The sequence below is a fragment of the Streptomyces sp. NPDC091271 genome, from assembly GCF_044757505.1.
GTDB lineage: Bacteria > Actinomycetota > Actinomycetes > Streptomycetales > Streptomycetaceae > Streptomyces.
On the sequence record NZ_JBIVVD010000008.1, the window covers coordinates 115,344 to 171,055 of the forward strand.

General features: G+C 71.3%; 51 protein-coding genes and 2 pseudogenes (2 of these 53 cut by a window edge). 32 read left to right on the forward strand and 21 right to left on the reverse strand.

Going from position 1 to position 55,712, the window contains the following annotated elements:
• The 3 genes from ACIQM3_RS30300 to ACIQM3_RS30310 all read left to right on the forward strand — a co-directional run.
• On the forward strand, window positions 1–286 hold the 3' end of the coding sequence (locus ACIQM3_RS30300; RefSeq protein WP_401630022.1) for an MFS transporter. The gene continues 986 nt to the left of window position 1, outside the view; 286 of the gene's 1,272 nt are visible here — the last part of the coding sequence; the start codon falls outside the window, past its left edge; its stop codon occupies window positions 284–286.
• A 207-nt stretch (window positions 287–493) separates the two neighbouring features.
• Entirely contained in the window at window positions 494–1,888 is a 1,395-nt protein-coding gene (locus tag ACIQM3_RS30305) for an aldehyde dehydrogenase family protein (protein ID WP_401630024.1), read from the forward strand.
• A 31-nt stretch (window positions 1,889–1,919) separates the two neighbouring features.
• Window positions 1,920–2,999 (forward strand): Zn-dependent alcohol dehydrogenase, encoded by a 1,080-nt coding sequence (locus ACIQM3_RS30310; RefSeq protein ID WP_401630026.1) that lies wholly within the window; start codon window positions 1,920–1,922, stop codon window positions 2,997–2,999.
• A gap of 83 nt (window positions 3,000–3,082) precedes the next feature.
• Here the strand turns inward: ACIQM3_RS30310 and ACIQM3_RS30315 are convergent, their stop codons facing one another.
• From ACIQM3_RS30315 to ACIQM3_RS30330, 4 genes and pseudogenes are all read right to left on the reverse strand, one after another.
• Window positions 3,083–4,072, reverse strand: coding sequence for an Acg family FMN-binding oxidoreductase (locus ACIQM3_RS30315; RefSeq protein WP_401630028.1), 990 nt, complete (start codon window positions 4,070–4,072; stop codon window positions 3,083–3,085).
• A 71-nt stretch (window positions 4,073–4,143) separates the two neighbouring features.
• Window positions 4,144–5,136, reverse strand: a complete 993-nt coding sequence (locus ACIQM3_RS30320) for a DMT family transporter (RefSeq protein ID WP_401630030.1) — start codon at window positions 5,134–5,136, stop codon at window positions 4,144–4,146.
• A 121-nt stretch (window positions 5,137–5,257) separates the two neighbouring features.
• A pseudogene (locus tag ACIQM3_RS30325) lies at window positions 5,258–5,422 on the reverse strand (transcriptional regulator); the annotation flags it as partial.
• Between the two features lie 24 nt (window positions 5,423–5,446).
• The gene (locus ACIQM3_RS30330) at window positions 5,447–6,121 is read right to left on the reverse strand and encodes a TetR/AcrR family transcriptional regulator (protein WP_401630032.1); all 675 of its coding nucleotides are present in this window, start codon (window positions 6,119–6,121) and stop codon (window positions 5,447–5,449) included.
• A 65-nt stretch (window positions 6,122–6,186) separates the two neighbouring features.
• Between ACIQM3_RS30330 and ACIQM3_RS30335 the strand changes: the two genes are divergently transcribed.
• From ACIQM3_RS30335 to ACIQM3_RS30350, 4 genes are all read left to right on the forward strand, one after another.
• Complete coding sequence (locus ACIQM3_RS30335) at window positions 6,187–7,338, forward strand: acyl-CoA dehydrogenase family protein (RefSeq protein ID WP_401630034.1); 1,152 nt, start codon at window positions 6,187–6,189, stop codon at window positions 7,336–7,338.
• 81 nt (window positions 7,339–7,419) lie between these two features.
• Window positions 7,420–7,803 (forward strand): VOC family protein, encoded by a 384-nt coding sequence (locus tag ACIQM3_RS30340; RefSeq protein ID WP_401630036.1) that lies wholly within the window; start codon window positions 7,420–7,422, stop codon window positions 7,801–7,803.
• Window positions 7,804–7,964: 161 nt separating this feature from the next.
• Complete coding sequence (locus tag ACIQM3_RS30345) at window positions 7,965–8,255, forward strand: YiaA/YiaB family inner membrane protein (RefSeq protein ID WP_031099588.1); 291 nt, start codon at window positions 7,965–7,967, stop codon at window positions 8,253–8,255.
• Between the two features lie 139 nt (window positions 8,256–8,394).
• The gene (locus ACIQM3_RS30350) at window positions 8,395–9,018 is read left to right on the forward strand and encodes a TetR/AcrR family transcriptional regulator (RefSeq protein WP_401630038.1); all 624 of its coding nucleotides are present in this window, start codon (window positions 8,395–8,397) and stop codon (window positions 9,016–9,018) included.
• An 82-nt stretch (window positions 9,019–9,100) separates the two neighbouring features.
• Here the strand turns inward: ACIQM3_RS30350 and ACIQM3_RS30355 are convergent, their stop codons facing one another.
• Window positions 9,101–9,562: a MaoC family dehydratase gene (locus tag ACIQM3_RS30355; RefSeq protein ID WP_401630040.1), complete on the reverse strand. Its 462-nt coding sequence runs from the start codon at window positions 9,560–9,562 to the stop codon at window positions 9,101–9,103.
• A 154-nt stretch (window positions 9,563–9,716) separates the two neighbouring features.
• Between ACIQM3_RS30355 and soxR the strand changes: the two genes are divergently transcribed.
• Complete coding sequence (soxR, locus tag ACIQM3_RS30360) at window positions 9,717–10,190, forward strand: redox-sensitive transcriptional activator SoxR (protein WP_401630042.1); 474 nt, start codon at window positions 9,717–9,719, stop codon at window positions 10,188–10,190.
• Window positions 10,191–10,221: 31 nt separating this feature from the next.
• Here soxR and ACIQM3_RS30365 read toward each other — a convergent pair whose 3' ends face one another.
• Window positions 10,222–10,833 carry a hypothetical protein gene (locus ACIQM3_RS30365; protein ID WP_401630044.1) on the reverse strand — a complete coding sequence of 204 codons (612 nt, stop codon included), beginning with the start codon at window positions 10,831–10,833 and terminating at the stop codon, window positions 10,222–10,224.
• 221 nt (window positions 10,834–11,054) lie between these two features.
• Here ACIQM3_RS30365 and ACIQM3_RS30370 point away from each other — a divergent pair, with 221 nt between their 5' ends.
• The gene (locus ACIQM3_RS30370; protein ID WP_401630046.1) at window positions 11,055–13,883 is read left to right on the forward strand and encodes a penicillin acylase family protein; all 2,829 of its coding nucleotides are present in this window, start codon (window positions 11,055–11,057) and stop codon (window positions 13,881–13,883) included.
• A 106-nt stretch (window positions 13,884–13,989) separates the two neighbouring features.
• Entirely contained in the window at window positions 13,990–14,112 is a 123-nt protein-coding gene (locus ACIQM3_RS30375) for a hypothetical protein (RefSeq protein ID WP_401630047.1), read from the forward strand.
• A 60-nt stretch (window positions 14,113–14,172) separates the two neighbouring features.
• Here the strand turns inward: ACIQM3_RS30375 and ACIQM3_RS30380 are convergent, their stop codons facing one another.
• A complete protein-coding gene (locus tag ACIQM3_RS30380) occupies window positions 14,173–15,441 on the reverse strand; it encodes an exo-beta-N-acetylmuramidase NamZ domain-containing protein (protein ID WP_401630049.1) in 1,269 nt (422 codons plus the stop codon).
• Between the two features lie 172 nt (window positions 15,442–15,613).
• Here ACIQM3_RS30380 and ACIQM3_RS30385 point away from each other — a divergent pair, with 172 nt between their 5' ends.
• Genes ACIQM3_RS30385 through ACIQM3_RS30395 form a run of 3 tightly spaced genes read left to right on the forward strand, consistent with a single transcriptional unit; the run spans window position 15,614 to window position 18,675 of the window.
• Entirely contained in the window at window positions 15,614–16,378 is a 765-nt protein-coding gene (locus ACIQM3_RS30385) for an SDR family oxidoreductase (protein ID WP_401630051.1), read from the forward strand.
• Entirely contained in the window at window positions 16,375–18,042 is a 1,668-nt protein-coding gene (locus ACIQM3_RS30390) for an AMP-binding protein (RefSeq protein ID WP_401630053.1), read from the forward strand. The genes ACIQM3_RS30385 and ACIQM3_RS30390 overlap by 4 nt, the downstream gene beginning before the upstream one ends.
• Window positions 18,043–18,081: 39 nt before the next feature.
• On the forward strand, window positions 18,082–18,675 hold the full coding sequence (locus ACIQM3_RS30395; protein WP_393758038.1) for a TetR/AcrR family transcriptional regulator: 594 nt from the start codon (window positions 18,082–18,084) through the stop codon (window positions 18,673–18,675).
• A 292-nt stretch (window positions 18,676–18,967) separates the two neighbouring features.
• Here ACIQM3_RS30395 and ACIQM3_RS30400 read toward each other — a convergent pair whose 3' ends face one another.
• Entirely contained in the window at window positions 18,968–19,636 is a 669-nt protein-coding gene (locus tag ACIQM3_RS30400) for a DUF642 domain-containing protein (RefSeq protein ID WP_401630055.1), read from the reverse strand.
• A gap of 381 nt (window positions 19,637–20,017) precedes the next feature.
• Here ACIQM3_RS30400 and ACIQM3_RS30405 point away from each other — a divergent pair, with 381 nt between their 5' ends.
• Window positions 20,018–21,325 (forward strand): M28 family metallopeptidase, encoded by a 1,308-nt coding sequence (locus ACIQM3_RS30405; RefSeq protein ID WP_401630057.1) that lies wholly within the window; start codon window positions 20,018–20,020, stop codon window positions 21,323–21,325.
• Window positions 21,326–21,370: 45 nt separating this feature from the next.
• On the opposite strand, the gene ACIQM3_RS30410 is transcribed toward ACIQM3_RS30405, so the two are convergent.
• The 3 genes from ACIQM3_RS30410 to ACIQM3_RS30420 all read right to left on the reverse strand — a co-directional run bounded on the left by ACIQM3_RS30410 (window position 21,371) and on the right by ACIQM3_RS30420 (window position 24,073).
• Complete coding sequence (locus ACIQM3_RS30410) at window positions 21,371–22,585, reverse strand: acyl-CoA dehydrogenase family protein (protein WP_401630059.1); 1,215 nt, start codon at window positions 22,583–22,585, stop codon at window positions 21,371–21,373.
• A 7-nt stretch (window positions 22,586–22,592) separates the two neighbouring features.
• Window positions 22,593–23,615, reverse strand: coding sequence for a phosphotransferase family protein (locus tag ACIQM3_RS30415; protein WP_401630061.1), 1,023 nt, complete (start codon window positions 23,613–23,615; stop codon window positions 22,593–22,595).
• A gap of 116 nt (window positions 23,616–23,731) precedes the next feature.
• Window positions 23,732–24,073 carry a winged helix-turn-helix transcriptional regulator gene (locus ACIQM3_RS30420; RefSeq protein ID WP_401630063.1) on the reverse strand — a complete coding sequence of 114 codons (342 nt, stop codon included), beginning with the start codon at window positions 24,071–24,073 and terminating at the stop codon, window positions 23,732–23,734.
• A 103-nt stretch (window positions 24,074–24,176) separates the two neighbouring features.
• Here ACIQM3_RS30420 and ACIQM3_RS30425 point away from each other — a divergent pair, with 103 nt between their 5' ends.
• Together ACIQM3_RS30425 and ACIQM3_RS30430 are read left to right on the forward strand one after the other, a co-directional pair.
• The gene (locus ACIQM3_RS30425) at window positions 24,177–24,815 is read left to right on the forward strand and encodes an NADPH-dependent F420 reductase (protein WP_401630065.1); all 639 of its coding nucleotides are present in this window, start codon (window positions 24,177–24,179) and stop codon (window positions 24,813–24,815) included.
• Window positions 24,816–24,851: 36 nt separating this feature from the next.
• Window positions 24,852–25,787 carry an NADP-dependent oxidoreductase gene (locus tag ACIQM3_RS30430; protein WP_401630067.1) on the forward strand — a complete coding sequence of 312 codons (936 nt, stop codon included), beginning with the start codon at window positions 24,852–24,854 and terminating at the stop codon, window positions 25,785–25,787.
• 13 nt (window positions 25,788–25,800) lie between these two features.
• Here the strand turns inward: ACIQM3_RS30430 and ACIQM3_RS30435 are convergent, their stop codons facing one another.
• Genes ACIQM3_RS30435 through ACIQM3_RS30450 form a run of 4 tightly spaced genes read right to left on the reverse strand, consistent with a single transcriptional unit; the run spans window position 25,801 to window position 27,926 of the window.
• On the reverse strand, window positions 25,801–26,115 hold the full coding sequence (locus ACIQM3_RS30435; protein ID WP_401630069.1) for a DUF202 domain-containing protein: 315 nt from the start codon (window positions 26,113–26,115) through the stop codon (window positions 25,801–25,803).
• A complete protein-coding gene (locus ACIQM3_RS30440; RefSeq protein WP_401630071.1) occupies window positions 26,112–26,507 on the reverse strand; it encodes a YidH family protein in 396 nt (131 codons plus the stop codon). Before ACIQM3_RS30440 ends, ACIQM3_RS30435 begins: the two co-directional genes overlap by 4 nt.
• Window positions 26,504–27,022: an NUDIX hydrolase gene (locus tag ACIQM3_RS30445; protein WP_401630073.1), complete on the reverse strand. Its 519-nt coding sequence runs from the start codon at window positions 27,020–27,022 to the stop codon at window positions 26,504–26,506. The genes ACIQM3_RS30440 and ACIQM3_RS30445 overlap by 4 nt, the downstream gene beginning before the upstream one ends.
• Entirely contained in the window at window positions 27,009–27,926 is a 918-nt protein-coding gene (locus ACIQM3_RS30450) for a DMT family transporter (RefSeq protein ID WP_401630608.1), read from the reverse strand. The genes ACIQM3_RS30445 and ACIQM3_RS30450 overlap by 14 nt, the downstream gene beginning before the upstream one ends.
• A gap of 151 nt (window positions 27,927–28,077) precedes the next feature.
• Here ACIQM3_RS30450 and ACIQM3_RS30455 point away from each other — a divergent pair, with 151 nt between their 5' ends.
• Entirely contained in the window at window positions 28,078–29,733 is a 1,656-nt protein-coding gene (locus ACIQM3_RS30455; protein WP_401630075.1) for an FAD-binding dehydrogenase, read from the forward strand.
• 65 nt (window positions 29,734–29,798) lie between these two features.
• Here ACIQM3_RS30455 and ACIQM3_RS30460 read toward each other — a convergent pair whose 3' ends face one another.
• Window positions 29,799–30,224, reverse strand: a complete 426-nt coding sequence (locus tag ACIQM3_RS30460) for an ASCH domain-containing protein (RefSeq protein WP_401630077.1) — start codon at window positions 30,222–30,224, stop codon at window positions 29,799–29,801.
• A 241-nt stretch (window positions 30,225–30,465) separates the two neighbouring features.
• Between ACIQM3_RS30460 and ACIQM3_RS30465 the strand changes: the two genes are divergently transcribed.
• The 4 genes from ACIQM3_RS30465 (at window position 30,466) to ACIQM3_RS30480 (ending at window position 34,444) form a co-directional block, all read left to right on the forward strand.
• Window positions 30,466–31,428 (forward strand): hypothetical protein, encoded by a 963-nt coding sequence (locus ACIQM3_RS30465; protein ID WP_401630078.1) that lies wholly within the window; start codon window positions 30,466–30,468, stop codon window positions 31,426–31,428.
• Window positions 31,429–31,465: 37 nt separating this feature from the next.
• Window positions 31,466–33,034: an APC family permease gene (locus ACIQM3_RS30470; protein ID WP_401630610.1), complete on the forward strand. Its 1,569-nt coding sequence runs from the start codon at window positions 31,466–31,468 to the stop codon at window positions 33,032–33,034.
• 137 nt (window positions 33,035–33,171) lie between these two features.
• The gene (locus ACIQM3_RS30475; RefSeq protein WP_401630611.1) at window positions 33,172–33,837 is read left to right on the forward strand and encodes a molybdopterin-dependent oxidoreductase; all 666 of its coding nucleotides are present in this window, start codon (window positions 33,172–33,174) and stop codon (window positions 33,835–33,837) included.
• Entirely contained in the window at window positions 33,779–34,444 is a 666-nt protein-coding gene (locus ACIQM3_RS30480) for a cytochrome b/b6 domain-containing protein (RefSeq protein ID WP_401630080.1), read from the forward strand. The genes ACIQM3_RS30475 and ACIQM3_RS30480 overlap by 59 nt, the downstream gene beginning before the upstream one ends.
• A 6-nt stretch (window positions 34,445–34,450) precedes the next feature.
• Here ACIQM3_RS30480 and ACIQM3_RS30485 read toward each other — a convergent pair whose 3' ends face one another.
• Both ACIQM3_RS30485 and ACIQM3_RS30490 read right to left on the reverse strand, forming a co-directional pair.
• Entirely contained in the window at window positions 34,451–35,848 is a 1,398-nt protein-coding gene (locus ACIQM3_RS30485) for a GntP family permease (RefSeq protein WP_401630082.1), read from the reverse strand.
• A gap of 11 nt (window positions 35,849–35,859) precedes the next feature.
• Window positions 35,860–36,369, reverse strand: a complete 510-nt coding sequence (locus ACIQM3_RS30490; RefSeq protein ID WP_393758074.1) for a gluconokinase — start codon at window positions 36,367–36,369, stop codon at window positions 35,860–35,862.
• Between the two features lie 144 nt (window positions 36,370–36,513).
• Between ACIQM3_RS30490 and ACIQM3_RS30495 the strand changes: the two genes are divergently transcribed.
• The 3 genes from ACIQM3_RS30495 (at window position 36,514) to ACIQM3_RS30505 (ending at window position 39,005) form a co-directional block, all read left to right on the forward strand.
• Complete coding sequence (locus tag ACIQM3_RS30495) at window positions 36,514–37,215, forward strand: FadR/GntR family transcriptional regulator (RefSeq protein WP_401525081.1); 702 nt, start codon at window positions 36,514–36,516, stop codon at window positions 37,213–37,215.
• 75 nt (window positions 37,216–37,290) lie between these two features.
• Entirely contained in the window at window positions 37,291–38,376 is a 1,086-nt protein-coding gene (locus ACIQM3_RS30500) for an S-(hydroxymethyl)mycothiol dehydrogenase (protein ID WP_401630084.1), read from the forward strand.
• Window positions 38,376–39,005 (forward strand): MBL fold metallo-hydrolase, encoded by a 630-nt coding sequence (locus ACIQM3_RS30505; RefSeq protein ID WP_401630086.1) that lies wholly within the window; start codon window positions 38,376–38,378, stop codon window positions 39,003–39,005. The genes ACIQM3_RS30500 and ACIQM3_RS30505 overlap by 1 nt, the downstream gene beginning before the upstream one ends.
• A 12-nt stretch (window positions 39,006–39,017) precedes the next feature.
• Here ACIQM3_RS30505 and ACIQM3_RS30510 read toward each other — a convergent pair whose 3' ends face one another.
• Both ACIQM3_RS30510 and ACIQM3_RS30515 read right to left on the reverse strand, forming a co-directional pair.
• Window positions 39,018–39,956, reverse strand: a complete 939-nt coding sequence (locus ACIQM3_RS30510) for a pseudouridine synthase (protein ID WP_401630088.1) — start codon at window positions 39,954–39,956, stop codon at window positions 39,018–39,020.
• A 135-nt stretch (window positions 39,957–40,091) separates the two neighbouring features.
• Window positions 40,092–42,170: an alpha-galactosidase gene (locus ACIQM3_RS30515; RefSeq protein ID WP_401630090.1), complete on the reverse strand. Its 2,079-nt coding sequence runs from the start codon at window positions 42,168–42,170 to the stop codon at window positions 40,092–40,094.
• Between the two features lie 103 nt (window positions 42,171–42,273).
• Between ACIQM3_RS30515 and ACIQM3_RS30520 the strand changes: the two genes are divergently transcribed.
• From ACIQM3_RS30520 to ACIQM3_RS30540, 5 genes are all read left to right on the forward strand, one after another.
• Window positions 42,274–43,317, forward strand: a complete 1,044-nt coding sequence (locus tag ACIQM3_RS30520; RefSeq protein ID WP_401525095.1) for a LacI family DNA-binding transcriptional regulator — start codon at window positions 42,274–42,276, stop codon at window positions 43,315–43,317.
• Window positions 43,318–43,379: 62 nt separating this feature from the next.
• A complete protein-coding gene (locus ACIQM3_RS30525; protein ID WP_401630092.1) occupies window positions 43,380–44,699 on the forward strand; it encodes an ABC transporter substrate-binding protein in 1,320 nt (439 codons plus the stop codon).
• A 34-nt stretch (window positions 44,700–44,733) separates the two neighbouring features.
• Window positions 44,734–45,660, forward strand: a complete 927-nt coding sequence (locus ACIQM3_RS30530; RefSeq protein ID WP_401525100.1) for a carbohydrate ABC transporter permease — start codon at window positions 44,734–44,736, stop codon at window positions 45,658–45,660.
• Window positions 45,657–46,487 carry a carbohydrate ABC transporter permease gene (locus ACIQM3_RS30535; RefSeq protein ID WP_401525103.1) on the forward strand — a complete coding sequence of 277 codons (831 nt, stop codon included), beginning with the start codon at window positions 45,657–45,659 and terminating at the stop codon, window positions 46,485–46,487. The genes ACIQM3_RS30530 and ACIQM3_RS30535 overlap by 4 nt, the downstream gene beginning before the upstream one ends.
• A gap of 112 nt (window positions 46,488–46,599) precedes the next feature.
• Window positions 46,600–49,059 carry a CBM35 domain-containing protein gene (locus tag ACIQM3_RS30540; RefSeq protein WP_401630613.1) on the forward strand — a complete coding sequence of 820 codons (2,460 nt, stop codon included), beginning with the start codon at window positions 46,600–46,602 and terminating at the stop codon, window positions 49,057–49,059.
• A 399-nt stretch (window positions 49,060–49,458) separates the two neighbouring features.
• On the opposite strand, the pseudogene ACIQM3_RS30545 reads toward ACIQM3_RS30540, so the two are convergent.
• Window positions 49,459–50,670 (reverse strand): annotated as a pseudogene (locus tag ACIQM3_RS30545) (immunoglobulin-like domain-containing protein); the annotation flags it as partial.
• 294 nt (window positions 50,671–50,964) lie between these two features.
• Between ACIQM3_RS30545 and ACIQM3_RS30550 the strand changes: the two are divergent.
• The 3 genes from ACIQM3_RS30550 to ACIQM3_RS30560 all read left to right on the forward strand — a co-directional run.
• Window positions 50,965–52,017 carry a rhamnogalacturonan acetylesterase gene (locus ACIQM3_RS30550; protein WP_401630094.1) on the forward strand — a complete coding sequence of 351 codons (1,053 nt, stop codon included), beginning with the start codon at window positions 50,965–50,967 and terminating at the stop codon, window positions 52,015–52,017.
• Between the two features lie 47 nt (window positions 52,018–52,064).
• On the forward strand, window positions 52,065–53,102 hold the full coding sequence (locus ACIQM3_RS30555; RefSeq protein WP_401630096.1) for a family 43 glycosylhydrolase: 1,038 nt from the start codon (window positions 52,065–52,067) through the stop codon (window positions 53,100–53,102).
• Window positions 53,103–53,218: 116 nt separating this feature from the next.
• Window positions 53,219–55,712: the 5' portion of an alpha-L-arabinofuranosidase C-terminal domain-containing protein gene (locus ACIQM3_RS30560; RefSeq protein WP_401630098.1), read on the forward strand. 59 nt of this gene lie beyond the right edge of the window; the window shows 2,494 of its 2,553 coding nt (coding positions 1–2,494); its start codon is at window positions 53,219–53,221; its stop codon lies off the right edge, out of view.

The window sequence follows — 55,712 nt, forward strand, 5'->3', positions numbered from 1 at the left end:
CCAGGCGGCCCCCGAGGCGGCCCGCTCCACCGCGCTCGCCCTCAGGCTCACCGGCAACCGTCTCGGCCAGGTCGCGGCCCCCGCCTCGGCCGGACTGATCGCCGGGGTCGCGGGCACCGCCGCGCCGTTCGTGATGCTGGGCGCCCTGCTCGTCGGGGCGGCGGGGCTCGGGCTGCGGGGCGGCGGCGGAGCCGGGGCGGCAGGCGCGGATCCGGCGCCCGGTCCGGCCCCCGAGGCCCCGGCTCCCCGTACCGAACGCCCCCGCGCCGAGCGGGATCCGGCCTGACGCGATCCCGGGTTCCGGCACACTCCGTCCCACCCGGGACATTCCCGGCCCCGGCGTGCGAGTGTGGCCGTCGGCCGTGCGTGACCTGTGTCTCCAGTAGTTCCCTGGCGCCAAAAAACTAACAGCGCTAGTTTGGGGCCGGGACGGCATCCGTCCGTACGACGCACGGCTTCGGCGGCAGGCACAGCGAGCCCGGGAGGAACAGCCATGAAGGCGCATGACGGGATGTACATCGGCGGGGAGTGGCGGCCCGCCTCGGGCCAGGACACGATCGCGGTCGTGAACCCGGCGGACGAGCAGGTCATCGGACACGTCCCGGCGGGCACCGCCGAGGACGTCGACGCCGCGGTGCGCGCCGCGCGCGCCGCGTTCCCCGGCTGGGCGGCCACCCCGCCCGCGGACCGTGCCGCGCGGATCGCCGCGCTGCGCGACGTGCTCGCCGCGCGCAAGGACGAGATCGCCGAGACCGTCACCGCCGAGCTCGGCTCGCCGCCGGCGATGTCCCAGGCGGTGCACGCGGGCGTACCGGTGCTGGTCGCCGGTTCGTACGCCGAACTCGCCGCCTCGTACTCCTTCGAGGAGAAGCTCGGCAACTCCACCGTCCTGCTGGAGCCCGTCGGCGTCGTCGGCGCGATCACGCCCTGGAACTACCCGCTCCACCAGATCGTCGCCAAGGTCGCCCCGGCGCTCGCGGCGGGCTGCACCGTCGTCCTGAAGCCCGCCGAGGACACCCCGCTCACCGCGCAGCTCTTCGCCGAGGCCGTCCAGGAGGCGGGCGTGCCGGCCGGCGTCTTCAACCTGGTCACCGGCATCGGGGCGGTCGCCGGGCAGGCGCTCGCCGAGCACGAGGACGTCGACCTGGTCTCGTTCACCGGATCCACGGCCGTCGGCAAGCAGATCGGCGCCACCGCGGGCGCGGCCGTCAAGCGCGTCGCGCTGGAGCTCGGCGGCAAGTCCGCCAACGTGATCCTGCCCGGCGCCGACCTCGCGAAGGCCGTCAACGTCGGCGTGGCCAACGTGATGGCCAACTCCGGCCAGACGTGCAGCGCCTGGACCCGGATGCTCGTCGACTCCGAGCGGTACGAGGAGGCCGTGAGCCTCGCCGCCACGGCCGTCGCCAAGTACGTACCCGGCGAGCGGGTCGGCCCCGTCGTCAACGCCAAGCAGCAGGCCCGGGTGCGGGGTTACATCGAGAAGGGCGTCGAGGAGGGTGCCCGCCTCGTCGCGGGAGGCCCCGAGGCGCCCAAGGACCAGGGCTACTACGTCAGCCCCACGGTGTTCGCCGACGTCACGCCCGGCATGACCATCGCGCAGGAGGAGATCTTCGGCCCGGTCCTCTCGATCCTGCGGTACGAGGACGTGGACGACGCCCTGCGGATCGCCAACGACACCGTCTACGGGCTGGCCGGCGCTGTCTGGGGCGCGGACGACGAGGAGGCCGTGGCCTTCGCCCGCCGCATGGACACCGGGCAGGTCGACATCAACGGCGGGCGCTTCAACCCCCTCGCGCCCTTCGGCGGTTACAAGCAGTCGGGAGTGGGCAGGGAGCTCGGCCCGCACGGCCTCTCCGAGTACCTCCAGACCAAGTCCCTGCAGTTCTGATCCCCACGCCGATCCACCGAGGAGTCTGTTCGTGGTCCGCGCCGCTGTACTGCCCGCCGTCGGAGCTCCCCTGGAGATCACCGACATCGAACTCCCGGAGCCCGGCCCCGGCCAGGTGAGCATCTCTCTCGCCGCCGCCGGTGTCTGCCACTCCGACCTGTCCCTGTCCAACGGCACCATGCGACTGCCCGTCCCCGCGGTCCTCGGCCACGAGGGCGCCGGGACGGTGCTCTCCGTCGGCGAGGGCGTCACCCACGTCGCCGCCGGCGACCCGGTGGTCCTCAACTGGGCGCCGTCCTGCGGGGCGTGCTTCCACTGCGGGATCGGCGAGGTCTGGCTCTGCGCCGACGCCCTCAAGGGCGCGGCCAACGTCCACGCCCGTACGGCCGACGGCACCGAGCTCCACCCCGGCCTGAACGTCGCGGCCTTCGCCCAGGAGACCGTCGTCGCCGCCAACTGCGTGCTGCCCGCCCCGGCCGGCATCCCGCTCGACGACGCGGCCCTGCTCGGCTGCGCGGTCCTCACCGGCTACGGGGCGGTCCACCACTCCGCCCGGGTGCGCGAGGGCGAGAGCGTCGTCGTCTTCGGGATCGGCGGGGTCGGCCTCGCCGTCCTCCAGGCCGCCCGTATCGCCGGAGCGTCGAAGATCATCGCCGTGGACGTGTCACCGGAGAAGGAGGAACTCGCCCGCCGGGCGGGTGCCACCGACTACATCGTCGCGTCCGACACCACGCCGCGCGCCGTCCGCAAGCTCACCGGCGGCCAGGGCGCCGACGTCGCCGTGGAGTGCGTGGGCCGGCCCGCCACGATCCGCGGAGCCTGGGAGTCGACCCGGCGCGGCGGCCGCACCACGGTCGTCGGCATCGGCGGCAAGGACCAGCAGGTGACCTTCAACGCCCTGGAGATCTTCCACTGGGGCCGCTCCCTCACCGGCTGCGTCTACGGCAACAGCGACCCGGCACGCGACCTGCCGGTGCTCGCCGATCACATCCGCGCCGGACGGTTCGACCTCTCCATGCTGGTGACGGAGCGGATCTCGCTGGACGGCATCCCGGCGGCCTTCGACAACATGATCGCCGGCAAGGGCGGCCGCGCGCTGGTCGTCTTCTAGACACCGGCCGCACGGGTGCGGGGCCGTGGAAAGCACGGCTCCGCCATCCAACGCCACCCTTCTGCCCGCCGCGGTGCCGGGTATCAGTCCCCGTTCCGGCGGAGGGCCTCGCTCAGCGGCCTGCGGGGAGTGGGGGGCGGCTGCGTCCGGGGGTAGCCGACGCGCAGCACCATCTGTGGGTGCCCGTAGTGCGCGGCACTCGCCGACACGTCGTCGCGCAGGTCGGCGTCCTCCAGGGGCTGGTTGGCGAACGAGGCGGCGACCGCGTGCTCCGCGGCTGTGAGCAGCAGCCTCTGCAGGGCCTGGCCGGCCGCCACCCAGGAGGCGGGGTCGTCGCCGGGGGTCTCCAGGACGGCCAGGTCAGGGTGCGGTTCGAAGTCCGCATGCGTACGCCCGGGGAGGTCGGCTCCCTCGGCCATGTCCCGTACGGGCGGCTCGTCGTAGCCGCCGCGGCGCGGCACCGGTCCGAGACTGCCGACCGGAATGACGGAGGGAGCGTTGTCGGGCGAGAGGCGGGCGACCCTGTCCTCCCGGACGGCCGCCTCCTCGTCGCACGTCGCCCGCCGGATCAGGGACAGCATGCGCTGGTACTCCGGCTCCCGGTCCAGCAGCCGCAGGCTCGCCCCCTCCTGGCCCGCGGCGTCGTGCAGGAGTGCCACCACGTCCGCCGGAAGGGGCTCGGGGGCGAACGGGTACCGGTTGGTGCGGCGCAGGTGCACCCAGCCGCACAGCCGGCCCAGCACATGGTCGGGAGCCTCATCGGTCACCGCGATCCGCGCCACCAGGAGCGGGTCGCCGGCATCGGGCAGTACCGCCACCCGTGCTCCGTAACCCAGGCGTGCGAGCGCGGCCCGGGCGTTGAGGACCGCCGCCCCGCACGACAGGTGGACATCGCGCTCGGCCGACGCCGTCGGCAGCGACGCCCGGCCCGGCTCCGCGTGCACGTCGAGTCCTCCCGGACCGACGGCGAACGACCAGGGCTGGGTGTTGAACACGGAAGGGGCCGCTGCCGCGGCCGCCGCGACGGCGGCCTGCCCAGGGAGGTCGAGGGCGGAGCGGAGCAAGGACTGCATGAGGCATGCCTCCTGCGGTGGTGGCCGGTCATTGAGGTCTCTTCAAGTGTCCGGCCTCACCCCGGCCGGTGTCAGGGACCTACGTTCTTCCCACGCGGGACTTCCGGCCCCTGGGAATCCGCCGGCGCCACGGGCTCCGCCGCTCCCGCGCGGCGGGCCCGCCCACGGGTCCGCGAGACCGCGACCCCGGCCAGGCAGAGCAGCCCGCCCGCGACGGTGAGCAGTGCGGGCACCTCGTCGAGCAGCAGCCAGGACATCAGCACCACCAGGGCGGGCACCGCGTACGTCGTAGCGCCCATCCGGCCCGCGGTGGTCCGGGCCAGCGCGTAGGCCCAGGTCGTGAAGGCCAGCGCCGTCGGGAACACCCCGAGATAGATCATGTTCAGCGTGGCGGAGAGGGGGGCGTCGGCGGCCTCGGAGACCAGGACGCCGGTGAACGGCAGGCAGGCGACCGTGCCGATGAGGCAGCCGAACGTGGTGATCTGCAGCGGGGATCCGTGCCGCAGCGCGGGCTTCTGGATGACCACCCCGCCCGCGTACGACACCGCGGCCACCAGGCACAGGAGTACGCCGAGCACGGAGGAGCTCCCGTGGCCGGACATGGAGAGGCCGACGACCACGGCGCCCGCGAACGAGACCGCCATGCCCGTCAGGAGCCGGCGCGGCAGCCCCTCCCCGAGCAGCTTGGCGCCCAGCAGGGCCATCAGGATCGGTCCGACGTTCACGATCATGGCCGCCGTGCCCGCGTCGACCTGCTGCTCCCCCCAGTTGAGCACCACCATGTACAGGCCGAACCAGAGCAGCCCGGACCCGATGACGCCCGGCCACGCGGCCCGGGACGGCAGCCCCTCGCGGCGTACCAGCAGGATCGCGCCGAGCGTCAGCGTGCCCGCGAGGAGCCGGCCCAGGGCCAGCGCTCCCGGTGAGTACGCCTCGCCCGCGCTGCGGATCGAGACGAACGCGGAGGCCCAGAGGAGGACCGTGGTGCACGCGGCGGCCGGGGCGCGCCAGTCGCGTCCGGAGGCGGCCGGTGCGGCGGGCCGCGCTGTCGGTGTCGTCGTCATGGCCACGACGGTAAGCCGGGAACGCTTCGGGGCCCACCGAATTGTCAGCTCACGTCAATCGTCGTCGGCTCGACGGACAGGTACGCCGACAGAGCGCGGAGCCCGGCCGGGGTGGCCCGGCCAGGGCGAGCCCGGGGTCCTGCCGCAGGAGTCCGCGCTCGGTCATCGCGTCGGTGATACGGATGCCGAGCCGGCCGGCGAGATGGTCGTACAGGCCCCGCTCCCGGGTCAGGCCTGATCCGAACGACAGACCCCAGCCGTGGCACGGCCGGATCGTGCGGTGTCGTACGGGCCATGGGTCCAGGATGCGTCAGGCACCGTTCGGCGCGGGCCGAACCGCGCGGCCGGGGGCCGACTGCTCGTACTGCGACGCGAGGCCGTCCAGCAGGGCGCGCAGCCCGGTCTCGAACGCGCCCTCGTCGACCTGCTGCCGGCGGTCGGCCAGCAGATGGGCCTGGCCGAGGTGCGGATAGTCGGCGGGGTCGTAGGCCGTCTCGTCGTCGACGAAACCGCGGGCGAAGGAGCCGAGCGCCGACCCGGTGATGAAGTAGCGCATCAGCGCGCCGATGTAGGTGGCCTGGGCGGGCGGCCAGCCGGCCCGGACCATGGCCCCGAAGACCGCGTCCGCGACCCGCAGACCGGCCGGGCGGCGGCCGGGCCCCTGGGCGAGCACCGGGACGATGTGCGGGTGTGCGGCGAGCGCCGCACGGTAGGAGACGGCCCAGTCGTGCAGGGCGGCGGGCCAGTCGCGCGGGTCGTCCTCCTCGAACATCGACAGGTCGACCTGTGCGGACACGGCGTCGGCGACCGCGTCGAGGATCTCGTCCTTGTTCCGGAAGTGGTTGTAGAGCGACGGCCCGCTCACCCCCAGCTCCGCGGCGAGCCGGCGGGTCGAGACGGCGTCCAGCCCTTCCGCGTCGACGAGCGCGCTCGCCGCCTCGACGATGCGGTCTCTGCTGAGGAGGGGCTTGCGCGGTCGGGCCATGCGGCACATAGTAGGGCCTGCAAGCAGAAAACTAGCAGTGCTAATTAAAAGTGGGGTGTCGCAGGATGAACCTGGAGCTGAGCGAGGAGCAGGACGCCGTCCGGCAGCTCGCCGAGGACTTCGTCGCGCGGGAGATCACCCCGCATGTCGTCGAGTGGGACCGCGCCGAGAGTGTCGACAAGTCGATCGTGAAGAAGCTGGGCGCCCTCGGCTTCCTCGGGCTGACCATCCCGGAGGAGTACGGCGGCTCGGGCGGCGACCACCTCGCGTACTGCCTGGTGACCGAGGAGCTCGGCCGTGGTGACTCCTCGGTGCGCGGCATCGTCTCCGTATCGCTCGGCCTGGTCGCCAAGACGATCGCGTCCTGGGGGAGTGAGGAGCAGAAGCAGCAGTGGCTGCCCAGGCTCACCGCGGGTGAGGCCGTGGGCTGCTTCGGGCTCACCGAGCCGGGCACCGGCTCCGACGCCGGGAACCTGACGACCAGGGCCGTGCGCGACGGCGACGACTACGTCATCAACGGCTCCAAGATGTTCATCACCAACGGCACCTGGGCCGACGTCGTCCTGCTGTTCGCCCGCACCAACGACACACCCGGCCACCGGGGCGTCTCCGCCTTCCTGGTGCCGGCGGACGCCCCCGGCCTGACCCGGCGCACCGTCCACGGCAAGCTCGGGCTGCGCGGCCAGGCCACGGCCGAACTGGCGCTGGAGGACGTCCGCGTCCCCGCCTCCACGCTCCTGGGACCCGAGGGCAAGGGCTTCTCCATCGCCATGTCCGCCCTGGCCAAGGGCCGGATGTCGGTCGCGGCCGGCTGTGTCGGCATCGCGCAGGCCGCCCTGGACGCCGCCGTTCGCTACGCCGGCGAGCGTGAGCAGTTCGGCAAGTCCATCGCGAGCTACCAGCTCGTCCAGGAGCTCATCAGCGACATCTCCGTGGACGTCGACGCCGCCCGCATGCTGACCTGGCGGGTCGCCGATCTCATCGACCGCGGCCAGGAGTTCGCCACCGCCGCGTCCACGGCGAAGCTCTTCGCCTCCGAGGCCGCGGTCCGTGCGGCGAACAACGCCCTGCAGGTGTTCGGCGGTTACGGCTACATCGACGAGTACCCCGTCGGCAAACTCGTCAGGGACGCCCGCGTGATGACGCTGTACGAGGGCACCAGCCAGATCCAGAAGCTGATCATCGGCCGGGCGCTGACCGGGGTGTCGGCCTTCTAGGCGTGATCCGGAAGCCGGTGTGCCCGGGGTTCGCGAGCAAGTGGCTGGCGGACCGCGCGGCGCTCGGGCAGGCTTCCGCATATGGTCTCAGTACTGCAGAACGTGGCGATCGACTGTGCGGATGCCTATGAACTGGCCCGGTTCTGGAGCGAGGTGACCGGGTGCCCGCAGCACCCGGAGGACGGGCCGGGTGATCACGAGACCCAGGTGACGCTGCCGGAGGGCCCGGTGCTGTACTTCAACCAGGTGCCGGAACCGAAGACGGTCAAGAACCGGATCCATCTGTGCCTGCGCCCTGAGAGCTCGCGCGAGGAAGAGGTCGAGCGGCTCCTGGGCCTCGGTGCCACCCTGGTCGCCGACCGCCGGGAACCCGGCGGCGCGGGCTGGGCCGTACTCGCGGACCCCGAGGGCAACGAATTCTGTGTACTGCGCAGCGAGTCCGACCGCGCCGCGATGTCCTCCTGAGGTCCGGAACACCCGAGGCCGGGCCCGCCCATGGGCCGGGCCTCGGACCGTCCGCCGTCCGGCCGGACCGCCCGCCGCCGGCTCGCGAGCCGCTGTCGATGAGTACCGGCTGAGTACGCCGACGGATACCGGAGCACGCCCCGGCGCCGGATGCTGTGCACATGAGTGAGACAACATCGGTCAAGCAGCAGAGCACCGCCGCCTTCTACGGACAGGCCGTCCTCTCCTTCGGCGTGGCCATGGGAGCCGTGGCCCTCGGCATCTTCTTCCTCGACGCCGACGCCTGGGTGCGGGCCTTCCTCGCCATCGGCGTCCTCTATCTCGTCACCTCGTGCTTCACCCTCGCCAAGGTCATCAGGGACCGACAGGAGGCGGGGCAGATCGTCAGCCGGGTCGACCAGGCGAGGCTGGAGAAGATCCTCGCCGAGCACGACCCCTTCCAGAAGCTCTGACGGTCTCACCCATGAGCGCTCCGAGACGGACCGGCACATCGCGGCGGCGTCGCGGCCCCCCCATGTGCCGGTCCGTCTAAGCGCTTGCTCAGGTTCGCGGTATGGTGTTCGTCCTGCCAGCGGAAAGGGGCACGTGGCGATGAGCACGGCGGAGGAGACCGACGGCGAGAACACGCCGTGGAGCGAGGTGACGCCCGAAGCGGCCCGGCGACTGCTCGTCGCCGCCGTCGAGGCCTTCGCGGAGCGTGGCTACCACGCCACCACGACCCGTGACATCGCCGGCCGGGCCGGTATGAGCCCGGCCGCGCTCTACATCCACTACAAGACCAAGGAAGAGCTCCTCCACCGGATCAGCAGGATCGGCCACGACCGGGCCCTGCTCCTCCTGGAGACGGCGGCCGGCAAGGACGGCACGGCGGCCGAGCGGCTCGCCGAGGCGGTCCGGTCCTTCGTCAGCTGGCACGCGGAGCGGCACACCACGGCCCGGGTCGTGCAGTACGAGCTGGAGGCCCTCGGCGAGGAACACCGCACCGAGATCGTGGCCTTGCGCAGGCAGACCGACGCCGTGGTGCGCCGGATCATCGGCGACGGCGTCCACGCGGGCGAGTTCGACGTACCGGACGTCCCCGGCACCACGCTCGCCGTGCTGTCCCTCTGCATCGACGTGGCGCGCTGGTTCAACGCCCAGGGCAGCCGGACGCCCGAGGAGGTCGGCACCCTCTACGCGGACCTCGTCCTGCGCATGGTGGGCGCCCAGAAGTGACGCCGGGCGCCCCCGCGGGCCCGGCGCACTCCGTACGGATCACAAGCTGCGGCGCGCTCCTGGGAACGGGTGCGCCCCGGGATCAGAAGTAGTAACGCGAGACCGATTCCGCGACGCAGGCCGGCTTGTCGCCGCCCTCGCGCTCGACGGTGACGAGGGCGGTCACCTGTACACCGCCGCCCGCCTCCTCGACGTTCTTGAGCACAGCCGTGGCGCGCAGCCGCGAGCCCACCGGGACGGTCGAGGGGAAGCGGACCTTGTTGGTCCCGTAGTTGATGCCCATCTTCGCGCCCTCGACGCGCAGGATCTGCGGGACGAGGACCGGCAGCAGCGACAGCGTCAGATAGCCGTGCGCGATCGTCGTGCCGAAGGGCCCGGCCGCGGCTTGCTCCGGGTCCACGTGGATCCACTGGTGGTCGCCCGTGGCCTCGGCGAACTGGTCGATCCTCTTCTGCTCGATCTCCAGCCAATCGCTGTGACCGAGCTCCTGGCCCACCCCGTCCCGCAGCTCCTGTGCGGACGTGAAGATCTTCGGCTCTGCCATGTTCCTGGTCCCTGCCTTCCGGCTGTCGGTCGCCCTCCAGGGCGGTGTCTAAGCGCTTGCTCAGCATGGTTGGGCCGCGCGGTCCTGTCAACGACGGACCGGCGGGTTTTCCGAGCGGCCGCACAGGCCGGGGGTGGCCATTAGGGTTTGGGGAGTGCCACAGATCCCGCAGTCATTCCATGAACTCACCGTCGGCCAGCTCTCCGCACGGAGCGGCGCCGCGGTGTCCGCCCTGCACTTCTACGAGTCCAAGGGCCTGATCACCAGCAGCCGCACCAGCGGCAACCAGCGCCGCTACACCAGGGACGCGCTGCGCCGGGTGGCGTTCGTCCGGGCGGCGCAGCGGGTCGGCATCCCGCTCGCCACCATCAGGGAGGCGCTGGCCGAACTGCCGGAGGAGCGCACGCCGAACCATGACGACTGGGCCCGGCTCTCCCGTGCCTGGCGCTCGGAACTCGACGAGCGCATCAAGCAGCTGGGCCGGCTGCGTGACCACCTCACCGACTGCATCGGCTGCGGCTGCCTGTCGCTGGAGACCTGTGTGCTGTCCAACCCGGACGACGTCTTCGGTGACCGGATGACCGGGTCGCGTCTGATGCCCGAGCGGGGCGCGGCCGACCGCTCCTGAGCGCGCCCCGGTTGCCCCGTGCCCGCGGTGCTCAGGCGGCCGACGCCAGGGCCCTGGTCCGTGCCCTTCTGGCCTCGGCCAGCGCCTTCGCCGTCAGGACGGGCCGTGGGACGACGATGCCGCAGCCCGTGCAGACCGGCCCGGCCCACGGTTCGCGGTCCAGGTCCTGCCGCCAGATGATGCCGGTTTCCGTGCAGACCGGGCACGCCGCGCCGGGCTTCGCGCCCAGGGCCCCGATCAGCCGTCCCAGGACCTCGGCCAGGGGCGCGCCGGGGTGGACCCCCGGGTCCTCGCAGTGCGCGATCCCGTTGCCGCCCCAGGTCCGCCGGTGCCAGTCGTCGAATGTGCCGGGCCGCCGCAGCCCGTCGTGCTTCTCACGGCGCCGCCGCTCGGCGAAGCCCGCCTCGTACGCGAGCCAGACGGCCCGCGCCTCCTCCAGTTCCTCCAGTGCGCGGATCAGGCGCACCGGGTCGGGGGCCCGGTCCTCGGGCTCGATCCCGTGCCGGGCGCACAGATGATCCCAGGTCGCCCGATGACCGTACGGGGCGAATCGCTCCAGGCATTTGCGCAGCGAGTACCGCCGCAAAGCCAGATCGCCCCGCGGATCGCGGACCTGTCTCGCAAGACTCCGGAAACCGGCCATGGCACTGCCACCTCCGTCGCTCGTACTTCGGCGTCAAGGGATGGACGTACGACTGCCCGATTCGGCTCCATCCAAAGGTGAAACGCGTCCACGGGCTGAGACGGTCCATGTGAGGCCGGGTGCGGGCGTGTGGCGATTCGGAAAAAGTGACTGATGTTCATCTTACCGGCGGGGCGTACCGCCAGTAACCTCCGGCGCATCGGCCACCCGGAGGAGCACGCATGCCCCCACGCACCCGCACGCTCAGAGCCGCCACAGTCGCGGCCGTCCTCGCTCTCGGTACGTCCCTGCTCGCCTCGGCGCCCGGCGCCGGAGCGGCGGAGCCGGAGCCCCTCGCCGTCACCGACCACTGCGGCAGCCAGTGCGCTGACATCCTGCCGCCCGGTGAGAACGGCAACGCCACCCTCGTCGAGATCCTCGGCAACAAGGCGTTCGGTACCCACCCCGCGCACAGTGACGACCAGCTCGACCGCTACAACGGCCTGGTCGAGGGGCATACGGGCCTCACCGACCGGAAGCTGACCGACTTCTTCAACGACGCCTCCTTCGGGGTCGCCGCCGACCAGGTCGAGTCCGTGACCAAGCCGCGCGAGGACGTCACGATCACGCGGGACAAGAAGAGCGGCGTGCCCCACATCAAGGGCACCACCCGCTACGGCACCGAGTTCGGTGCCGGGTTCGCCGCCGGACAGGACCGGCTGTGGCTGATGGACCTGTTCCGGCACATCGGACGCGGCCAGCTGACCTCCTTCGCCGGCGGAGCGCTGGCCAACCAGGGCCTTGAACAGCAGTTCTGGCCGCAGGCCCCCTACACCGAGGCGGACCTCGCGGCGCAGGTCGAACGGATCAGGACCACCGAGGGCGCGCGCGGCGAACAGGCGATGGCCGACGCACAGGCCTACGTCGACGGGATCAACTCCTACCGCGAGAAGTCCAAGAAGGGACGCTACTTCCCGGGCGAGTACGTCCTCACCGGGAAGATCGACTCCATCACGAACATCGGCGAGATCCAGCCGTTCGAGCTGACCGACCTGATCTCGATCGCCTCGGTCGTCGGCGGACAGTTCGGCGGCGGAGGCGGCGGAGAGGTCCAGGCCGCGCTCTCGCTGCTCGCCGCCCAGCAGAAGTACGGCGTCGAGGAGGGCACCCGTGTCTGGGAGTCCTTCCGCCAGCGCAACGACCCCGAGGCCGTCCTCACCGTCCACGACGGCACCTCGTTCCCGTACGCCGGCAAGCCCGACAAGGCCCGGGGCACGGCTCTTCCCGACACGGGCTCCGTCACCCCGGAACCGCTGATATACGACCGGACCGGCTCGGCGGGCACCGACAGGAAGGACCCCGTCGACGCGCCCGCCCGCCTCGCACCGGCCCAGGGGATGTACGACGACGGCGTCATCCCGGAGGGATCGCTGCCCGGGTCCGGCGACGCCGCCCAGAAGCGGGGCATGTCCAACGCCCTCCTGGTGTCCGGCAAGCACACCGCGAGCGGCAACCCGATCGCCGTCATGGGACCCCAGACCGGCTACTTCGCCCCCCAGCTGATGATGCTCCAGGAGCTCCAGGGCCCCGGCATCAGCGCCCGCGGCGTCTCCTTCGCCGGCGTCGGCATGTACATCCAGATGGGCCGCGGCCAGGACTACGCCTGGAGCGCGACCTCGGCGGCCCAGGACATCACCGACACGTACGCCGTCGAGCTCTGCGAACCCGACGGCTCCGCCCCCGCCAAGGACTCCACGCACTACCGGAACGACGGCGCCTGCACGGCCATGGAGAAGCTGGAGCGCACCAACTCCTGGAAGCCCACCGTCGCCGACTCCACCGCCAAGGGCTCCTACCGCATGCAGGTGTGGCGCACGGACTACGGCATCGTCACGCACCGCGCCACGGTGGACGGCAAGCCCGTCGCGTACACCTCGCTCCGCACCACCTACCGCCACGAGGCCGACTCGATCATCGGCTTCCAGCTGCTCAACGACCCGGCGTACGTGACGGACGCCCCCTCCTTCCAGCAGGCGGCGAGCCACATCGACTACGCCTTCAACTGGTTCTACGCCGACTCGCGCACCACGGCCTTCTACAACAGCGGGATGAACCCCGTACGCGCGGCCGGGGTCGACGCCGCCCTGCCGGTCAAGGCCGAGAAGGCGTACGAGTGGCAGGGCTACGACCCGGCGGCCAACACCACCGACTACACGCCGTTCGCCGAGCACCCGCACTCCAGCGGCCAGGACTACTACATCTCCTGGAACAACCGTCAGGCCGAGGACTACTCCACCGCGGCGTTCGGCTTCGGCGCCGTGCACCGCGGTGACCTGCTCGACGACCGGGTGTCCGAACTGGTCGAGGAGGGCGGGGTGACCCGCGCCTCCCTCACCCGCGCCATGGAGGAAGCGGCGCTGACCGATCTGCGCGGCGAGCAGCTGCTGCCCGAGCTCCTGAAGGTGCTCCGCTCCCAGCCGGTCACCGACCCGGAGCTCAACGCGGTGGTCCAGCAGCTGGATTCCTGGCGGGCGGCCGGGGCGCAGCGCAAGGAGACCAGCCCGGGCTCGCACACGTACACGCACGCGGACGCGGTACGGATCATGGACGAGTGGTGGCCGAAACTCGTCGAGGCGGAGTTCCGCCCCGGACTGGGCGACGGTCTCTACACCGCCCTGACCGCGAACCTGGCCACGGACGAGTCCCCGGCGGCCAGCCACGGGCCGAGCGGGGCGCACAGCGGCTCCGCCTTCCAGTACGGCTGGTGGGGCTTCGCCGACAAGGACCTGCGCCAGGTCCTCGGACAGCCCGTCAAGGGGCCGCTGGCCAAGACGTACTGCGGCAACGGCGACCTGAGCACCTGCCGGTCCGCCCTCCTCAGCACCCTCAAGGAGGCGGCCGCCGTACCCGCGACCACCGTCTACCCGGGCGACGACAGCTGCGAGGCCGGTGAACAGTGGTGCACCGATGCGATCGTCCACCGCCCGCTGGGCGGGATCTCGCAGAAGTCGATCCACTGGCAGAACCGGCCGACCTACCAGCAGGTCGTGGAGTTCCCCTCGCACCGCTGAGCCCGGCCCGGTACCACCCCCTCCAAATCTGACGGAACGACAGAAATCGGCTCCCGTAACGCTGTTTGACGGGACGACGCGGACGGCCGCGACGAACCTGAACCTGGTGAAGGGGGAGACGGCTCCGAACCTGGTGATCGTTCCCGTGGTGAACGGCAAGGTGAGTTTCTGCAACCGGTCGGGCAGCCTCGACCTGATCGCGGACATCACCGGCTACGTCCGCAAGTGAGGTGAGACGGAGGCGGGGTGGTACGGGCTCGGCCCGTACCACCCCGCCTTAGTGTGCCGCTCACCGGTACAGCAGGTGTTCCCTCCGCACCTTCCGGAACGCGGCCAGGTCCGCCGCCCAGGCGCCGACCACCTCGTCGGTGTCCGCCCCCGCGTCGATCATCGTGCGGACCCTGGTGTTGCCCGTGAGCTTGTCGATCCAGTTGTCCGCCCGCCACGCGAACCCGCTCCAGGTCCGCTTCGCCGTGACCAGCAGGGCGATTCCCGTGCGTACGGGGTCGAAGGCGTCCCGGTCCTGGACGTGCACCTGGACCCCGCCCACCGTCTTCCCCTGGAACTTGGAGAACGTCGGCGCGAAGTACGCCTCGCGGAAGGCGACCCCGGGCAGCTCCAGGCCGTTCGCGGCCGCCGCCCACCGGTGGTCGACGCCCTCCGCGCCGAGCAGCTCGAACGGCCGTGTCGTTCCCCGGCCCTCGGAGAGGTTCGTCCCCTCGAACAGGCACGTCCCGGAGTAGACCACCGCGGTCTCCGGCGTCGGCATGTTGGGGCTCGGAGGCACCCACGGCAGGCCCGTCGTGTCGAAGAAGTCCTTGCGGCGCCACCCGGACATCTTCACCACGTCCAGTTCCACCGGACGGTCCGCCAGGAACTCCGCGTTGAAGAGCAGCGCCAGCTCCGCCACCGTCATCCCGTGCGCCTGGGAGATCTCCCGGCGTCCTACGAAGGTGGCGAAGGCCGGGTCGAGCACCGGCCCCAGAGCCGCCCGGCCGGTCACCGGATTCGGCCGGTCCAGGACGACGAACCGCTTGCCCGCGAGCGCCGCCGCCTCCATGCAGTCGTACAGGGTCCAGATGTACGTGTAGAAGCGGGCGCCCGCGTCCTGGATGTCGAAGACGACCGTGTCGACACCCGACGCGGTGAAGACGTCGGCCAGCGCCTGCCCGCTCTTCAGATACGTGTCGTAGACCGGCAGCCCGGTCGCCGGGTCGTCGTACCGCCCCTCCGAGCCACCCGCCTGCGCCGTCCCCCGGAAGCCGTGCTCGGGGCCGAAGACCGAGGTCAGGTTCACCCGGTCGTCGGGGTGCATCACGTCGACGATGTGGCGTACGTCGGAGGTGATCCCGGTGGGATTGGTGACGACACCCACCTTCTGCCCGGCCAGCAGCCGGTAACCGTCGGCGGCCAGCCGCTCGAAGCCGGTACGGACCTCGGCACCCCCGGCGCCGTGCTCCCGGCCCACCGCGACGGCCGTCCCCGGTCCCGCGGCGGTCGTCGCGAGGGCTCCCATCGCGCCGCCGACAGCCAGCAAACCACGTCTGGACAGGGTCATTGCGCTACCTCCATGATCGCGTCGACTGTCATGGTCACGCACGCTAGCGCGGGTGCGGGCCGCACGGAACGCCCATGACTGGGCAGATTCCCAGTCCTGCCCCGAACCCCTTCCCCGATCACATACCGACTGGTTAGTCTGCCGGGGAAGACAGCTGAGAGAGGCGGGACCGATGAGTACGGTGCAGGGCGCTGGCGTAGTGGTGACGGGAGCCGGAGGCGGCATCGGGGCCGCCCTTGCCCGCAGATTCGCCGCGGAGGGCGCGCGGGTCGTCGTCAACGACCTCGACGGCGACCGGGTCAAGGCGCTCGCCGAGGAGATCGGCGGCACGGTCGTGGCCGGCGACGCCTCCGGCATCGTGGACGCCGCGCGCGAGGCGCTCGGCGGCACGGTGGACGTCTACTGCGCCAACGCCGGCCTCGCCTCGGGAGGTGACGCCTTCGCCGAGGAGGACGTCTGGGCCCGCGCCTGGGACGTCAACGTGATGGCGCACGTCCGCGCGGCCAAGGCCCTGCTGCCGGAGTGGCTGGAGCGCGGCAGCGGCCGTTTCGTCTCCACCGCGTCGGCGGCCGGCCTGCTGACCATGATCGGCGCCGCCCCGTACAGCGTGACGAAGCACGGCGCCGTCGCCTTCGCCGAGTGGCTGTCACTGACCTACCGGCACCGGGGGGTCAAGGTCCACACGATCTGCCCCCAGGGTGTGCGTACGGACATGCTCACGGCCGCGGGCTCCGCGGGCGACCTCGTGCTCGCGCCCACAGCGATCGAGCCGGAGGCCGTCGCCGACGCCCTGTTCGACGCCATGGAGCAGGACCGCTTCCTCGTCCTGCCGCATCCCGAGGTGGCCGGCTACTACCGCGCCCGCGCCAAGGACCCCGACCACTGGATCGGCAACATGAACCACCTGCAGCAGAAGTGGGAGGAGGCCGGCGCATGACCGAGTCGATCTACGCGGCGAAGCCCTGGACAGCCCTGCTCAGCGAGGCCCAGCTCGCCCCCGTCCATCCCGCCGAGACCATGGTGCACTCCTTCCGTGCGGCCGTCGGGCGGGCCCCGGACCACACCGCGCTCGCCTACTTCGACGGGCGGCTCAGCTACCGCGAGACGGACGAGCTGTCCGACTCCGTGGCGGGGCACCTCGCGGCCGAGGGGCTGCGGCGGGGCGATCGGGTCGCGATCATGCTCCAGAACACCCCGCACTTCGTGCTCGCGCTGCTCGGGGCCTGGAAGGCCGGCGCGACCGTCGTCCCGCTCAACCCGATGTACAAGTCCGGCGAGGTCGGGCATGTGCTGAAGGACGCGGAGGTGACCGCGCTCATCTGCTCCGACCGGGCCTGGGGGGCCTATCTGCGGGCCACCGCGGAGGCCGCGCCGAGCGTGACGATCGCCCTCACGGCCTGCGAGCTCGACCTCCAGTCGGCCGACGACCCGCGCGTGCTCGGCTTCGAGCGGCTCCCCGCGCCCGGCGCGGACGAGTGGGCCTCCGATCTGGTGGAGGTGGCCCGTCGCGGTCTCCCCGCCCCCTCGGGCCGGGAGCTCACCGCCTCGGACACCGCCCTGATCAGCTACACCTCCGGGACCAGCGGTACCCCCAAGGGGGCCATGAACTCCCAGGGCAACATCATGATCAACGCGGAGCGTCAGCGGGCCGGCCACCCCATCGAGGAGGGCTCGTCCTACTTCGCGCTCGCCCCGCTCTTCCACATCACCGGCATGGTCTGCCAGCTCGCCGCCTGTATCGCCAACGCGGGCACCCTGGTCCTCGCGTACCGCTTCGAGGCGAGCGTCGTCCTGGAGGCCTTCGCCGAGCACCGGCCCGCCTACACGGTGGGCCCGTCGACCGCCTTCATGGCGCTCGCCGCGCACCCGGACGTCACCCGGGAGCACTTCGCCTCCTTCAAGGTGATCTCCTCGGGCGGCGCGCCGCTGCCTCCCGCGCTGGTCGAGAAGTTCCGCGAGGGGTTCGGCCCGTACATCCGCAACGGCTACGGGCTCACCGAGTGCACCGCGCCCTGCGCGTCCGTACCGCCGGAGCACGAGGCGCCCGTCGACCCCGTCTCCGGGACCCTGTCCGTCGGGGTGCCCGGTCCCGACACCGTGGTCAGGATCATCGACGAGAAGGGCGACGACGTCCCCTTCGGCGAACAGGGCGAGATCGCCGTACGCGGACCGCAGGTCGTCTCCGGCTACTGGAACCTGCCCGAGGCCACCGAGGCCGCCTTCCCGGACGGGGAGCTGCGCACCGGGGACATCGGCTTCATGGACACGGCGGGCTGGCTCTACGTCGTGGACCGGAAGAAGGACATGATCAACGCCTCCGGCTTCAAGGTATGGCCCCGGGAGGTCGAGGACGTCCTCTACACCCACCCGGCGGTCCGCGAGGCCGCCGTCGTGGGGGTCCCCGACGCCTACCGCGGGGAGACCGTCCGGGCCTACGTCAGCCTGCGGCCGGGCGCCGCGACGGAGCCCGGCGAGCTCAGCGCGTACTGCAAGGAACGGCTGGCCGCCTACAAGTACCCGCGCGAAGTGGAGATCCTGACCGAGCTCCCGAAGACGGCGAGTGGGAAGATCCTCAGGCGGGAACTGCGTTCCCCCCGTTAGAAACAGTTCACGCACGGTACGAGAGGACAGGTGGCGGCAATGGCCAAGGCGACGGACGGGAACGGTACGCCCGTCCCCCAGAGGCTGCTGGCCGCCGCCACCCGGCTCTTCGCGGAACAGGGCTACGACCGCACCTCCGTCCAGGAGATCGTCGAGGCGGCGGGCGTCACCAAAGGGGCGCTCTACCACTACTTCGGCTCCAAGGAGGACCTCCTCCAGGAGGTCTACGCCCGGGTGCTGCGACTCCAGCAGGAGCGGCTCGACGCCTACGCGAACGCCGAGGCACCGATCGAGCAGCGGCTGCGTGACGCGGCGGCCGACGTGGTGGTGACCACCATCGACAACCTCGACGACGCCTCGATCTTCTTCCGCTCGATGCACCATCTGAGCCCGGAGAAGAACAAGCAGGTCCGGATGGAGCGGCGGCGCTACCACGAACGCTTCCGCGCTCTGATCGAAGAGGGCCAGAACGCCGGAGTCTTCTCCGCCGCGACACCGGCCGACCTGGTCGTGGACTACCACTTCGGCTCGGTCCACCACCTGTCCACGTGGTACAGCCCGGACGGCCCGCTCAGCCAGCAGGAGGTCGCGGACCACCTGGCCGACCTGCTGCTGAGGGCGCTGCGGCCCTGACGGCCTCCCGGCGCCCGCCGCGCTGGCCGCACATGGCGGCCGGCCCGGTGGGACCGGCGCACCGGGCCCTCCGGGCGCCGCGCCGCCCCTGGCCGTTCAGCTCCGGCCCGACGGGCCCGGAGCGGCGAACAGCAGCGACGACAGCTCCTCCGCGAACGCCGCAGCCCCCGTGAGGGCCTGACCCAGGAGGTCCTCATCGGGCGTCAGTCCTGCGGCGGTCGCCCAGGCCAGGACCTCTCTCGCGGCGGCTTCGACCGGGAATCGGTCGAGCGGTATGCCGGCACATCAGGCATCAGGAGACGGGCGGGCAGAGCACCAACAGGCAGCTCCGGACCTGGACATCGTCGATGACCGGGCCGCCGAGGCCGGGGCTGGTGCCGGCGAAGGTGAGGGTGACGGAGCTCTTCAGCAGATTGGTGAAGACGGCGGTCTGCCGCGTGTAGCCCATGTTCCGGAAACCGTGGCCCGTGATGTCGAAAGCGAACGTCTTCACGGGGACGCCGTCGACTCTGAGTTCACCCGTCTTCAGGGCGGGAGCCCAGGCCGGATTGCCGGCCAGTTCGAAGCTGACGACGTACGAGGTCAGGGGGTGCGTCGATATCTCCTGCGAGACGCTGCCGGACGTACTGCCGTTGAGGTCCAGCGACTGGCTGCCCTCGGCGGCGTCCCACAGGCGGTCGGAGGTCAGGTCGACGCTGTTGCCGCCGACCGTCCAGGGGCCGGTGGCCTGCCCGCCGAGGTAGGTGGTGAAGAGGGACGGAGCGGGAACGACGGGCGTCTCGAAGCCTCCGCCTGCGATGCCCGGCACGGTGGTGTGCGTCTTCGAGTCGTGCGCGTTCGTGTCATGCGCGTTCGTGTCATGCGTGTTCGTGTCGTGCGTGTGAGCCGACGCGGTGGTGGAGGCGGCCAACAGGAGGGCCGCGGCGGACAGGGCTGCGACGGACAGACGGAGCGGGAGCATGGAGGGCCTCTCGTTTCACGCGACGCCATGGGCGGGGCTCCCGACCGGGAGCCCATTCGGAGTGTGCGGCCACCGAGACACCCCGCCAAGAGGCCGGGCCACGGCGCGCGGAGCGTGCTGAGCAGGCAGAACACCACGCACGAGCGCCCCCGGCGCGTGGCACGCCGCCAGACGCTCCGGCACACGCGTAAGTCGGCTCCAGGAGAACGGTGTCCGGTCAGCGAACACACCTGTCCGGATTCCACCCTTGACGGTGCTCGGTCATCTACCCGAGCATCGGGGGCGCACTTCCATCCCCACCGCTCCAGGTCCGGAGCCGTGCACGGCTCCGGGACCCCCCGCACGTTCCGTCAGTCCCCGAACGGAATCCGGAGCCCTCAGATGAGATCTGCCAGACGCACACTCCTGCCCGCCGCCGCGCTCGCCGTAGCGGCCCTGCTGGCTACCGCCGCACCGGCCGTCCAGGCCGCGCCCGCCACCGCCGCCGCGGCCCCCGACATCCCGCTCGCCAACGTCAAGGCGCACCTCACCCAGCTCCAGTCGATCGCCACCGCCAACGGCGGCAACCGGGCCCACGGGAGGGCCGGTTACAAGGCGTCCGTCGACTACGTGAAGGCCAAGCTGGACGCAGCCGGATACACCACGGCGCTCCAGCAGTTCACCTCCGGCGGGGCCACCGGGTACAACCTGATCGCCGACTGGCCTGGCGGCGACCCGAACCAGGTCCTCATGGCCGGGTCCCACCTCGACTCGGTGACCTCCGGCGCCGGCATCAACGACAACGGATCGGGCTCGGCCGCCGTGCTGGAGACCGCCCTCGCGGTCTCCCGGGCTCAGCTCGCGCCGGACAAGCACCTTCGCTTCGCCTGGTGGGGCGCCGAGGAGCTGGGACTCGTCGGCTCGAAGTACTACGTGAACAACCTGGCCTCGGCCGAGCGTTCCAAGCTCGCCGGGTACCTCAACTTCGACATGATCGGCTCGCCCAACCCCGGCTACTTCGTCTACGACGACGACCCGGTCATCGAGCAGACCTTCAAGGACTACTACGCGGGCCTGTCGATACCCACCGAGATAGAGACCGAGGGCGACGGCCGCTCCGACCACGCCCCGTTCAAGAGCGCGGGCGTGCCCGTGGGCGGGCTCTTCTCCGGCGCGGACTACACGAAGACGAGCGCCCAGGCCCAGAAGTGGGGCGGCACGGCGGGCCAGTCCTTCGACCGCTGCTACCACTCGTCGTGCGACACGACGGCCAACATCAACGACACGGCCCTGGACCGCAACAGCGACGCGGTCGCCCACGCCGTCTGGACCCTGTCGGCGGGCACGGTCACCCCGCCGACCGGGACCGTCTTCAGCAACGCCGCCAACGTCAACGTGCCCGACAACGCCGCCGCGGTGACCTCCTCGGTCCCGGTCACCGGCCGCACGGGCAACGCACCGTCCGCGCTCAAGGTGGGCGTCGACATCAAGCACACCTACCGCGGCGACCTCGTCGTCGACCTGCTCGCGCCCGACGGCACCGCCTACCGCCTCAAGAACTCCAGCAGCAGCGACTCCGCGGACAACGTGATCGCGACGTACACGGTCAACGCGTCGAGCGAGACCGCGAACGGCACCTGGAAGCTCCAGGTGCGGGACGTCGCCGCGCAGGACACCGGCTACGTCGACAGCTGGCAGCTCACCTTCTGACCCGCCGGGGAGGCGGCCACCCGGGCGCCTCCCCGTACCAGGGGCTCAGAGGTACTTCTTGATCTCCCGCCGCGCCAGCGACCGCTGGTGCACCTCGTCCGGCCCGTCCGCCAGTCGCAGGGTCCGTGCCGACGACCAGAGTTCGGCCAGCGGGAAGTCCTGGCTGACGCCGCCGGCGCCGTACAGCTGCACCGCCTGGTCGAGGATGTCGCACACCGCGCGCGGGGTGGCGATCTTGATCGCCTGGATCTCCGTGTGGGCGCCGCGGTTGCCCACCGTGTCCATCAGCCAGGCCGTCTTCAGCACCAGCAGCCGCAGCTGCTCCACCGTCACCCGGGCGTCCGCGATCCAGTTCTGGACGACGCCCTGCTGCGCCAGCGGCTTGCCGAAGGCCGTACGGGCCACGGCCCGCCGGCACATCAGCTCGATAGCGCGCTCGGCCATCCCGATCAGCCGCATGCAGTGGTGGATCCGGCCCGGGCCCAGCCGTGCCTGGGCGATGGCGAAGCCGCCGCCCTCCTCGCCGATCAGGTTGGCGGCAGGTACGCGTACGTCGGTGAAGACGACCTCGGCGTGGCCGCCGTGGGAGTGGTCCTCGTAGCCGTACACCTGCATCGCACGGCGCACCTCCAGGCCCGGGGTGTCACGCGGGACCAGGATCATCGACTGCTGACGGCGGATGTCCTCGTTCTCCGGGTCCGTCTTCCCCATCACGATGAAGATCGCACAGTCGGGGTTCATCGCCCCGGAGATGTACCACTTGCGCCCGTTGATGACGTAGTCGTCGCCGTCACGGGAGATCCGGGTCTCGATGTTCGTCGCGTCCGACGAGGCCACGTCGGGCTCCGTCATCGCGAACGCCGAGCGGATCTCCCCGGCGAGCAGCGGCTCCAGCCACTGCTTCTTCTGCGCCTCCGAGCCGAACTGGAAGAGCACCTCCATGTTCCCGGTGTCCGGCGCCGCGCAGTTCAGCGCGGTCGGTGCCAGGTGCGGGCTGCGGCCGGTGATCTCGGCCAGCGGGGCGTACTGGAGGTTGGTCAGCCCGGCACCGTACTCCGCGTCGGGCAGGAAGACGTTCCACAGGCCCTGCCTGCGCGCCTCCGCCTTCAGGTCCTCCACGACCTGCGGGGTGTCCCACGGTGACGCCAGCCGCGCGCGCTGCTCCTCGGCGACCTCCTCGGCGGGGTGGACGTGCTCGTCCATGAACGTGAGCAGCCTGGTGCGCAGCTCTTCGGTACGGGCGTCGAATGCGAAGTCCACGGGGTGATCAGCCTTCCTTGAGGGTGGTGAGGCCGTGCGCGATGAAGACCGGGACCAGATCACCGATGCGGTCGAAGCCGGCGCCGACGGTCTGGCCCAGGGTGTAGCGGTAGTGGATGCCCTCGAGGATCACGGCGAGCTTGAACCACGCGAAGGCCGTGTACCAGGAGATGGCGGAGGAGTCGCGGCCGGACCCGGCGGCGTAGCGCTCGATCAGCTCGGCGGGGGTGGGGTGGCCCGCGGCGCCGCTCGTGGTGGAGACCGGCGACTCGGGCAGGCCCAGGTCGGAGCTGTACATCACGAGCAGGCCGAGGTCGGTGAGCGGGTCGCCGAGCGTGGACATCTCCCAGTCCAGGACCGCCTTGATCCGGTCGTCCTGGCCGATCAGCACGTTGTCCAGGCGGTAGTCGCCGTGCACGACGGTGGGCGCGGGGGAGACGGGGAGCTGCCGGCCGAGCGCGGCGTGCAGCTCGTCGATACCGGCGAGCTCACGGTTGCGGGAGGCGTCCAGCTGCTTGCCCCAGCGCCGCAGCTGCCGGTCCAGGAAGCCGTCCGGACGCCCGAAGTCACCGAGGCCGACGGCTGCCGGATCCACGGCGTGCAGATCCACCAGGGTGTCGACGAGCCCCAGGACGACGGCCCTGGTGCGCTCGGCGCCCAGCGGGGACAGCTGCTCGGCGGTGCGGTAGGGGGTCCCCTCGACGTACTCCATGACGTAGAACGGTGAGCCGATCACCGCGTCGTCCTCGCAGAGCAGGAGTGTTTGCGGCACCGGGACCGCCGTGGAGTGCAGGGCGCTGATCACCCGGTGCTCGCGCTTCATGTCGTGTGCGGTGGCGAGCACATGGCCCAGGGGAGGTCTGCGCACGACCCACTGCCCGGAGCCGTCGGTGACGACGTAGGTGAGGTTCGAGCGGCCGCCCTCGATGACCCGGGCGTCGAGCGGTCCGTTCACCAGCCCCGGCCGCTCACGGTCGAGATGGCCGCGCAGCAGGTCGAGATCGAGACCTGGCGGGTGGACTGGGCTCATGGGGCGCACCTCCGGGACGTTGAACGGTCGGGACCATGATGCCGACCAGTCGGTATGTCGTCCAGTGTCCTCCCGGAATCCGAGAAGTGATCTCCGGCTCCCCGCCCCGCTCCGCGTCAGTCGTCCCAGTCCTGGGCCTCCACGAAAGCGTCCCCGTACGTCGCGGACCAGCGGCCCAGCGCCTCGATCGGCTCCAGCAGCGTCCGGCCGAGCGCGGTCAGGGCGTACTCCACCCGCGGTGGCGCCTCGGCGTACGCCCGGCGCTCCACCAGCGCGTACGCCTCCAGCCTGCGCAGTGTCTCGGTCAGCACCTTGGTGCTGATGCCGCCGATCTCCATGCGGAGCTCACGGGGGCGGCGCGGGCCCGTCCCCAGGGCGTACAGGACCACCGGATTCCAGGTGTTCCCCAGCAGATCGAAGCCGAGCCGCGCCCGGCAGTCGGCGAGCAGCCGGTCCATGAGTGCCCCTTCCCCGCCCGTCGGGCACCGAACGGTGCGCAACGGAACCCCTAACGTCCCCTGCGGCACGACGCTACGTGACGGGCGTTCAGGGGAGAGGCACATGCGCATCGGCATCATCGGGACCGGCAACATGGCGGAGGCACTGGGCGGCCGGTGGGCGGCAGCAGGCCATCGCGTGCTCTTCGGAGGCCGCTCCACCGCACGGGCCAGAACCCTCGCGGACCGCACCGGCCAGAGCGCCGGCACGCTCGGGGAGGCGGCCGCCTTCGGCGACGCGGTGCTGCTCGCCCTGCCGTACGACGCCGTGGCGGGCGTCCTCGCGGCACTCGGCGCGGCGGACGGACCGCTGCGCGGCCGGGTGGTCGTCGACTGCACCAACGCCGTCGGGGCCGGCTTCCGGCTCACCACCGGTACGGGGCCGGGGGCAGCCCGTACGATCGCCGACGCCACCGGCGCACGGGTCGTCAAGGCCTTCAACCACCTGCCCGACTCGGTGTGGCGGCTGCCCCCGCCGGCCTTCGCCGAGGGCCCGCTCGCGGTCCCGCTCTGCGGCGACGACGCGGCGGCCCTGGAGACGGTCGGGACCCTGGTCCGGGACCTCGGCTGCGTCCCCCTGCCGGCGGGCGGTCTCGACCGGGCCGCTTATCTCGAGGCGACCACGGCGTTCCTCATCGGGCTCTGGCACACCGGACACGACCCCCGGACGCTGCTGCCGCCCTTCGAGGCGGTCACGGCCTGAGTTGCGGGGACCCCGGCCCGCGCCGATCGTCGGAGGATGAAGGCGATCAGCTACAGCAGGTACGGCTCCGCCGACGTACTGGAGTACGGCGAGCGGCCCGACCCGAAGGTCGGGCCGGACTCGGTCCTGGTCAAGGTGCGGGCCGCGGCCGTCAACCCCGTCGACTGGAAGGCCCGCGAGGGCTACCTCCAGGCGGGGCTGGAGGCCGTGTTCCCCGTCATCCCCGGCTGGGACGTCTCCGGCGTCGTGGTCCAGCCCGGCGCCGCCGTGGACGAGTTCGCCGTGGGGGACGAGGTCATCGGCTACGTGCGCGAGGACTTCCTCTCGCGCGGAACCTTCGCCGAGTACGTCGCCGCACCCGTGCGCACCCTCGCCCGCAAGCCCCTGAGTGTCGGCTTCGAGGAGGCGGCGGGCCTGCCGCTGTGCGGCCTCACCGCACACCAGGTGCTGCACCGCACCCTCAAGGTCCAGGAGGGCGAGACCGTCCTCGTCCACGCGGCCGCCGGAGGGGTCGGTTCGCTCGCCGTCCAGCTCGCCCGGCACGCGGGCTGCCGGGTCGTCGGCACGGCCGGGCCCCACAACCACGACTACGTACGCAGGCTGGGCGGCGAACCCGTCGAGTACGGCGACGGGCTGGCCGCCCGCCTCCGCGAGCTGGCCCCCGACGGCTTCGACGCGGCGTTCGACACGGTCGGCGGGGAAGCCCTCCGGATCTCCGCCGACACCCTCGCTCCCGACGGACGGCTCGCGTCCATCGCCGACGGCGAGGTCTTCTCCTACGGCGGGCGCTACGCCTTCGTGCGGCCCGACGCCGCCGATCTCGCCCACCTCGCCGGACTCGCCGAGCAGGGCATCGTCTCCGTCCACGTCGACCGGGTCTTCCCCCTGGAACAGGCCGCCGAGGCCTACCGGCTCAACCAGGAGGGGCGCACCCGGGGCAAGATCGTCGTCGCCGTGGCCTGGGAGGACTGAGGCCGCACGGCCCTCAGAACAGCGTCGCGGCGGCGAAGACCGCGAGCGCGACCGTGCAGGCGGCCGCCGTCAGCGCATGCCGCGGCGACAGCGCGGCGGGCGGCCCGGCGGACCCCATGCCCGTCACCCGGCGGTGCGCCACCACGAGGAACCCCAGCCAGGCCAGCAGGCTCAGGCCCACCGCGAGCACCCCGGCCCCGGTCGCCCCATGGTGCAGCGCCTGCCGGAACGCGAGCAGGGCCACCACCGTGCACGACAGCGTGGTGCGGCGCCAGGCCAGCCGCGTCCGCTCGGGCTGGAGGCCGGGATCGCGCACGGCGGCGGTCACCGGCCCTCCCAGCCGAACAGGACCACCACCACCATCGCGACCGCCACCACGGCGACCACGAGGCTGAGCATCGCGGGGAAGCGCGACACCGGCAGATCCTCCCCTCGCCGCATCGCACGCTCGCACCGCACCCAGTGGTTGACGGCGCGCAGCGCGCAGAGCACCCCGGCCGCCAGCAGCCCCAGCGCCAGGCCGGCGCGGACACCCCACGCCAGTTCCGGGAGGAACTGGTCGACGGCGAAACCGCCGCCGATGAGCGCGAGAGCCGTCCGGATCCAGGCGAGGAAGGTGCGCTCGTTGGCGAGGGAGAAGCGGTAGTCCGGCGTGTCGCCCTCGTCGCGGATGCGCTCCGGGGCGAACCACAGCCGCAGTCCGCGCACGAAATCACTCACGCGGACGTCCCCGCCCGGAAGTCCCGCAGCCTGTGGTACGTCTCCAGCCCGTCCGGCACCCACGTCCAGTCACCGAGACGACCCTCCAGCTCCGCGTCGGTCAGGAAGGTGTGCCAGTCGACCTCCTCCGCCTGTGGCCGCACGGGCAGTTCGCAGCGCACCTCGTACACGTACGACCACCAGCTGTGCCGAGGGCTCTCGTAGAGGTACTTGAAGAGCGGTGTGGGCCGGGGGAGACCGGAGACCCCCAGCTCCTCCTCGGCCTCCCGGAGCGCCGCCTCCTCGTACGACTCGCCCGCGCCCACGACCCCGCCGACGAACATGTCGTAGTGCGAGGGGAAGACCAGCTTCGTGGCCGTCCTGCGGTGCACGAACAGCCGGCCCGCCGGGTCCCGTGCCTCGATGAAGACGCACCGGTGGCGCAGGCCGCGCGCGGTGGCCTCGCCGCGTGGCGCCTGTCCGACGACCTCGTCGTTCTCGTCGACAATGTCCAGGATCTCGTCAGCCGGAGTCATGGCCACCATCCAACATCAACCGGTCGGCGGCCGTGGAACCGTGTCGCCCCTTCCCCTCCGGCATCGCCGGGTGCAGCCCCAGGAGCACGATCCCGGCCACGATCGCCGCCAGCCCCACGGCCTGCCAGGCCAGTGCGCCGGTGTCGGTGCGGACCTGGTCGCCGAGGAACCCGATCCCGCAGACGATCCCGGCCAGCGGCTGCGCCGCGGTCAGCGCCGGCAGGGACATCCGCAGCGGGCCCGCCTCGAAGGCGCTCTGGACCAGGATCAGCCCGCTCACCCCCAGGACGAGCACGGCGTACGGCTGCCAGGACGTCATCAGCGCCGCCCAGCCGTCCGTGGACAGCCGCTCCCCGCTGACCCTGGTCAGCCCGTCCTGCAGTCCGTAGAGCAGCCCCGCCGCCAGGCCGAGGAGGACGGGGGTCCCGCGGGTCCGCGGGTGCCTGGCGCAGGCGGTCAGGAACACGGCGAGCCCGGCCACCGCACCGATCACCAGCCAGTGCCGCAGGGGCGCCGTCACCGCCTCCCCGCCGCGCGGCTCGCCGGCCAGCAGGAAGGCGGTGACACCGCCGGCCAGCAGGCAGAGGCCTCCCCAGCCCTGGCGGCCCAGGGGCTGGCCCGTGCGGTGGCGTGACAGGGCCATCGCGAAGAGCAGATTGGTCGCCAGGAGAGGCTCCACGACGGATACCTCGCCCTGACCGAGAGCCAGGGCGCCCAGCACCATGCCGCAGACCATCAGACCGATCCCGGCGAGCCAGCTCGGGACCCGCATCAGGTCGAGCAGCAGCCGGGGCGAGAGGAAATCGCTCAGAGGCGCGCGGCGGGCGGCGTCCTGCTGGAGGACGAATCCGAAGCCCAGGCAGCAGGCGGCGCCCACGGACAGCAGGAGTACCAGCACCGACACGGTCCGACGATAGCCCGGCGGACGTACGGGATCGGTGAGGGCGCCGCCGACCGGACGGTTGACGTGGGAGCGGCCGGTGCCGAAGATCTGACCCACAAGTAACTTCGCCCGCCCCCGCCGCTGCCCCGCACCGCCCCGAAGGATGGAACCCATGGCGTACGACGCTGATGTGATCGTGATCGGGGCAGGACTCGCGGGGCTGGCGGCCACCGCCGAGCTCGTCGACGCGGGCCGCACGGTGATCCTGCTCGACCAGGAACCCGAGCAGTCCGTCGGCGGCCAGGCGCACTGGTCCTTCGGCGGCCTCTTCCTCGTCGACTCGCCCGAGCAGCGCCGGATGCGGATCAAGGACAGCCACGACCTGGCCCTCCAGGACTGGTACGGCACCGCCGGCTTCGACCGCGACGAGGACCACTGGCCGCGGAAGTGGGCCGAGGCGTACGTCGACTTCGCGGCCGGGGAGAAGCGGTCCTGGCTGCACGCCCAGGGGGTGCGGTTCTTCCCCGTCGTCGGCTGGGCCGAGCGCGGCGGCTACGACGCGAACGGCCACGGCAACTCCGTCCCCCGCTTCCACATCACCTGGGGCACCGGCCCCGGCGTCGTCGCCCCCTTCGAGCGCCGCGTCCGCGAGGGTGTCGCGAAGGGCCTCGTCCAGCTGCGCTTCCGCCACCGGGTGACCGGCCTCGGGCGCTCGGCCGGAGCCGTCGACACGGTCACCGGCGAGATCCTGGAGGAGAGCGCCGCCGAGCGGGGCACCGCGAGCAGCCGCGAGACCACGGGCGCCTTCGAGCTCAGGGCCCAGGCCGTGATCGTCACCTCCGGCGGCATCGGGGGCAACCACGACCTGGTGCGCGCCCAGTGGCCCGAGCGGCTGGGCACCCCGCCGGAGAAGATGCTCTCCGGCGTCCCCGCCCATGTCGACGGACTGATGCTCGGCATCGCCGAGAAGACGGGCGCCCACCACATCAACCGCGACCGGATGTGGCACTACACCGAGGGCATCGAGAACTGGAACCCGATCTGGGACAAGCACGGCATCCGGATCCTGCCCGGCCCCTCCTCCCTCTGGCTGGACGCCCGCGGCAAGCGGCTGCCGGTGCCGCTCTTCCCTGGCTTCGACACGCTGGGCACCCTCGAACACATCATGCGGTCCGGCCACGGCTACACCTGGTTCGTCCTCGACCAGAAGATCATCGGCAAGGAGTTCGCGCTCTCCGGCTCCGAGCAGAACCCGGACCTGACCGGGAAGTCCGTGCGCGACGTGATCGGCAGGGCGCGTGCCGACGTCCCCGGGCCGGTGAAGGCGTTCATGGACAAGGGTGTGGACTTCGTCGTCGAGAAGGACCTCGGCGCGCTCGTACGCGGGATGAACGCGCTCACCGGCGAAGCCCTCATCGACGAGGACGCCCTGCGCCGCGAGATCACCGCCCGGGACCGTGAGATCGCCAACCCCTTCACCAAGGATCTCCAGATCACGGCGATCAACGGTGCCCGTTCCTACCTGGGCGACAAACTGATCCGCACGGCGAAGCCGCACCGCATCCTCGACCCCGCCGCGGGCCCGCTCATCGCCGTACGGCTGAACATCCTGACCCGCAAGTCCCTCGGGGGGCTGGAGACGGACCTGTCCTCCCGCGTCCTGACCGAGGACGGCACCCCGCTGCCCGGGGTTTACGCGGCGGGGGAGGCGGCGGGCTTCGGCGGCGGCGGGGTCCACGGCTACCGCTCCCTGGAGGGCACCTTCCTCGGTGGCTGCATCTTCTCGGGCCGGACGGCGGGGCGTGCGGCGGCGGAGGCGACCGGCTGAGGCCTCCTGCCTGCCCCTCCGGAGGGAGTCCCGCCGCTGCGGAGGCGGGCAGGAGCGGCGGCCGGTCACTCCAGCAGCTCCACCACGCGGAAGCGCTCCGCCACGATCATCGTGTCGTCGTCCACGGTGAACTCCGGGTCCCCGAGCGCCTCCCGCATCTCCTCGCTGTGCCAGAACGCCTCGTGCCCCGCCCGCCACCCGGCGACCGAGGTGTATCCCTCGCCCTCGTCCAGCGCGTGCCGCAGCCCCACCGACCCCAGCGGCAGCACCTCCACCTCCGTCAGCTCGACCACGGCGATCTCACGCCCCGCGGAGTCGATGAGCGCGGACCGCTCGCCCACCGGCGGCAGTTCCTCCCGCTCCACCTCGTACTCCGCGAGCAGCCCGGAGGTGGAGACCTTCTCGCCCGAGAGCACAGCCGCGACCAGCTGGTCGCGCAGAGGCCCGGGGAAGGCGAGGAGGAAGGGCTTGAGCGGTTCACGGTTCTCCATGGCGGCAGTGTGGCACGCGTCACCTCTGCCCCACCCGTCACTCCCGTACGTGCTCGCGAGCTGCGCGAATGGTTCAGTCCACCCGCGTCGCACGGTCAACTGCGTGTGGAGTGCAGGTAGTTGGGGAAGGGTCGGCCTTGACTCGGACCATTGCCTACCGCTTTGCTGTCCGCGATCGTTTGCTCGCACACAGCATCGATATGTGCTCGCGTCATGTCGAAGTGGAAAAGGAAGCCTGCGGATGTCTCCGCCTCCGCCGCCCCTGGGCCGCTCCCGCCGCAAAGGCGGACGCCCGGACCACGCCTTCGACCTGGCGCTCGACGACGGCGAACTCATCGACGTACGGGGCCAGTTCACCCAGGGCCGCTGGACCCGGGCCCGCTCGCTGCTCGTCGCGACCGGCACCGACTGGGACCGCCGCGGCCACCGGCTCCTCGCCCTCGCAGCCGTCCCGTCCGCCGCCGGATGGGCACGAGACTGGCTGCTCGCCGAGCCGGACAGCCGCGACGCCACGACTCTCCTCGCCTGCGCCACCGTCGCCCGTGCCCAGCGACCCGAGGCCGGCGCCGCCGAGGGGGCCCGGGCGCGCGAGGCGTGCCTGGCCGCGGCCGCGCTGGACCCCGCCGACCCCACCCCCTGGCTAGGCCTGATGACGCTGGAACGCACACACGGCACCCACGAGCCGGCCGCCAGGCACTTCGAGGAGATCCGCGCCCGGCATCCCGAACACCACCACGCCCACCACCTCATGACGGCCGTCCTCGCCGAGGCGCACCCGGAGAGCGACCCGCTCCACGAGGTGTACGACTTCGCCGCCTGGGCCGCCGAACAGGCGCCCGCCGACTCGCCGCTCGCCGTACTCCCCGTCGTCGCCCACGCCGAGCGCTACCGCGTCCTGGCCGCGGCCGGCGCCGTGTCCGACGACCCGGCGGCCTCGGGCCACTGGTCGGGGCGCCGGGCCAGACAGGTGATGAAGGCCGCCTTCGACTGGTGGCTCGAATGGGAACGCGAGGACCACCCCCGCCACACCGCCGACCTCAACTTCCTCGCCCACGCGAAGATCTGCGAGGGCCGTCCCGCCGAGGCCGCCGCGATGTTCCACCGCATCGGCCTCCATGCGACCGAGGCGCCGTGGTCGTACGCGGGCCGCGACCCGTACCCCGAATTCATCGCCGCGCGCACCCTCGCGCTCGGTGCCCCCTGACGCACGTTCGTTCATCGAGGAAGGGATCACCCCCGCCATGTCGACGGGCAGAACAGATACGAGCGAGACCGGCACGACCGGGAGCGCCGACACCGGCGGGATCAACACGTACAAGGGCGAGGAACGCGCGCTGCGCGCCGACCGGCTCGGCACCCCCGGGCTGCTCCTGTCCGTCCTCGCCGCCAGCGCCCCCCTGATGGTCGTCGCCGGGGTGATGCCCACCGTCTTCGGGGTGATGGGCATCGTCGGACAGCCCCTGCTCTACGTCATCCTCGGCATCGTCCTGATGCTCTTCGGCGTCGGCTACGCGGAGATGAGCCGGCACGTCCACAACGCCGGCGCCTTCTACGCGTACATCGCCCGCGGCCTGGGCCCCACAGCCGGCGCGGGCGCCTCGCTCGTCGCGCTGGTCGCCTACAGCGCCATGCAGGTCGGCATCTACGGAATCCTCGGCTTCGAGGTCTCGGGCCTCTTCGCCACGTACCTGGAGATCGAACTCCAGTGGTGGATCCCCGCGCTGGTCGCCGTGGCGGTCGTCGGCGTACTGGGCTGGCTGAAGATCGACCTCAACGCCAAGGTGCTCGGGGTGCTGCTCGTCATCGAGTGCGCCCTCGTCGTGATCTTCGACATCGCCGCAGTCGGCAAGCCCGGCCCCGAGGGCCTGTCCCTGCACGCGTTCAACCCCGAGACGCTCACCGGCGCCGGCCTCGGTACCGCGCTCTGCTTCTGCATCGCCGCGTTCGTCGGCTTCGAGCAGGCCCCGGTGTACGCCGAGGAGACCAGCCGCCCGCAGGTCGTCGTCTCCCGCGTGATGTTCCTGGCCGTGGGCTACGCCGCCCTGTTCCTCGCCGTCAGCTCCTGGGCCCTGACCGTCGCCGCGGGCCCGTCGTCCATCGCGGGCATGTCCGTCGAGCAGGGTCCGGGGATGCTCTTCGGCCTCACCGAGGAACGGCTCGGCGCCACCTTCACCGACGTCCTGCACGTCCTGTTCGTCACCGGCATGTTCGCCGCGCTGCTCAGCTTCCACAACGTGGTCGCCCGCTACGCCTTCGCCATGGGCCGTGAGGGACTGCTGCCGGCACGCTTCGGCCGCACCAACAAGGCGAGCGGAGCCCCCGCCACCGGCTCCATGCTCCAGTCCGCGCTCTCCGTCGTGATCCTGCTCGCCTTCGCCCTCACCGACGACAACCCGGTCGGCGACCCGACCGCGCCCGTCCTGCACCTGTTCACCTGGATGGGCAATGTCGGGGCGCTCGGCGTCATCGTGCTGATGGCCGCGGCCTCCTTCGCGGTCATCGCGTTCTTCGTACGGCGCGGTGCCGGCCGGGCCCAGGCGCCCCGGCTCGTCGCCTCCGGGCTCGCGGGCCTCGCCCTGCTGGCCATCGCCGTCCTCACCGTCCGGGACTTCGACGTCCTGGTCGGCTCCGGCCCCGGCTCGGCGCTGAACTGGCTGCTCCCCGGCGTCATCGTCCTGGCCCTCGCCGGAGGCCTGGTCCACGGGGCGGTGCTGCGCCGCACCAGGCCCGGGGTGCACGCCAGGATCGGTCTCGGCAACGAGGCGTTCCAGCTGGAGAAGGCGGCGGAGGGCGGCACGGGCCCGCGCTGATCCCGCGCTCCTTACGGAAGAGTGACGCACACCCGCGGCCCCTGGTGACAGGCGGCCGCGGGTGTTCGAATGGGCAGGTGAACAGTCCCCCTCCCGACGGCGGCGGCACGCCCGTCGGCCGCCGTCTCGTCCTGACGATGCTCGGCCTCGGCGCCGCCGGGGTGGCGGCCGCCCCCGTTCTGCAGCGCACGCTGGAGAGCGGGCTGGGCGCCGTCGCCGACAAGGACCCCACCGGCCTCACCGGCCTGCTGCCCAACGGCGGAGGCTTCCGCTACTACTCGGTCGCCACGTCCGTGCCCGAGAAGACCGCCGCCGACTACCGCCTCACCGTGGACGGCATGGTCGACCGCCCGGCGACGTACACGCTCGACACCCTCGCGGAGCTGCCGCAGACCCGCATGGTGCGCGACGTCCAGTGCGTCACCGGCTGGCGGGTGCCCGAGACCCCGTTCGAGGGCGTCAGGCTCTCGGCGCTGCTGGACGCGGCAGGGGTACGGCCCGGGGCGAAGGCGATCCGCTTCACCTGCTTCGACGGCGCCTACAGCGAGAGCCTCACGCTCGAACAGGCCCGCCGCCCGGACGTCCTGGTCGCCACGCGCATGCAGGACAAGCCGCTGGCCCACTCCCACGGCGGCCCGGCCCGGCTCTACGTGGCCCCGATGTACTTCTACAAGTCGGCGAAATGGCTCTCCGGGATCACCGTCACCGACTCCGTACGCCCCGGATACTGGGAGGAGCTCGGCTATGACGTCGACGCCTGGGTCGGCCGGTCCAACGGCCGCGACGACGCCCCCACCGTCTGAACCCTCCCCGAGGATCCGGCGCTTCACCACCGCCGAGCGCTGGGTGCACCGCACCACGGCCTGGCTGACACTGCTCTGCGTCGCCACGGCCGCCTGTCTGTACGTCCCCCAGCTCGCCGAACTCGTCGGCCGCCGGCACCTCGTGGTCACCGTGCACGAGTGGTCCGGGCTGCTCGTCCCCGTACCGCTGCTCGCCGGGCTCGTCTCCCGGGCGCTGCGCGCCGACCTCTCACGGCTCAACCGGTTCGGGCCGCACGACCGGCAGTGGCTGCGGGCCGCCCTGCGCCGCGACCGCACGCCCGGATCACGGCCGGCCGGGAAGTTCAACGCCGGCCAGAAGATCTACGCAGGGTGGATCGCGGGCGCCGTGCTCGTGATGCTGGGCACCGGGCTGCTGATGTGGTTCACCGGCCTCGCCCCGCTGGTATGGCGCACGGGAGCGACCTTCGTCCACGACTGGCTGGCCCTCGCGATCGGCATCGTCCTCGCCGGACACATGGCGAAGGCGCTCGCCGACCCGGAGGCACGCCGTGGCATGCGCACCGGGTCGGTCGAGCGCCTCTGGGCCCGTTCCGAGCACCCGCTGTGGCGGGGGCCGGAGGAGTGAGGCCGGCTACAACACCAGCGACAGCAGCATGATGAAGCCCAGCGAGACGACGGAGATGATCGTCTCCATCACCGACCAGGTCTTGATCGTCTGCGGGACGTCCATGCCGAAGTACTCCTTCACCAGCCAGAAACCCGCGTCGTTGACGTGGCTGAAGAAGAGCGAACCCGCGCCGACCGCGAGGACGAGCAGCGCGACGTGCGAGGTCGACAGGTCCGCGGCGAGGGGGGCGACCAGACCGGCCGCGGAGATCGTGGCCACGGTCGCGGAGCCCGTCGCCAGCCGTATCGCGACGGCGATCAGCCAGCCGAGGAGCAGGGCGGGGATCGACCAGTTCTCGGAGAACTCCAGGATCATCTGGCCCACACCGGCGTCGATGAGGGTCTGCTTGAACCCGCCGCCGGCGCCCACGATCAGCAGGATGCCCGCGATCGGGGCGAGCGACTTCTCGACGGTGCTGGAGAGACGGCCCTTGGTGAATCCGGCCGCACGGCCCAGGGTGAACATGCCCACGATCACGGCGGCGAGCAGCGCGATCAGCGGCGAGCCGATGACGTCGGTGACCCGCTGGACGTGGTTCTCCGGGTCGTCCACCACGATGTCGACGAGTGCCTTGATCAGCATCAGCACGACGGGCAGCAGGATCGTCGCCAGGGTCGCGCCGAAGCTGGGGCGGCGGTCCAGGTCCTCGGACGGACGCTGCGGGATCATCTTCTCCGGCGCCTCGATGTCCACCCAGCGGGCGGCGTAGCGGGAGAAGACCGGACCCGCGATGATCACGGTGGGAATGGCCACCAGCACACCGAGGGCCAGCGTGACACCCAGGTTGGCGCCCAGCGCGTCGATCGCGACCAGCGGGCCGGGGTGCGGCGGGATCAGCCCGTGCATCACGGAGAGACCGGCGAGTGCGGGGATGCCGATCCGCATCAGCGAGTAGTTGCCGCGCTTGGCGACCAGCAGCACCACCGGAATCATCAGCACGATTCCGACCTCGAAGAAGAGCGGAAGCCCGATGATCGAGGCGATCAGCACCATCGCCCACGGCATCGCGCGCCCGCTCGCCTTCGCGAGGATCGTGTCGACGATCTGGTCGGCGCCGCCGGAATCGGCGAGCAGCTTGCCCAGGATGGCGCCCAGGGCGATCAGGACACCGACACCCGCGACGGTCGAACCGAGGCCCGCGGTGAAGCTGGCGATGGTCTTCGCCGGGTTGGCCCCCGCGAAGGACCCGAGCGCCAGGGAGCCGATGGTCAACGCGAGGAACGCGTGCATCTTGAACTTGGTGATGAGAAGGACGATGACGGCGATGCCCGCCAGTACGGCGATGCCCAGCTGTGCGTTACCGGCCGAAGTGATCGGTTCGACGGCATCCGCTGCCAGCATCTCGACGCTGAGACTGGTCACGGTGGTGATCCTTAGTTCGCGAGCCGGCGCAGCGCGGCGACGGCCCGGTCGGTGATTTCCTCGGGGGTGCCGGACACGTCGACGGCGACGCCCGCCTCGTCCTCCTGCAGCGGCTGCAGGGTGGCGAACTGGGAGTCGAGCAGCGCGGTCGGCATGAAGTGGCCCTTGCGGTCCGCCATGCGGTGTTCGATGAGGGACCGGTCGCCGGTCAGATGCAGGAAGACGGCACCGGGAGCCTCGGCCCGCAGCCGGTCGCGGTAGGAGCGCTTGAGCGCGGAGCTGCTGACGACGCCACCGAGCTCCGCCCGGCCGTGTGCCCACTGCCCGATCGCGTCCAGCCACGGCCAGCGGTCGTTGTCGTCCAGGGGCGTACCGGCGGACATCTTCGCGATGTTGGCCGGCGGGTGGAAGTCGTCGCCCTCGGCGTAGGGGACGCCCAGGGCGTCGGCGAGCAGGGGGCCGATCGTGGTCTTGCCGGTCCCTGCTACGCCCATCACCACGACGACGTGGGGGGTGCTCATTGGTGCCTCGCTGTCTTCTTCGACATCGGTCCGCGACATCGGTCCGTCGCGCTACTGAAACCCATTACATACGACTTATTCAAGTGGCTGTGACATAAACGTCGTACTTTTTGTTCCCCCGAGCCGCCCCGTAGGGTTGTGGGCATGACCACACCTGCCCAGGGGCTCCATACGCATGTGCTGGACACCCTGGGCCTGGAGATCGCGGCGGGGGACTGTCCGCCCGGCCAGGTCCTGCGCACCGACGAGCTCGCCCAGCGCTTCGACGTGTCGCGCACCGTCGTACGCGAAGTGGTCCGTGTCCTGGAATCCATGCACCTGGTCGAGTCCCGGCGCCGGGTCGGGGTGACCGTGCGGCCCACCGAGGAGTGGAACGTCTACGACCCCCAGGTCATCCGCTGGCGGCTCGCCGGCTCCGACCGGCCCCGGCAGCTGCGCTCCCTCACCGTGCTGCGGTCCGCCGTCGAACCCGTCGCCGCGGGCCTGGCGGCCCTCAACGCCACCGCCGAGCAGTGCGCCGCACTCACGGAGTGCGCCCTCGGCATGGTCGCGACCTCGCGCGGCCAGCAGCTGGAGGGCTACCTCCGGCACGACACCGCCTTCCACCGCATCGTCCTCAACGCCTCCGGCAACGAGATGTTCGCGCGGCTCGGCGACGTCGTCGCCGAGGTCCTGGCCGGCCGGACCCACCACCAGGTCATGTTCGAGGACCCGGACCCCGCCGCCGTCACGCTCCACGTCCGGCTCGCCGAAGCCGTACGCGAGGGCGACGCCGAGGGGGCCGAACGGCTGACCAAGGAGATCGCGGTCGGCGCGCTCCACGAACTGGACGTACTCGCCCCATGAGCGGCCCCCCGCCCGGGTACGGTGAGCGGGTTCGATCTTCGGAATGACGGGGCAGTCGGGATGGGAGACCACGGCATGGCGCAGCAGGTACAAGGGGTCATCGCACCGGGGAAGAACGAGCCGGTGCGCGTCGAGACGATCCTGGTCCCTGACCCCGGCCCCGGCGAGGCCGTGGTCAAGATCCAGGCATGCGGTGTCTGCCACACCGACCTGCACTACAAGCAGGGCGGCATCAACGACGACTTCCCCTTCCTGCTCGGCCACGAGGCCGCGGGTGTCGTGGAGTCCGTCGGTGACGGCGTCACCGACGTCGAACCGGGTGACTTCGTCGTCCTCAACTGGCGCGCGGTGTGCGGCCAGTGCCGTGCCTGTCTGCGCGGCCGCCCCTGGTACTGCTTCGACACCCACAACGCCAAGCAGAAGATGACCCTCCTGGACGGCACCGAGCTCTCCCCGGCTCTCGGCATCGGCGCGTTCGCGGAGAAGACCCTCGTCGCCGCCGGCCAGTGCACCAAGGTCGACCCCGAGGTCTCCCCGGCCGTCGCCGGGCTGCTCGGCTGCGGAGTCATGGCGGGCATCGGCGCCGCCATCAACACCGGCCAGGTCGGCCGTGGTGACTCCGTCGCCGTCATCGGCTGCGGCGGCGTCGGCGACGCCGCGATCGCCGGTGCCCGCCTAGCGGGAGCAGCCAGGATCATCGCGGTCGACATCGACGACCGCAAGCTGGAGACGGCGAAGAAGATGGGCGCCACCCACACCGTCAACTCCCGCTCCGACGACCCCGTCGAGGCCATCCGCGCACTGACCGGCGGCAACGGCGCCGACGTCGTCATCGAGGCGGTCGGCCGCCCGGAGACGTACAAGCAGGCGTTCTACGCCCGCGACCTCGCCGGCACCGTCGTCCTCGTCGGAGTGCCCACGCCCGAGATGCAGCTCGAACTCCCGCTCCTCGACGTGTTCGGGCGCGGCGGTTCGCTCAAGTCCTCCTGGTACGGCGACTGCCTGCCCTCACGTGACTTCCCGATGCTCATCGACCTGCACCAGCAGGGACGCCTGGACCTGGGCGCCTTCGTCACCGAGACCATCCGGCTCGGCGAGATCGAGCAGGCCTTCGCCCGGATGCACGACGGTGACGTCCTGCGCTCGGTGGTGGTCTTCTGATGGCCGCCCGCATCGACCACCTGGTCACCTCCGGCACCTTCGCCCTCGACGGCGGCGAGTGGGACGTCGACAACAACGTCTGGATCGTCGGCGACGACACCGAGGCCGTCGTCATCGACGCGGCGCACGACGCCGCCGCGATCGAGGCCGCACTCGGCGGCCGCACCCTGCGCGCGATCATCTGCACCCACGCGCACAACGACCACATCGACGCGGCCCCCGCCCTCGCCGACGCGACCGGCGCGCCGATCCTGCTGCACCCCGACGACCTGCCGCTCTGGAATCAGACCCACCCCCACCGGGCCCCCGACGCCGAACTGGCCGACGGCCAGGAGCTGGACGTCGCCGGAGTGCGGCTGACGGTCCTGCACACCCCGGGCCACGCCCCGGGAGCGGTCTGCCTGTACGCCCCGGAACTGGGCACCGTCTTCACCGGCGACACCCTCTTCCAGGGCGGTCCCGGCGCCACGGGGCGGTCCTTCTCGCACTTCCCGACGATCATCGACTCGATCAGGGACCGGCTTCTCACCCTCCCCCCGGAGACCGAGGTCCGCACCGGGCACGGGGACTCCACGACCATCGGCGCGGAGGCCCCGCAGCTGGAGGACTGGATCAACCGCGGCCACTGAGCGGGGCGGGGCTCACCGGTCCGGCCACGCGGAGAGCCGCAGCCCGCTCTCGAAGCGGTGCGGCTCACCCGTGACCGGGTCGGTGAACTCCAGGACCTTCGCGAGCAGTTGCAACGGCCGCCCGTAGTCCGCGTGCTCCGGCTCGGGCTCCACCACCGGATAGACCGGGTCGTTCACCAACGGCAGCCCCAGCGCGTTCATATGGACCCGCAGCTGATGGGTGCGGCCGGTCGCCGGCACCAGCCGGTAGCGGCCGAAGGCGCCCCGGTGCCCGACGAGTTCGATCCAGCTCTCGCTGTTAGCGGTCCCCGGCTCCTCGCGTGCGGCGATGACCCCGCGCTCCTTCACGATCCGGCTCCGCACGGTGCGCGGGAGCGTGAGCTCCGGATCGTACGGAGCCACCGCCTCGTACTCCTTGCGCACCAGCCGGTCCCGGAACAACGTCTGGTACGCGCCCCGGTCCCCGGCCCGTACGACACAGAGCACCAGGCCCGCCGTCAGCCGGTCCAGCCGGTGCGCGGGCTGCAGCTCCGGCAGGTCCAGCTCCCTGCGCAGCCGGGCCACCACGGTCTCGGTGATGTGCCGGCCCCGCGGAGTCGTCGCGAGGAAGTGCGGCTTGTCCGCGATCACGAGGTGCTCGTCGCGGTACACCACACCGACCGGGAACGGCACCGGCTCCTCCGGCGCGAAATCCCGGTGGAACCAGAGGAACCGGCCCGCCGTGTACGGCTCGTTACCCCCCACCGCACCGCCGTCGGCCCCGACGAACAGCCCCTCGGCGAGCATGGCGTCCACCCGCCGGGCCCCGATCGCCCGCGCGAACCGGTCCATCAGATGGTCCCGGACGCTCTCCCAGGCACCGGCGGGGTCCTCCGGCAGTCTCACCCGCACCGGGTCGATCCCGTCCCGCTGGGGGAGCGGGGCGGCGGGCGGCTTCCCGCGTCCCCTCATCGGCCGCTACGGAGGCGCGCGGGCACGCGGAGGGGGCTGCTGATCGACACGATGGTCACTGCCGGATCCTTCTCGATGGCGGGCTCTCCCGGGGCCGGCGTCCGCCTTCCACCCCAGGGCACCATCATCCCCGACTCAGCCCGCGGTGAGACGCACGAGCAGGCACGCGGGACGGTCGCCGTCCACCTCCACCAGCAGTTCCGCACCATCCGGCCGCCATTCCACCCTGCCCGCCGGAGCCGAGGGGTGCAGGATCTCCGCCGTCACGACCAGGCCGGCCAGATGAGAAACCGGGAGCAGGCGTTCCCTCCCGCCGGCCCTGCGCCACACCGACAGATACGTCACACCCCGCCCCCGCATCCCCAGCGCCAGCCACTCGTCCGTCCAGCCGGGCAGACCCAGCGGCCACCACGGAACGGCCCGGGGCAGCTCGTGGCGCAGCGCCTTGTAGGTGTCCAGCGCCTCGCGCACGAGCGTCAGCTGCCGCTCGGACATATGGTCCAGGTGCCCCGAGAGATGAATCCTGCCCAGCAGCGCACCCCCCAGGGTGAACGTGATCTCGTCGTCCGTGTAGCCCGGCTGCGGGTAGGCCCAGACCGCGCCCTGCTCCGGAGGGACGGCGGTGGGCGCGGCGGCGGCGATCGGCGGATAGCGCAGCGGGTCCTGCTGGTCGCTGGTGGACTGGAGCTGGGCCACGGCGAGCGAGGCGCCGTCCATCCGCATCCCGCCCGAGGCGCAGTTCTCGATCACCAGGCCGGGATATCGGTCGAGCACCGACCGCAGCCAGCCGAGCCACGCGCGCGCATGACCGAGCAGGGGGCCGCCGGGGGAGACGGTGATGTTGTAGTCGAGCTTGAGATAGCCCACTCCCCACTCGCCGACGATGCGGCCCACGGCCGCGTCCAGGTGCGCGCGGGCAGCCGGATGACGCAGATCCAGCTGGTGGCGGCCGTGCTCGGTGACCCGTATGCCGTCCCGGCGTACGAACGCTTCGTCGGGCAGGGTCGCGGCGACCGGGCTCCGTACGCCCACGACCTCGGGCTCCAGCCAGAGCCCCGCCACCATGCCGCGCCCCCGGATGTGGTCGATGACGCGGCGTATCCCGCCGTCCGGGAATCGCCGGGCCGAAGGCAGCCAGGCACCGACACTGTCCCACCAGCCCTCCGCGTCGTCGTCGTACCAGCCGGAGTCGATGCAGAAATACTCGGCTCCGACCTCTGCGGCGGCGTCGATCAGAGGCAGCAGCTTCGCGGTGGTCGGGTCCCCCATCAGCGTGTTCATGTAGTCGTTGAACACGACGGGCAGGGCGGTGAGGTCGCGATGCGGCCGACGGACCGCCCGGCGGTACGCGGTCAGTGCGGCCAGCGCCTCCTCGAAACCGCCCCCGAGGGCGAGCGCCGCAGGTTCGGTGCTGAACTCCGCTCCCGGCAGCAGGTGTTCGCGCCATTGATGGTCCGCGTCGGTCGGCCCGCCGATCGCGAGCCAGGAGCCGTCACCCCACTCGCCCGTGTCCCAGCGCCACGCGGCGGCCGACTCGATCTGCCACAGCCAGGTCCTGCCGTCCGTGCGGTCCCGCAGTGCGCCCATGGCCAGGTGGCCGTCGGTGGGCCAGCTCCCCCTGCTGCTCACCGCCAGGCAGGCGCGGCTCTCGTGCTCGTGGACACCCCGTCCGATATCGGCGAGATGCGCGCGCAGCGGCTCGACCGACCAGCGGCACTCGGCCAGCCAGTCGTTGCGCGCCCGGTGGACGTCCAGGACGTCGGGGGAGGGGAGACCACCGAGGAGGAGACTCGAGACGGACTGGATCACCAGGGGAGCGGGGCCGTCGTTGCGCAGGCGGACGCGGGAGCGTACGACGGGGACCCCGTCCGGGGTGGAGTAGCCGACCTCGGCGGTCAGTCCGCTCGCCGGGTCGTGGAGTTCGATGTGGAGCCGGTGCTGGTCGCCCTCGCGGCCGGTCCGGTGCGAGCGGTAGCGCAGCCGCCCGCCGAGCGCCGAGTCGACGAACCGGGGCCCGGACCAGCCGCTGCCGTGACCGAGCGCCGTGATGTCGACGAGAGGAAGCGGTGCGCCCGACGGAGCCCCGAGGTCGCCCGGGCCGGCCAGGTGAGTGATCCTCAGCGTTCCGTCGGCCGCGGTGGCGAAGTGAACGGAAAGGCCCGAATGGCCCCAAGTGAATTCGTCCGCGGCGCTGTTGGCTGCCTCACCGGTCAACGTGAACTCCTCCCGGATCCGCCTGACGGCGGTCTGCGTCCCCTGGGTGAATCTGCCGTTACGGTCTCTTGACGAGCCTTGTGTGACCGGTCACAATCCTGGCATGAAAGTGACCGGTCACACAAGGAGAACGGCGAGCATCAGGGATGTCGCCGCCGCGGCGAACGTCTCGTACCAGACCGTTTCCCGCGTGATCAACGAGCACCCGAGCGTCAGGCAGGCCACCAGGGAGCGCGTGCTCGCGGCCATCGAGGAGCTGGGGTTCCGGCGCAGCGCCACCGCGCACGCGCTGGCCAGCGGCCGGACCAGGTCCGTCACGGTGCTCACCGCGAACACCACCGAATACGGTTACGCGAAGATCCTTCAGGGTGTCGAGGAAGCGGCCCGCTCGGCCGCGTACGCCGTGGGCATCGGCGTGCTGGAGGCATCGGACGAGGCAGCCGTGCGCGCCCAGGTGCAGCAGGCCGCGGACGCCGGCGGCGGGCTCATCGTCATCGCGTACGATCCGGCCGGAGTGCTGGCGCTGGGCTCGGTGCCCGCCGGGCTCCCGTTCGTCGGCGTGGTCGAGACCCCGGGGCGTCCGCCCGCAGCCGAGAGCCCCTGGGTATGGACCGACGACCGGGCCGCGGCCCACGAAGCCACGTCCCATCTGCTCTCGCTCGGCCACCGGACGGTGCACTACGTCGCCATTCCGTCGAGCACCACCCGCACGGCGCCCCGGACGGCCGGCTGGCGTTCCGCGCTGCGCGAGGCGGGCGCACCCCAGCCACGGCCGCTGCAGGGCAACTGGGGCCCGGCGGGGGGCTATGCGGCGGGCCGGAAGCTGGCCGCCGACCCCTCGGTCACCGCGATCCTCTGCGGCAACGACGACCTCGCGACCGGGGTCATCCGTGCCCTGCACGAGGCGGGCCGGGACCTCCCCGGCGAGGTGAGCGTCGCCGGATTCGACGACGCGCCCCACTCCGCCTATCTGACCCCGTCACTCACCTCCGTACGGCTCGACTTCACCGGTCTCGGACGTGCCGCCTTCGGACTCCTGCACCGGGCGGTCGAGGAATCCGCTCCGGTCGTGCCGCGCCCGGTCGCCGTGCCGGAGCTGATGGTCAGGGAGAGCTCGGGACCCCCGCCGGCCACCGGAAAGCAGTGACCCGCCCACGACGACCCACTCCTTCGACGCAGTGAGGCAGAGCCCTGATGAGCACAGCCCCCATGAAGAGAGTCCTCCCGGCCCTGGTGCTGATATGTGCCACCGCCCTGACCGCGACCGCGTGCAGCGACCCCGGTGTGAACGGCGGGACGGGCGCCGCTTCCGGCACGGCCGTCGACCCCACGGCGAAGCTCGACGGGGTGAAGCTGACCATGTGGACCGCCCAGAACACGGTCAACGCCCCCGCCCAGGTGGTCGACGCCTTCGAGAAGGCCACCGGCGCCGAGATCGACACCCAGGCCGTTCCCGACCTCTACGAACAGAACGTGCCGACGAAGCTTGCCTCGGGAGACAAGCCGGACCTGATGTTCTGGCAGCCGTCCGTCTCCACACTGCCGTTCATCCAGCCCCAGCAGAATCTGCTGACCCTCGACGGCGAACCCTGGGTGGACAAGCTCGGTGACACCGAGAAGTCCCTCGGTGTCCTCGACGGCAAGCGCTACGCCGCGATCGTCACCAGCCCCGCCATGCTCGGCGTCTACTACAACAAGGACGTCTTCAGGAAGGCCGGCATCACCGAGGAGCAGCTCCCGCAGAGCTACGCCGACCTGCTCGCCCTCGGCCACCGGATCAAGGACCGGACGGACGCGGCAGCCTTCTACGAGGCCGGCGGCGACAAGTGGCCGCTGCAGTGGCAGATGCAGGTCCAGCTCACCGACCTCGGGAACCAGTGGTGGTCCGGCCTCAACCGGAACAAGGAGAAGTGGACCGACCCCGTCGTCGTCGAGGCGGTCACCACGTACAAGGAGAAGCTGCTCGACGCCGGACTGGCCCAGAAGAACTACCGGACGGGCACCTTCACCGGCTCCGCCGACGCCCTGTGGAAGGGCGAGGCCGGCATGGTCCTCAACGTCACCTCCTTCCAGTCCCAGCTGCAGGCGAAGTACAGCACCGAGGAGATCAACGGGAAGCTGGGCTGGTTCCCGGTCTCCCGGTCCACCGGGGAAGGGATGTACTCGCCGGACCAGACGAACGGTGTCGTCGCCTTCAGGACCGGTGACGAGAAGCGGCAGAACGCTTCCCGGCAGTTCCTGGCCTTCTGGCTCGACACGGACTACGCCTCCTACATCAAGGCGATGAAGATTCCCTCCGTGCAGCCCTCGGTGCCCTCGCCCGAAGGGCTCCCGGACACCTCGAAGGCCCAGATAGAGGCACTGCCCACGGCGAACGGCGTCTTCCAGGCCAAGGCGATCGTCGCGCCGGACACGCATCTGTACCTCGCCGACATGATCTACGGCAAGAAGACCCCGCAGCAGGTGGCCCAGGCGATCCAGGACCAGTTCGCGCAGGTGGCCAAGGCCCAGGGCGCGCCCGGCTTCTGATCCCGCGCCGCCGAGAGCGAAGGAATCCCCAGCCGTGGCCGACACAGCCGTACGCAGCACACAGGCGGCAGGAACCGCCCGTAACAGTCACAAGAAGGCGGGACGGGTGCCGCGCGCCGCCGTCCACCACCCCTGGTGGTTCGCGCTGCCGGCCGTCGTGGTCTTCGCCGCCTTCTTCCTGGTGCCGAACCTGCTCAACTTCTACTACCCGTTCACCGACTGGTCCTCGTACCACGCGGACATCTCCTTCGCGGGGCTCGACAACTTCCGGACGATAGCCGCCGACGGATCCCTGGTGCGGGCCATCAGGACGACTCTCCTCTACGCGGCGCTGGCCGCCCTCTTCCAGAACGGCCTCGGGCTCGGCCTCGCGCTGCTCCTCGAAGCGGACACCCGGTTCAACCGGTGCTTCCGGGCCGTCTTCTTCCTGCCCGTGCTCATCTCTGCCCTCGCCGTCGGTTACGTGTTCCAGGCGCTGCTGGACCAGGACGGCGCGGTCAACTCCGCACTGGGCACGGACATCCCCTGGCTCGGCTCCACCGACTGGACCCTCGTCCTGGTATCCCTCATCCACGGCTGGAAGTGGATGGGCCTGTCGATGCTCATCTATCTGGCCGGGCTCAAGGGGATCCCGGGCGAGATGCTGGAGGCCGCGAAGATCGACGGCGCCGGCCCCTGGCGGACCTTCCGGTCCGTGCGCTGGCCGATGCTCGCGCCCGCCGTCACCTTCAACGCGACCACCGCGCTCATCGGTTCGATGAACACCTTCGACATCGTGCAGGCCACCACGGGGGGAGGCCCCGCCGCGTCCACGGAGGTCTTCAACATCTACATGTTCCGGGTCTTCGGACAGGGCCTGTACGCACAGGCCTCCGCGATGAGCCTCGTCCTCTTCCTGATCGTCGTCGCCGTCGCGATCCCCCTGATCGTCGGACTGCGCCGAAGGGAGCAGCTGCTGTGAACCCCTCCCTCCTGTGGAGACTGGGCCGCCCCGCCCTCGTCCTGTCCCTCGCGGCCCTCACCGTCGGCGTACCGCTGTGGCTGGTCCTGGTCACCTCGGCCAAGCCCCAGGGTGAGGCCGCCGACCCCAACCTCCGGGCCCCCGGGCACTGGCAGCCGTCCGACAACTATGCGGACGCGGTCGGCCAGGGGGAGATGCTCCGCGGCATGCTCAACTCACTGCTGGTGGTCGTCCCGTCAGTGGTCCTCGTGCTGATCCTCGGCGCCGGAGCGGCCTGGGTCTTCGCCCGGCGCACCTCCCGGCTCGTGTCGGCGGCGTACGCACTGACCATCAGCGGCCTCCTGCTGCCGCCCGCGGTCATCACCGTCGTCATGGAACTGCGGCAGTTCGGGCTGGCCAACACCCGGCCCGGCATGATCGCCGTCTACACCGGGATGTACCTGTCCACGTCGATCTTCTTCATGACCGGGTTCATCCGCACCATCCCGGCCGAGCTGGAGGAAGCCGCCCGGGTGGACGGCGCGAAACCGCTGCGCGTCTTCCTGCGGATCGTGCTGCCGCTGCTCAGGCCCGTCATCGCCACCGCGACGATCATGGTGATGCTCTACGCCTGGAGCGACGTCTTCTACGCCTTCTTCGTCCTCGGCGGCGGAGACGTGGCGACCCTGCCGATCAACCTCTACCAGGTCGCCAGCGCCCAGCTCTACCTCGACAACTGGCATCTCGTCTTCGCCTACGTGGTGCTGATGAGCCTGCCCATGGTCGCCGTGTTCCTGGTGGCCCAGCGAAAGATCGTGTCCGGAATCACCAGCGGAGCCGTCAAGTGACGCCCACCGACCGGAGGTCCACGTGAGCACAGCCCGCACACCCCGTACGCCCGGCAGGAGCAGACTCCGGGTGACCACCGCCGCCGCGGCGGCCCTCCTGGGAGCGACAGCCATGATCACCGGACCGCCCGCCGCCGCGCCCGCCGCGGCCGCGCCCGCCGCACAGACCCTCTCCGTCGACCTCGCCGCCTCCGAGGGGCCGGTCATGCACGGCGCCAACGGCGCCCTCTACGGGCTGAGCGACGACGGGGTGCCGAGTGACGCCGTCCTCGAACCGCTGAAGATATCCACCATCTCGCAGAAGGCCGAGGGCGGCGCGCAGCACCCCAACGGTGACGCGATCACGGTCTCGAAGTCCTTCTTCCGCAACGGCGGCGGCGACGTCCTCGTCATGATGCAGGACATCTACGCCAAGTGGCCCTACGAGGACCTGGGCATCGACGACTACCTCACCAAGGTCGACGGGATCGCCGAGGACGTCGAAGCCGCCCCGAACAGCGAGCACTTCGTCTACGTCCCGTTCAACGAACCCGATTGGATCTGGTACGAGCTGGGAGTCGAGGACCAGGCGACGTACGAGGTCAACCGCGACCGGTTTTTCAAGGACTGGAAGACGGTGTACGAGCGCATCCGCGCCACCGACCCGGACGCCCGGATCGCCGGCCCCAACGAGTCGGCGTACCACCCCCGGCTGCTGACGGACTTCCTCGCCTTCGCCAAGGAGGAGAACGTCCTGCCCGAGGTCATGACCTGGCACGAGCTCGGTTCCGGTTCGCTGCGGGACTTCCAGGACCACTACGACACCTACCGGGCGACCGAGAAGCGGCTCGGCATCGAGCCGCTCGCCATCAACATCAACGAGTACGCCAACCGCCGCGACCTCTCCGTCCCCGGCCAGCTGGTCCAGTGGGTCTCGATGTTCGAGCGCAACAAGGTCTACGCCGACCAGGCCTACTGGGACGCCGCGGGCAACCTCGACGGCAACGTCGTGCACACCAACATCCCCAACGGCGGCTGGTGGTTCTTCCGCTGGTACGCGGGTCTCTCCGGCAGGACCGTGAAGGTCACGCCGCCCCGGCCGCACACCGTCGACACCCTCCAGGGCCTCGCGTCCCTCGACCGCTCCCGCCGCCAGGCGCAGGTCCTGCTCGGCGGAGCGTCGGGTGACGCGGACGTGGCCGTGCGCCATGTCGACCCGGACGTCTTCGGCCGGCACGTCACCGCGACCGTGGCCGAAGCCGCCTGGTCCGGTTACGAGGGCGGCCACGCCACCCCGCGCGTCCTGTCACGGACCGAGCTGAAGGTCGCCCGCGACGGCAGCGTCACCGTGCCCGTCACGGGCATGGACAGGATGTCCGCCTACCGCGTGGTGCTGACCCCGGCAGGCTCGGGCACACCGGCCGAGGCCACCGTGCCGTTCACCGCCTCCTACGAGGCCGAGGACGCCGTGATCACGGGGGGCCAGGTCCGCACCCAGGGCACGGTGTCCGACGCCAACGGCTACGCGGCATCGGGCACGAAGGACGTCGGATCCCTCGACTCGGCGCAGAGCAAGGTCCAGTTCCGTGTCTCGGTCCCGGCGACGGGCACCTACGACCTCTCCGTCCTGTACGGCAACCAGAGCGGCAGCCCGTCCACCCAACTCCTGTCCGTGGACGGCGGTACACCGGCCGTGGTGACCTACCCGTCGACCGAGAACTGGCTGTACCGGGCGAAGAAGGACCTCACGGTCGAGCTCACCGCCGGCTCCCACACGCTCACCCTCGCCCACGACACCGGGGAGGCGACGCTCGACCGCATCGACCTGACGGCGCACACCACCCCGTCCACCGCGTACGAGGCCACCCTGGCCGACGTGTCGGGCAGGGTGGCGTACGACTACCGGAGCTCGGCCGGCACCGGCACGGGCGCGCTGGTCCTCGGGCGGGGGGCGGAAGCCGTCTTCGACGTGTACGCGCCGCGGGACGGCTACTACACGGTGGTCCCGCGCGCCTCGGCCCCCGTGAGGCTCGCCCTGCACGGCGAGACGGTCACCGCACACCCGGGCAGGGCGCTGAAGCTCTATCTCGTCGCGGGCAACAACCGCGTCACCGCGACGGGGCAGGCCGCGCTGCGCTCCCTGGACGTGACGGGTTCCGGTTCGGATTCCGGCGTCCTGAGCTACGCGGGCACGGAGGCCGAGCTGTCCGGCGGGGCCCGGCTGGTGGCCGCTGCGCACGCCTCCGAGGGCAGTTACATCGGGTGGCTGGGGAACAGCGACGCGAGCAAGGCGGTGTTCAACGTCGACGCGCCGCGCGCCGGCGCCTACGTCCTGGTCGCGCGGTACGGACACAACGACCGGCGCGACAACGGACACGCGTACAACACCGACATCATGGCCCGCACGGCGGACGTCACCGTCGGGGGCCGGACCCAGAAGGTCACCTTCAAGAACACCTGGAGCTGGGACGACTTCTGGACCCTGGGCGTCCCGGTCGAACTGAGGAAGGGCGCCAACACCGTCACCTTCGGCAACGCGTCGGCCTGGGCCCCGAACCTGGACCGTATCCAGCTCGCACCGGTCCGCGGCTGACCCGGTGCACCCTCCCGGGCGCCGCGCCACCGTGTGCTGCGGCGCGGCGCCCGGTCTCCGAGAGGACCTGATGAGAGACGACGATCTGCGCAGGATGCTGCGGAGCGCGGCGCGCGCGCACCGGCCCGACCGGGCACGGATACTCGCACGCGTCGAGCGGGGGATGGCCGGGGAGGGACGGCGGCGCTCCCGGGGCCGGCTGTACCGGGCCGGTACGGCCGTCTCCGCCGTGGGGGTCTTCGTTCTCGGCGGCTGGGCGGCCGTATCGGCAGCGGGCGAAGGGCAGCCGGGCCCAAGGACCGGGCCGGCGTGCCCCGCCCCCCTTCTGGGACCGGGAGCGATGCCGCCAGCGGGGTGGGCGGGCTGCTGACGGCGCGCTCTGCCTCGCCGTCAGGAGCCGAGGAGCCGCTCGTACTCCTCCTGCGTGACCGGGAGGACCGTCCCGTGCCGGGCGCCCGGCGGGAGCTCGTACTCCGTCGACATCGTCCACTTCCCGGAGTCGAGGTCGTCGGTCTCGAACGGCACGTAGCCCCGGCCGCCGAACTCGTCGATGAGGAGATACCACTTCTCCTCGGTGCCGGACCGGAAGACCGCCGGGCCCTCACCGCGGTCGACCGAGCCCTTGCCGACGCAGTCGGCGACGAAGTCGTACGAGGGGGATGTGAGGTCCTGCGACTTCTCCACCGTGATGAACTTGGAGCACGGGGTGTCCGACGAGGGGTTCCGCTCGTCCTTGGTGAACCTGTAGTAGCTGCCGTCGTGCCGGACCACCGTCGAGTCGATCACCGAGTACCCGGGGTCGTGCCATACGGCGGGTTCGCTGAAGGTGCGGAAGTCGCGTGTCGTCGCGTACATCATTTTGTTGTACGTGCTGCCGGTGTGTTCCGGGTCGTCCGCCGAGTAGATCTTGGAGGCCCAGAAGACGACGTACGAGCCGAGCTCCTCGTCGTAATAGGCCTCCGGTGCCCAGGTGTTGCCCGCGGTCTCCGGCGCCACCTCGACCAGCCGCCGGTCCGTCCAGTTCACCAGGTCCTTGGACTCCCAGACCATGACCGACCTGCTGCCGGTGCGCTGCACCTGGTCCCAGCTGCCGCCGTTGCCGCCGTACATCCGGAGGTCGGTGGCGATCTGGTAGAACGTGTCGCCCTCCGGGGAACGGATGATGAACGGGTCGCGGAGCCCCTCGGTGCCGAGATCCGAGGTGAGCACCGGCTCGCCGCCGTTCAGCTCCTGCCAGTGCAGCGCGTCGTCGCCCCGGCTGAGCGACATGCGTATCTGCTCGCCGTCGGCGGTGCCCTCGCCGGTGAAGTAGCTCATGGCGTAACCGGTGTACGCCTGCTTCCGGGGCAGTTCGGGCACCGATGCGGTGAAGGTACGGCGCGTGGCGGCCCTCCCGCGTGTGACGACCGCGGTGAGCTTCACCCGCTCCGGCCCCGCGCCGGGCTCCGGGCGGTGCACGAGGCCCGTCGCGTCGATGACGCGGGGCTTGTGGGACCTCCAGATGACGGAGGTGCCGTGGGCGCCGGCGGCCGGCAGCGTCAGATTGCCGCGTACGTCGCCGAGTCCGTGGACCGTGAGCGAGGCGGCGGCCCGCGCGGTGGCGGCCCGGTCACCCGCCGGGGCGGTCCCTGCCCGAGCCGTTCCACCGGGGAACGCGAGCAGGCCGGCGACGAGGGACAGCAGGGGCAGCAGAGAGCCGAAGGCTCTTCCGGTGAGGTGCGGACGCATGACTCTCCCGACGACGTGTTCGAAATATCGGACTACGTTCGTGAAATCGGACCGACGTTAGGGCCGCTGGTGGCCCTCGTCAAGGGGTGCGGAGAAAGCCGTTCGCACCGTAGAAAGCGCTTGCGCGACCGCGTATGGTCTGGCCCCGCTGAATCCATTCAACCCAGGAGACCCGCCATGCGCCGAGCTGGATCCGTACTGCTGGCCGCCTGCACCGCCGCCGCGGCCCTGACCACCCTGGCGGCTGCTCCCGCCGGAGCCGAGGACCGTGCCGCGGCCGGGCGGGACCGCTGCACCGGTGCCGCCCCCGTCGTCTGCCACTTCGACGTCGCACCCGGCACCTACCGTGTCCGGGCCGTCCTCGGAGGTGGTGCGGAGGCCGGCTCCACGGCGGTCACCGCGGAGTCCCGCAGATCCGTGCTCGCCGAGACTCCGAACGCCCCCGGTGAGACCGTCCGTCGCACGTTCACCGTGGACGTGCGCGACCCCGAGGGCGAACCCACCGGCGCCACCGGCAGCCCGGGGCTCGACCTCACCTTCGGCGGCGCCGCCCCGCAGCTCGCCTCGCTGCACGTGGAGCGCGCCAGGGTGCCCCAGATCCTGCTCGCCGGCGACTCCACCGTCTGCGACCAGCCGGGTGATCCCTACTCCGGCTGGGGCCAGCAGCTCCCGCAGTACCTCACCGACCGGCTGTCCGTCGCCAACTACGCCGACTCCGGCGAGAGCTCCCAGACCTTCCGGGACAACCCCGCGCTCTTCCCGGCCCTCCGGGCCCGCATCCGCCACGGCGACCTCGTGCTCATCCAGCTGGCCCACAACGACAAGCAGACCGACCGCGAGACCTACCGCGCCAATCTCACCGCGATGATCGAGGGCGTACGGGCCGAGGGCGGACGCCCCGTGCTCGTCACTCCGATCGTCCGCCGCTGGTTCAACGCCGACGGCACCCTCGACAACGGCACCGCGCTGCTGGTCAACGGCCTGGGCGTCGACCTGCCCGCCGAGGTGCGCTCCCTCGCCGCCGAGCAGGACACCCCGCTCGTCGACCTCACCGCCCTCACCAGGTCCCGGGTCGAGGAGCTCGGCCCCGAGGGGTCCAAGGCGCTCTACCTCTACGACGAGAAGCGCGACAACACCCACACCTCGGCGCGCGGTGCCACCGAGTACGCCGCGCTCGTGGTCGGCGAACTGCGGGCGCAGAAGCTGGTCCCGGCGCGCACGGTCCGGTGAATCCCGCTCCACGCCCACGCCGAACTCCCCTGTGAAAGGCGATACCCATGAGTGAAGCCGAAGTGCCCAGCCGCAGGACCATGTTGAGGGGAGCCCTGGTCGCAGGGGCCCTCACCGCCGTACCCGGCGTCGCCCACGCCGCGGAGGCGCGGGCCCCGTACCGCAATCCGCTGGTCGAGCAGCGCGCCGACCCGCACATCACGCGGCACACCGACGGCCGCTACTACTTCACCGCCAGCGCCCCCGAGTACGACCGGATCATCCTGCGCTCCTCCCGCACCCTGCGTGGCCTGAGCACCGCCGAGGAAGCGGTGATCTGGACCAGGCACACCACCGGGGACATGGCCGCCCATATCTGGGCGCCGGAACTCCACCGCATCGGCGGCAGGTGGTACGTCTACTTCGCCGCGGCCCCGGCGGACGACGTGTGGAAGATACGGATCTGGGTGCTGGAGAACGCGAGCCCGGACCCCTTCCGCGGCTCGTGGACCGAGAAGGGGCAGCTCACCACGGCCTGGGACACCTTCTCCCTCGATGCGCACACCTTCACGCATCGCGGCGACCGCTACCTCGCCTGGGCCCAGTACGAGCCAGGACTGGACAACAACACCGGGCTCTTCCTCTCACGGATGGCCGACCCCTGGACGCTGACAGGGCCTCAGATCCGGCTCAGCACACCCGAGTACGACTGGGAATGTGCCGGCTTCAAGGTCAACGAGGGGCCGGCGGTCATCAAGCGGAACGGCCGAGTCTTCATGACGTACTCCGCGAGCGCGACGGACGCCAACTACTGCATGGGCCTGCTCACGGCCGACGCCCGGAGCGACCTGATGGACCCCGGTTCCTGGACCAAGTCCCCGGAACCCGTCTTCGCGAGCAGCGAGGAGTCGGGCCAGTACGGACCCGGCCACAACTCCTTCACCGTCGCCGAGGACGGCCGCACGGACGTGCTCGCCTACCACGCCCGGCCGTACAAGGAGATCACCGGCGATCCGCTGCACGACCCCAACCGTCACACCCGCGTCCAGCCGTTCGGCTGGCGTGCGGACGGCACTCCGGACTTCGGGGTCCCCGTGCGCTCGTGAGGGCGCGTCCCGGCCAGTTCGGGCAGAGGCGTTGACCCACCGCCGCGCCCTGCCTATCTTTCGTTCGAAGTTCTGGTCAACGTCCGATATCTCGAACAGTGATCCCTGGAGCGTCCATGCCGCACCCGCACCTGTGGCCGAGACTCACCGTCCCGGTCATCGCCCTCCTGCTCGGCACACTGGTGGCAGCACCCACCCGCGCCGACGACGGTTCGTCCCGGGCGGAGGCGACCGACTACTCCCTCACCGTCCACCCCGACCGCACGGGCCCCGCCATCAGCGAGTCGATGTACGGCGTTTTCTACGAGGACATCAACCACGCGGCCGACGGCGGTCTCTACGCCGAACTCGTCCAGAACCGGTCCTTCGAGTACGACCGCGCCGACAACGCCGCGTACTCGCCCATGACCGCGTGGAGCGAGACCTCGGCCGCGGGCGGCACGGGAACCGCCACGACCGTGGACGACAGCGGGCGGCTGGGCGAACGCAACCGGCGCTATCTCCGTCTCGACCTGGACGGTGCGGGAGGCCGCGGGGCCGGCTTCGGAGTCACCAACTCCGGCTACAACCAGGGCCTGACCCTGCGCAAGGGCGAGCGCTACGACTTCTCCGTCTGGGCCCGCACCGACCGCCCCGAGGGCACCCCCCTGACCGTCGGGGCGGCCACGGCGGACGGCACGGCCCTCGCCTCGCCCCTGCGCATCAAGGCCCGCGGCGACCGCTGGACGAAGTACACCGGGACCCTCACCGTCCGAACCTCCGCGGCGGACGGCCGGCTCACCGTCACGGCCGGCGGCAGCGGAACCGTACGGCTCGACATGATCTCGCTCTTCCCCCGCGACACCTACAAGGGCAGGGCGAACGGCCTGCGCAAGGACCTCGCTGAGAAGACCGCAGCCCTGGACCCCGGCTTCCTGCGCTTCCCCGGAGGCTGCCTCGTCAACACCGGCAGCCACGAGGCCTACGAGGCGCCCGGCTGGGAGCGCAAGCGCTCGTACCAGTGGAAGGAGACCATCGGCCCGGTCGAGCAGCGTCCGGTCAACGCCAACTTCTGGGGCTACAACCAGACGTACGGCCTGGGTTACTACGAGTACTTCCAGTTCGCCGAGGACATCGGGGCAATGGCCCTGCCCGTCGTGCCGGCCCTCGTCACCGGCTGCGGCCAGAACAAGGCGACCGACGACCCCGAACTGCTGGAACGGCACATCCAGGACACCCTCGACCTGATCGAGTTCGCCAACGGCCCGGCGCGCTCCACCTGGGGCGCCAAGCGTGCCGCCATGGGCCACCCCGCGCCGTTCGGCCTCACCCACCTCGAGGTCGGCAACGAGGAGAACCTCCCCGACGAGTTCTTCGCCCGCTTCACCGAGTTCCGTGAGGCGATCGAGGCCAGGTACCCCGACATCACCGTGATCAGCAACTCAGGCCCCGACGACAGCGGCACGACCTTCGATCGCGCCTGGCAGCTCAACCGGGACGCGGACGTCGCCATGGTCGACGAGCACTACTACAACAGCCCGCAGTGGTTCCTCGAGAACAACGCCCGTTACGACGCCTACGACCGCCAGGGCCCGAAGGTCTTCCTCGGCGAGTACGCCTCCCTCGACAACCGCTTCTCCAACGCCCTCGCCGAGGCGGCCTACATGACGGGCCTGGAACGCAACGCCGACGTCGTGGAGCTCGCCTCCTACGCCCCGCTGCTCGCCGACACGAACGACTCCCAGTGGCGGCCCGACATGATCTGGTTCGACAACGAGAAGTCATGGGGGTCGGCCAACTACGAGGTGCAGAAGCTCTTCATGAACAACGTCGGCGACCGCGTCGTACCGAGCACCGCCTCCTCGACACCCGCCACCACGGAGCCGATCACCGGCGCCGTCGGCCTGTCGACCTGGGCCACCAGCGCCGCGTACGACGACGTCGAGGTCACCGCGGAGGACGGCACCCGGCTGATGGGCGACGACTTCTCCGGCGGCGACGCGCAGTGGACGAAGGCCGCAGGACGTGGCTCCTGGGCCGTCCAGGACGGGGCGTACGTCCAGTCCGACGAGAGCGCCGAGGACACCCTGGTCACGGCGGGGGACACCGGCTGGCAGAACTACGACATGAAGGTCAGGGCCACCAAGAAGTCCGGCAAGGAGGGCTTCCTCGTCGCCTTCGGGGTCAAGGACACCGGGAACACCTACTGGTGGAACCTCGGCGGCTGGGGCAACACCCGCTCCGCCGTGGAGAAGGCGGTCGACGGCGCCAAACAGACGATGACCGAGGACACCACCACGATCGAGACGGGGCGCGCGTACGACATCCGCGTCCAGGTGCGCGGCCGGCAGGTCACCCTCTTCCTCGACGGCGAACAGTGGGGCACCTTCACCGACGACAAGCCCGCCGAACCCTTCCGGCAGGTGGTCACCCGCGACGACGCCACCGGCGAGCTCGTGGTCAAGGTGGTCAACGCCCAGGCATCGGATGCCAGGACCCGGATCGACCTGGGGGCGGAGCCGGCCTCACGGACCGCCCGGGTCACCACGCTCCAGGCCGCCCCAGACGCGGTGAACACCGCCGACGACCGGCAGGTGGCTCCACGGAAATCGACCCTGCGGGTCGACGGAC

Excerpts from the sequence above, each read along its gene's own strand:
- ACIQM3_RS30385 (WP_401630051.1), top strand. The coding sequence starts at position 15,614 with ATGAGTACGGTGCAGGGCGCTGGCGTAGTGGTGACGGGAGCCGGAGGC.
- ACIQM3_RS30345 (WP_031099588.1), top strand. The coding sequence starts at position 7,965 with ATGAGTGAGACAACATCGGTCAAGCAGCAGAGCACCGCCGCCTTCTAC.
- ACIQM3_RS30540 (WP_401630613.1), top strand. The coding sequence starts at position 46,600 with ATGATCACCGGACCGCCCGCCGCCGCGCCCGCCGCGGCCGCGCCCGCC.
- ACIQM3_RS30510 (WP_401630088.1), bottom strand. The coding sequence starts at position 39,956 with ATGAGGGGACGCGGGAAGCCGCCCGCCGCCCCGCTCCCCCAGCGGGAC.
- ACIQM3_RS30495 (WP_401525081.1), top strand. The coding sequence starts at position 36,514 with ATGACCACACCTGCCCAGGGGCTCCATACGCATGTGCTGGACACCCTG.
- ACIQM3_RS30390 (WP_401630053.1), top strand. The coding sequence starts at position 16,375 with ATGACCGAGTCGATCTACGCGGCGAAGCCCTGGACAGCCCTGCTCAGC.
- ACIQM3_RS30395 (WP_393758038.1), top strand. The coding sequence starts at position 18,082 with ATGGCCAAGGCGACGGACGGGAACGGTACGCCCGTCCCCCAGAGGCTG.
- ACIQM3_RS30465 (WP_401630078.1), top strand. The coding sequence starts at position 30,466 with ATGTCTCCGCCTCCGCCGCCCCTGGGCCGCTCCCGCCGCAAAGGCGGA.
- ACIQM3_RS30365 (WP_401630044.1), bottom strand. The coding sequence starts at position 10,833 with ATGGCCGGTTTCCGGAGTCTTGCGAGACAGGTCCGCGATCCGCGGGGC.
- ACIQM3_RS30475 (WP_401630611.1), top strand. The coding sequence starts at position 33,172 with ATGCTCGGCCTCGGCGCCGCCGGGGTGGCGGCCGCCCCCGTTCTGCAG.
- ACIQM3_RS30425 (WP_401630065.1), top strand. The coding sequence starts at position 24,177 with ATGCGCATCGGCATCATCGGGACCGGCAACATGGCGGAGGCACTGGGC.
- ACIQM3_RS30525 (WP_401630092.1), top strand. The coding sequence starts at position 43,380 with ATGAAGAGAGTCCTCCCGGCCCTGGTGCTGATATGTGCCACCGCCCTG.
- ACIQM3_RS30380 (WP_401630049.1), bottom strand. The coding sequence starts at position 15,441 with ATGACCCTGTCCAGACGTGGTTTGCTGGCTGTCGGCGGCGCGATGGGA.
- ACIQM3_RS30320 (WP_401630030.1), bottom strand. The coding sequence starts at position 5,136 with ATGACGACGACACCGACAGCGCGGCCCGCCGCACCGGCCGCCTCCGGA.
- ACIQM3_RS30350 (WP_401630038.1), top strand. The coding sequence starts at position 8,395 with ATGAGCACGGCGGAGGAGACCGACGGCGAGAACACGCCGTGGAGCGAG.
- ACIQM3_RS30520 (WP_401525095.1), top strand. The coding sequence starts at position 42,274 with ATGAAAGTGACCGGTCACACAAGGAGAACGGCGAGCATCAGGGATGTC.
- ACIQM3_RS30330 (WP_401630032.1), bottom strand. The coding sequence starts at position 6,121 with ATGGCCCGACCGCGCAAGCCCCTCCTCAGCAGAGACCGCATCGTCGAG.
- ACIQM3_RS30370 (WP_401630046.1), top strand. The coding sequence starts at position 11,055 with ATGCCCCCACGCACCCGCACGCTCAGAGCCGCCACAGTCGCGGCCGTC.
- ACIQM3_RS30420 (WP_401630063.1), bottom strand. The coding sequence starts at position 24,073 with ATGGACCGGCTGCTCGCCGACTGCCGGGCGCGGCTCGGCTTCGATCTG.
- ACIQM3_RS30445 (WP_401630073.1), bottom strand. The coding sequence starts at position 27,022 with ATGACTCCGGCTGACGAGATCCTGGACATTGTCGACGAGAACGACGAG.
- ACIQM3_RS30430 (WP_401630067.1), top strand. The coding sequence starts at position 24,852 with ATGAAGGCGATCAGCTACAGCAGGTACGGCTCCGCCGACGTACTGGAG.
- ACIQM3_RS30490 (WP_393758074.1), bottom strand. The coding sequence starts at position 36,369 with ATGAGCACCCCCCACGTCGTCGTGGTGATGGGCGTAGCAGGGACCGGC.
- ACIQM3_RS30415 (WP_401630061.1), bottom strand. The coding sequence starts at position 23,615 with ATGAGCCCAGTCCACCCGCCAGGTCTCGATCTCGACCTGCTGCGCGGC.
- ACIQM3_RS30340 (WP_401630036.1), top strand. The coding sequence starts at position 7,420 with ATGGTCTCAGTACTGCAGAACGTGGCGATCGACTGTGCGGATGCCTAT.
- ACIQM3_RS30500 (WP_401630084.1), top strand. The coding sequence starts at position 37,291 with ATGGCGCAGCAGGTACAAGGGGTCATCGCACCGGGGAAGAACGAGCCG.
- ACIQM3_RS30400 (WP_401630055.1), bottom strand. The coding sequence starts at position 19,636 with ATGCTCCCGCTCCGTCTGTCCGTCGCAGCCCTGTCCGCCGCGGCCCTC.
- ACIQM3_RS30405 (WP_401630057.1), top strand. The coding sequence starts at position 20,018 with ATGAGATCTGCCAGACGCACACTCCTGCCCGCCGCCGCGCTCGCCGTA.
- ACIQM3_RS30550 (WP_401630094.1), top strand. The coding sequence starts at position 50,965 with ATGCGCCGAGCTGGATCCGTACTGCTGGCCGCCTGCACCGCCGCCGCG.
- ACIQM3_RS30315 (WP_401630028.1), bottom strand. The coding sequence starts at position 4,072 with ATGCAGTCCTTGCTCCGCTCCGCCCTCGACCTCCCTGGGCAGGCCGCC.
- ACIQM3_RS30355 (WP_401630040.1), bottom strand. The coding sequence starts at position 9,562 with ATGGCAGAGCCGAAGATCTTCACGTCCGCACAGGAGCTGCGGGACGGG.
- ACIQM3_RS30470 (WP_401630610.1), top strand. The coding sequence starts at position 31,466 with ATGTCGACGGGCAGAACAGATACGAGCGAGACCGGCACGACCGGGAGC.
- ACIQM3_RS30555 (WP_401630096.1), top strand. The coding sequence starts at position 52,065 with ATGAGTGAAGCCGAAGTGCCCAGCCGCAGGACCATGTTGAGGGGAGCC.
- ACIQM3_RS30480 (WP_401630080.1), top strand. The coding sequence starts at position 33,779 with ATGACGTCGACGCCTGGGTCGGCCGGTCCAACGGCCGCGACGACGCCC.
- ACIQM3_RS30455 (WP_401630075.1), top strand. The coding sequence starts at position 28,078 with ATGGCGTACGACGCTGATGTGATCGTGATCGGGGCAGGACTCGCGGGG.
- ACIQM3_RS30305 (WP_401630024.1), top strand. The coding sequence starts at position 494 with ATGAAGGCGCATGACGGGATGTACATCGGCGGGGAGTGGCGGCCCGCC.
- ACIQM3_RS30505 (WP_401630086.1), top strand. The coding sequence starts at position 38,376 with ATGGCCGCCCGCATCGACCACCTGGTCACCTCCGGCACCTTCGCCCTC.
- ACIQM3_RS30460 (WP_401630077.1), bottom strand. The coding sequence starts at position 30,224 with ATGGAGAACCGTGAACCGCTCAAGCCCTTCCTCCTCGCCTTCCCCGGG.
- ACIQM3_RS30335 (WP_401630034.1), top strand. The coding sequence starts at position 6,187 with ATGAACCTGGAGCTGAGCGAGGAGCAGGACGCCGTCCGGCAGCTCGCC.